The organism is Bradyrhizobium oropedii, assembly GCF_020889685.1.
Lineage (GTDB): Bacteria > Pseudomonadota > Alphaproteobacteria > Rhizobiales > Xanthobacteraceae > Bradyrhizobium > Bradyrhizobium oropedii.
This window is the reverse complement of the sequence record NZ_JACMYO010000036.1, coordinates 1-54368: the sequence shown is the minus strand read 5'-3', so window position 1 is coordinate 54368 and position 54368 is coordinate 1. Positions and strand designations below refer to the sequence as shown.

The window sequence follows — 54368 nt, the reverse complement described above, 5'->3', positions numbered from 1 at the left end:
AGTCTGATCCTGCTCTGCCAGCTCGCAGGCGAGGTCGCGGTGCGTGCGCTCGCCGTGCCGGTGCCGGGCCCGGTGGTTGGGCTGGTGCTCTTGCTGTTGCTGCTATTGGCGCGCGACCGGTTTCCAGCGCTTGCGCGCGGGCCGCTCGGTAATGACGGCGTCGAGAGCGTCAGCCGCGGCATGCTCGCCAATCTCTCGCTGCTGTTCATTCCGGCGGGTGTCGGCGTGGTGCAGAAACTCGATCTGCTCGCCGAGCACGGCACAGCGATCCTGGTGATCCTCGCAGTGTCGGTCATCGTCACGCTGCTGGCGACGGTCGCGACCTTCGTTGCGGCGAGCAGCCTGTTCTCGCGCGAGGACGAAACGCCGTGAGCGACAATCCGTTCTCGCTCTGGGTCTATCTTTCACAGTCGCCGCTGCTCTGGCTGACCGTGACGCTGTTGACCTATGCCGCGACCGATGCGGTATCGCTGAAGACAAGGCGGCACCCGCTCGCCGATCCCGTGCTGCATTCGCTGTGGATCATCGGCGCATTCCTGCTGCTGACCAACACCTCCTACACCACCTATTTCGCCGGTGCGCAGTTCGTGCACTTCCTGCTCGGCCCGGCGACGGTGGCGCTCGCGGTGCCGCTCTACGAGAACCGCAAGCGGGTCGCGGCCGCGGTGCTGCCGATGCTGGTCGCGCTCGCGGTCGGCTCGCTCACGGCGATCGTCTCGGTGGTGCTGCTGGCGCGGGCCTTCGGCCTGCCGCGCGAGATCATCCTGTCGTTGGCGCCGAAATCGGTGACGGCCGGCGTCGCGATGGGGATCAGCGAATCGCTGCATGCCGATCCGTCGCTGACGGCGGTGTCGGTGATCCTGACCGGCATCATGGGGGCGATCATCGTCACGCCGCTGATGAACTTCACCGGCATCACCGATTTTCGCGGCCGCGGCTTTGCCGCCGGGATCGCCGCGCATGGCATCGGCACTGCGCGGGCGTTCCAGGTCGACGAGGTCGCCGGCGTCTTTGCCGGCATCGCGATGAGCCTGAACGCGCTGGTCACCTCGCTGCTGGTGCCGCTGGCCGTGACATATCTGCTGCGTTGAGCGCCATTGCAGGGCAGTTTTGTGCTATTGGTATGGCGCTGGGCAGCAAATCCTTCTAGGGTCGCCCGCAAAACGCGAGTCTGTTCCCCTTGGTCTTCTCCGCAACTCAGAGTGTGCTTGGACTGGCATCGGGCATGCTGGTCGGCTTTTCGCTCGGCCTGGTCGGTGGCGGCGGGTCGATCCTTGCCGTGCCGCTGATGGTCTATGTGGTCGGGGTGCCCCAACCGCATATCGCGATCGGTACCTCGGCGATCGCGGTCGCCGCCAATGCCGCGATCAACCTGTCCAACCACGCCCGCGGCGGCACCGTGATCTGGTCCTGCGCACTGGTGTTCGCGCTGGCAGGCATGTTCGGCGCTTTCGGCGGCTCGATCCTCGGCAAGATGTTGGAAGGGCAGAAGCTGCTTGCGCTGTTCTCGATCGTGATGCTGGTCATCGCAGGCCTGATGCTGAAGACCCGCGCGCGGGTCGGGCTGACCGACGTCAAGATCTCGACGTCCAACATGCCGGCGATCATCGGTCTCGGGCTTGCCACCGGAACCATGTCCGGCTTCTTCGGCATCGGCGGCGGCTTTCTGATCGTGCCGGCCCTGATGCTGGCGACCGGGATGCCGATCATGAACGCGGTCAGTTCCTCGCTGGTGGCCGTCACCGCCTTCGGCATGACCACGGCCTTGAGCTATGCGTGGTCGGGGCTGGTGTCGTGGAGCCTGGCGGGGCTATTCGTCGCCGGCGGCATCGCAGGCGGCCTTTTGGGCACACGCAGCGCCCGGCACCTGTCGGAGCGGCGCGGCGCCCTCAATATCGTGTTTGCGACTGTGATTATCGCCGTGGCGATCTATATGCTGCTGCGTAACATCAACGTGTCCTGAACGTAGAAGGGCGAGGAGCCCTTGCGAAAGCCTGCTATGAACCACCTGATGAAATCGCCCCTGATCAACGCCGGTACCACCCGCCGCACCGCGATCGGCCTTGTCGGTGCCGGCATCGCGCTTCTGGCTACCGGAGCCGCGCGCGCCGAGGACGACAACGTCCTGACCGAGGAGCAGGTGCTGCGCGATCCGGATATTCCGGTGATCGGCAATCCCAAGGGCGATATCACCATCGTCGAATGGTTCGACTACAACTGCCCGTATTGCCGCAAGCTCGCGCCGGAACTCCGTCAGGTGGTGCAGGACGACGGCAAGGTCCGCCTGGTGCTGAAGGATTGGCCGATCCTCGGGCCGGTCTCCAAGGTGGCGGCGCGGATGGCGCTGGCGGCAAAATACCAGGGCAAGTTCGACGCCGCGCATGAGGCGATGATCTCGGTCAATTCGCGCATCACCGAGCCGCGTATCGCCGAGCTGCTCTCGGGCGCCGGCCTCGACATGGACCGGCTGACGAAGGACCTCGATGCCAACGCCAAGGCGATCGACGCGGTTTTGGCGCGCAACAACGAGCAGGCGATGGCGTTCGGGTTCAACGGCACGCCGTCATTCATCGTCGGCAAGTATCGCGTGCCTGGTGTGCTCAGCATCGATCAGTTCGAGCAGGTGATCGCCGACGCCCGCAAGGCCAATATGGGCCGCAAGACCGAGCAGAACTAAGCTCCTTGGCGTTCACTCACGCGGAGCCCTTCCGCTTGGCATAGGCGCGCCGCGCGCGCTCGCGATTGCCGCACACTTCGCCCGAGCACCATCTGCGGGTTCGGTTCGGGCTCTCGTCGACAAAGAACCAGCCGCAGCCGTCAGCCTCGCAGCATCCGATGCGCCTGGCGTCGTCGGACGCCAGCAGGGCCGTCAGCGACCAAAGCACCGGCCATAACGGCTCCGTCACGTCGATCCCCGCCAGCGCATGGCGATAGCCGCGATCCTGCCGCACAAGGTCGGGTTGCCGGGGCGCTGCTGCAAGCAATCGATTGACGAGACCAAGGTTCGCGCCGCGGCCGCCGCGCAGCGCGTCCGAGATGGTCCAGATGTCGCGGCGCAAGTCGTACGCCTTCTGCATCGCGGTGGCGGCCTCGCTGCTTGCCGAGCGCGCTTTCAGCTTCCTGGTCGCGGCAAGCGGCAAGGTCCCGCGGCGCTCGCTCCAGGACAACAACGCAGAATAATCCGGGATCAGCTCCTGCGGATCGTTTGAGGTGCGCCAGTCCAGCGTGTTGGCGAAGTCAAGGCAGACCCGTCCACCGAAAAACTGCGTCGCTGCCCGCGCGGGGTCTCTTGACATCACGGCCTCTCACAAAGTCTAATCTAATGGTCATGACCATTACAAGCGCTCAGTCATCCCGACCCGTCCCAACGATGACAACAGCCGGATTCAGGCGGGGCCTGGTCGCAGCGCTGCCTTTCCTGCTCAGCAACGGCGCGGCCGGCCTCGTGATGGGACTGACCTACAAGGGGCTTGGGCTGGGAGCGGCGCATGCAATCCTGTTCAGCCTGCTGGTCTACTCCGCCACGGCACAAGCGATCACGCTGAGCATGTGGGCCAGTCCGCTGCCGATCGTTGCCATGGTCGTCGCCTGCATCGCCACGAATTCTCGATACTTACTGATGGGTGCCCATCTGCGCCAGCTGTTTGGCGGATTGGCGCCCCGGAAGATGCTGCCCAGCTTGTTTCTGCTCGCGGACGCGTCGTGGCTGATGACGAGCGCGGACGCTGACCGCAACGGACCTGATGCGGGCTATCTGCTCGGATCGAGCATCCCCATGGCGGTCGGCTGGGTTGGCGGCACCGCGCTCGCCTATGCCGCCCCGCTCGCGGCAAACGGACCGCTCAGGCTCGCCGCCGCGTTGCTGCCGACGATGTTCATCGCGACCCTGCTTCCCAGCCAATGGAAGAACGTGCGATCGCCGTGGCCGTGGTTGATCTCCGCCGTCGCTGCGCTGCTCGTTGCGCGGTTCGGGGATCCCAGCTGGTCGATGCTGATCGGAGGTGGATGCGGCACGCTCGTGAGCATGATGGAGCCGAGCGATGCATGACCTGCAAGTGCTCGACCTAGAAGTGTTCGGCGTTATCTGCACCCTCGGCGTCACATGCTATGCCATGCGCGCCGGCGGATACGTTCTCGCCGCATCGATGCGCGACGACGGCATCGCCGCGCGGTTCCTCCGGCTCGCGCCCGGCAATCTGTTCATTGCATTCATTGTCGGCGGTTGCCTCTCGGGCGGGCCGGCAGGCCTTGTCGGGACCGTGGTCGCCCTCGTGACAATGGCAATCACGGCGAGAGAGTGGGCCGCGCTCGGCGCCGGGTTCGGCGCCGCGCTGGCAGCATCCGCGATCGGATGGTGACGTCGGCGATTATTTCGACGCGATCTTGTCCCACTGCTCGCGGGTACGCGTCTTCAACAGATTCCAGTCATGGGCAGCGACGTCCCAATTGACGATGGTGCGCGTGTCCTGCGCCACCTCGCCATTGGCCACGCTCGACGTCCGCATCGAATCATAGACATAAACGCCGCAAACCAGCAGCAGCGCGCCCAAAATCATGCCGAAAAACGTCCGCATCGCTTAATCCCTCCGGTGTCGGCAGGATAACGTCGTGGGGTTCGCTGTGGTTCCGGCGATCGATCAACTGCGCGCGAACACGCGCATGACATAATCGATGAACACGCGCACGCGCGGCGACAGGTGGCGGTTGCGCGGATAGAGCAGGGATACCGGCACCGATGGCGGTGCGCATTGTTGCAGCACCGGGATCAGCATGCCGTTGGCAAGATCGGCCTCGGCATGGAAGCGCGGCACCTGCACGAGACCGAGGCCGAGTTTGGCGCTCGCCAGATAACTCTCGGGACCGGTCACCGACATCGGCGCCGGCAGGGGAAACTGCTTGAGCACGCCGTTGATCGCAGACCTGCTCAAGCCGCGGGTGAACGAGTAATCCGCTGCGCCCTATCCACGGCACGGTGATGGAGAGTGCCGCGCGCACTATCCATCACCGTCATCCTGAGGTGCGAGCGCTTGCGAGCCTCGAAGGATGCACGGCCCTGATGTAGCCGCAGCCGGGCCGTCGACCCTTCGAGACGCGCTTCGCGCTCCTCAGGGTGACGGGGAGAGGGGAGCTCACGCGCTGCCGGCCTGTTCACCATTCAACCACGTCATGATCTCCGCATTGATCTCGCGCGGATAGGTGTGGCTGAGGTCGTCGATCTCGCGATAGGTGACCCTGGCACCGGCGGCCGACAGCAAACCCTGCGTCTGCCGCGCGGTCTGCACCGGGAACATCCAGTCGAGCTTGCCGTGGGTGATGAAGATCGGGAGGCCGCGCAGCCGCTCCGCATCGGTCATCTCGGCCATCAGCGGATGGAAGGTCGCCGCGACCGGCGCAAGATGCGTGAAGCGCGATGCGCCGTCGAGCCCGGTCACATAGCTGAAGGTGCCGCCGTCGCTCATACCGGTCAGCAGCATGCGCGTCTCGTCGATGCGCCAGCGTTCGCGCACCTGGTCGAGGATGCGGTTGAGGTTCGGCGTGTCGCCGTCGTCGCCCATCAACGCCCAGGTCTGGCCGGTTGCGGTCGGCGCCACCAGGATGGCGCCGCGGCTGCGTGCGTCGCGCAGCCAGCTCCACAGGAAGCCGCGGCCGTTGCCACTGCCGCCGTGCAGCGCCATCACCAGCGGCCAGGCGCGATCCGGCGTATAATATTCCGGCACATACATCGAGAAACCGCCGCGGCTGCCCGGCTCGTTGCGCTCATGGAAGATGCCGGTGTCGGCATTGGGCGTCGCCGCGAGCTTGGCCTGCAGTTCGGTATCCTCGCGCAAATCGGGCGCAATGAAGAAGCCGCTGACCGGCGGCAGCTCGGTCAGCGGATAGAGCGCCTCCTGCGCCCGCGGCAGATAGCGCAGCGCGCGGAATACGCTGACCAGGTCGCCTTCACCGTTCTGCACCGCGCGTAGCCCCGCATAGCCGGCCAGGGCCGGTTCGATCGCAGCTACCAGTGCAGTCTTGATATGCGCGAATTTCTCCGGCCAATCGGTCAGCCGCGGCCGCACCGCCTGCAGGGCCTGCTCGGGCTCGCCCGCGATCTGCATCACGCGATCGAAGTCCGGCGGGTTAAGATTGCGCGCGACGAAGGACAGCGATTCCAGCGTCTGCAACAACGGCGGCAGCACGGCCACGATGTCGTCAACCACGGCCTCGCTCATCGCTGCTGCCTCTTCCATTGTGATCAGTGCAGCCGCGGCGCCTTCAACAGCTTCATGCGGTCGATCGAGGTCAGCGTGACGTCGAAGGTGACGCCCTCGTGGTAGACCGTCAGCGGCACGTCGACGCCGGCCGCGCCGAGCGACCAGAGCTTGCGGTAGAAGCCGGTCTGGCTGGTCACGTTGTCGCCGGCGACCGCGATGATCACGTCGCCGGTCTTCAGCTCGGCGCGCGCCGCCGGTCCCTTGCTGGCGACACCGACCACCACGAGGCGGTTGTCGATCTCGGTCGTGTACATGCCGAGCCACGGCCGCGCCGGCCTGTCGACACGGCCGAACTTGCGCAGGTCGCTCAGCACCGGATTGAGCAGATCGATCGGCACGATCATGTTGACATGCTCGGCGCGGCCCGAGCGCTCGCGTTCGAGCTGCAGCGATCCGACGCCGATCAGCTCGCCGGCATTGTTGAGCAGCCCGGTGCCGCCCCAGTTCGGATGCGACGGATAGGTGAAGATCGCCTCGTCGAGCAGATATTCCCAGTAGCCGGCGAACTCCTGCTTGGCCGCGATCTGGCTTGCGACCGAGCGCGTGCGGCCGCCGGCGGCGCCGAGCACCACATTGTCGCCGACCTGCGTCGCCGCCGATGAGCCGATCGGCAGCGGATCGATGTCGAGCCTGCCGAGGGCCTGCACCAGGCCGAAGCCGGATTCGAAATCGAAGCCGAGCGCGTGGCCTTCGACCGCGCGGCCGTCGCCGAGATGCAGCCACACCGTTGCGGCTTCGGTGATCAGATAGCCGATCGTCAGCACCAGCCCGTCGTCGATCAACACGCCGTTGCCGGCGCGCTCGGTGCCGAGCGTCTCGGCGCTGAAAGCGTCAGGCGGAATGATCGAATGCAGCCCGACCACACTCATCAGCGCGCGATCGAGATCGTAGCGGTAATCTTCGGAGCGAGGCTGAAAGGCCGCTGGCACTTTCCATTCGGTCGTGGAGGGCATTTAGAATCTCCTGGCGTGCAGGGCGCTGGAACCTCAAGCTAATCCGAGGTTCTGCCGGCAGGGAAGATGGAATGATATACCTTGCGCGGGCGCCTGCACAGCTCATGTGGCGTGCAGACCTGCCCCTCGCTAGACAAATGAACCTACTCGCTTTTCGCCGCCGCGCGCGCGGGCACGATGCGGAAGCTGCGGTTGTCCTTGATCCACGCAGCGCGCTCGTCGCGCAGCATGGTGCGGCGGACTTTTCCGGAATCATCGCGCGGCGCGGTGCCGACGCGCTCGAAACTTTCCGGATGCTTGTAGCGGCTGAGCCGGTCCTTCAGGAAATCGCCCATGCCGTCGGCGATCTCTTGCGCATCGGCGTTGTCGGCGAGCTCGAGGATCGCATGCACGCGCTGGCCGAATTCCGGATCAGGCAATCCGACCACGACGCAGGAGCGCACCTCGGGATGTTCGCTGACCGCGGCCTCGACCTCGGCCGGATAGATGTTGGCGCCGCCGCGCAGCACCATGTCGGCGAGCCGGTCGCCGAGATAGAGATAGCCTTCTTCGTCGAGCCGTCCGATATCGCCGAGCGATTCCCAGCCGTCCGGCCGCCGCTTCGGTGCCGCGCCGAGATAGTGATAGGTCGAGCCGGCGCCGTCATTGGGCAGGAAATAGATCTCACCGGTTTCGCCGGGCGCAACGTCGTTGCCGTCCTCGCCGATGATGCGGAGCTTTGCGGTCTCGCCGATCTTGCCGACCGAGCCCTTGTGCGCCATCCATTCGACGCCCGAGATCACGCAGGCGCCCTGCCGCTCGGTGCCGCCATAGAGCTCCCAGACCCGTTCCGGCCCGAGCCATTCGATCCACTTCTCCTTCAGCCAGGGCGGCATCGGGGCTGCCATGTGAAACACGATCTGCAGGCTGGAGACGTCGTAGCGGTTGCGCACCTCCTCGGGCAGCGCCCAGATCCGGTGCATCATGGTCGGCACGAAGTTGACCCATTGCACGCGCTCGCGCGCGATCAGCCGAAGCGTCTCCTCGGCGTCGAACTTCACCATGCCGGTCAGTCGCCCGCCGCCGAACAGCGCCGAATGCGACAGGATGAACGGCGCGTTGTGATAGAGCGGGCCCGGGTTGAGCAGCGAGGCCTGATGCGGAATCCCGAGCATCAGCGGCGTCGTGGTCTCGATCACGGCGGGGTTGTGATCGAGGATCACCTTCGGCCGTCCGGTCGAGCCGCCGCTCGTCATCGCCTTCCAGTAGCGCGCGACCGGTGCATCGAGCGGCTCCTCGGAAAATCCCTCCGGCACGAAATTCACCGGCAGCGAATTCGGCGCATTCCAGTCGGCCTCGCCGCCGACCACCAGCGACGGTTTCAGGATCTCGAGCACCGCGGCGGCCTCGCCGCGCGGCAGCCGCCATGACAGTGAGGTCGGCGTTGCGCCGCATTTCCACACCGCGAAAGTCGTCTCGAAGAAGGCGTTGCTGTTGGGCAGCCCGATCGCGACGAAGTCGCCGGGCTTGACGCCCTTGGCGGCAAAGGCGCGCGCCCGCGCATTGGCACGGCGCTCGAGCTCGAGCCAGGTCAGCGCATCCGCGCCGTGGCTGACGGCGATCGCGTCAGCAGGCTTGCGTTCGGCATACCAGCGCGGCACGTCGGCTAGGGGGATCAGCATGGGTCGTTTCCGTCTGAAGGGGGCGGCTTGAGGCGCTCTTGTTGCAGGGATGTGGCCAAAGCCACGGCACCACTTCACCAACAGTGCGGCCGCCATGTCAAGCCGACGGCTGCTCGCGCGGCCGGTATCCCGCTGATGGAATTGTAGAATCCCTGTTTGCTAAAAGCCCGGTCAAGATTCCGGTAAAGTTCAAGCGATCGCGCTAAGCCGGACTTTACGGGGGAACGCCATTGTGGCGCCTGCGGTTGTGTGCCGGGCGCGTCGATCGACGCGCGCGGTCTCGAATCTCTTCAAGGACCAATGTTTTCAAGCACCAATGTCTTCAAGGACGAATGACGATGGCGAGCAACGGAGCACGGATCAAGGTCAGTCGCGAGCCACGGCGCCAGCTCAACAATCGTGCGGCGTGGATCACGGTCGACGATGGCGCGACCGAGAATGCCTGTGCCGTGGTCGACATCTCGCCCGGCGGTGCCAAGATCACGACCGAGGTCGAGTTCGTCGTCAAGGACCGCCTCGCGCTGACGCTGCTCGCCGATCATGCCAAGCGCTACCCGTGTGAGGTGGTCTGGCGTCGCGGCAACACCTACGGGCTCAAATTCGTGACCGCGGACGCTGAGCCGGACGAACCGGCCGTGGAGCCGGTCGGCGCGGTATAGCCGAAACGCGCTGCCGCCGGACGGCCGCTTCGATGCGGCTGGCCGACGGCTGGAGCCAGGCTGCGCGTTGGAAGGCGGCTGCCCACGACAGCATCCATGCATGAAGCTGCTTGGCGATGATCACGCTGACGACCGTGACCACTGCGCCGCCGATCAGGTCCACGAGATAGTGACCGCCGATCAGCGGGGTCGAGACCAGCATGCACAGATTCGCGAGAGCCATCGGAATGCGCAGCCAGCGAACGTTCCAACTCGCCCAGATCAGCAGCAGCGCTGCAACACAATGAAAGCTTGGAAACGCGATCAGTCCCCTGCCGTGAAAATTGTGCAGGCTTCGCAGGCTGCCCTCTCGAATTCTGATCAGCTCGTCGATCCAGCCCTCTGAGGAGCGGGGCAGGGTCCGGAACGAAGCCACCTCGGTGTCGCTGAGGCCCAGATGCGTCCACGCCGTGGTCGCAGGCAGCACTGCAAACACGGCGATCGTGATGATCAGCGAGATGATTGCCGCCAGGATGAACTTCTCGAGGGTCGCAATATCTCCCTTCACTGCCAGGCAGAGGATCACGACGCTCGGCAGATAGAAGACCGACTGGTAGGACTCGGTGACGATGCGAACCATCAGGTCCGAGCTCGCGAAAAATGCCGCGAAGACCATCCAGTCGTACCCCATCAACTGATCCGCGCGCAGCAACTGGTCATCGACGAGCGGACGGCCGACCGTCGCCGCTGCGTAAGTCAGCATCGTTGCAGCGATGGCGACAATCAGGTTCTGCAACCAGCCATTCAGGAACGCCTGAATGAACCGGATGCGAAATCCTCTCGCGACCAGATAGCCGGCGAGAAGCACTGCGCAGATCGTGCCGTATCCGTTCCAGTCGATCGCGACGTGCCGGAATCCCGAAGCGTGAAAGATGGCGAACGCGCCGATCAAGAACAGCGAAATTGGAACCCAGAGCACCGCGCCGAGCACATGCTCACGGTTGTGGTGCTCCGTTACATTACCTGCGGTTGTCACGCGGCCATGTCGCGCGCAGGTTGTTAAAACTCAGTTACACTCGGAAACGTTTGGTAACATACAACCTCTGGATTTGAAAAATGGAACCTTCAAGCCCCGTGGGTTCCGTGATTTGCACGCCGGCGGCTCGCGACCAGGGTCGCGTTCGGTGTGAAGGTTCCATTGTTACGAATTTGAGCTCGCAGGCACTGCGAGACGCCGGCCACCCTGCGGGGGCGCCGACCCGTCGCCGGTCGCAGCGGTGCGGCGTTCAGCTGCTCACGCGGGCGTACCCGACGTCAGCGTCCCGTCGCATTGTTGGCATTGCCGGTCGTGCTCACCGAACCACCGGGAGGGGCCGGCGCCGCACTGAAATTACCGCCGGATGACGGTGCATAGCGCTGGCCGCTCTGGGCCGGCAGCGCAGTCCCGCCGATGCCGTTCGATGAAGCGGCGCGGTCGCCCGGCCTCGGCGGCGGTGGCGAGCCTCCCGTGCTCTGCGCGAGAAGCTGGGCCGGCGCGAGCGTCAGGCCGGCGGCGACGATGATGGCGAATCTGGTCTTGAGCATGTGCTGGTCCAAGATGGCGCGCGGAGGCTGGAGCGGGATGCAAAGCCCCGGCGAAGACGGGACGTCCGCCAAGCTCGCGCGATTATACATCCAATAACGTCGGTCGTGTTGGTCACGTTCCAAGGTGCCGTCGCACAACTGTGAAGCAAATCTCCGTGCGCTGGATCTCGACGCAGCGTCAGGCAGGAGGTTCGGCATCACCCGGCGCGCCGCCGTTCGCGATCAGCCGCGATAGCGCAGCGCATCGACCAGCAGGGCGAACGCCGGCGCGGATTGCCGCCGGCTCGGGTAGTAGAGGTGATAGCCGGGAAACGGTGCGCACCAGTCGTCCAGCACCTGGATCAACTGTCCCTTGGCGAGCTGCGCGCGCACCTGGTCCTCGGCCACGTAGGCGAGCCCCAGGCCGGCCAACGCCGCCTTGATCCGCAATGTGGTGCTGTTGAACACCAATGGTCCGTCGACGCGGACCTTGAGCGGGCGGCCGCGCCGCTCGAATTCCCAGGCATAGATGCCGCCATGGGTCGGCAGGCGGATGTTGATGCAGGCATGTTGCGTCAGGTCCTGCGGCCGTTTCGGGCGCTCCCACCGCTTGAAATAGGTGGGGGCGCCGACCACGACCATGCGGAAATCCGGCCCGATCCGCACCGCGATCATGTCCTTGGCGAGCTGTTCGCCGAGCCGAACGCCGGCGTCAAAGCGTTCCGCGACGATGTTCGCGAGCCCGTTGTCGACGGTCAGGTCCACCTTGATGTCGGGATAGCGCGGCAGGAACTCGGCCAGCGCCGGCCACAGGATCGTCTCGGCGGCGTGCTCGCCGGCGTTGATGCGGATGATGCCGGCGGGTTTCTCGCGCAAGGCGGTCAGCGCCGAGAGCTCGGCCTCGATCTCCTCGAAGCGCGGGCCGATGCCCTGCAGCAGCCGTTCGCCGGCGGCGGTCGGCGCGACGCTGCGCGTGGTGCGGGTCAGAAGCCGCACGCCCAGCCGTTCCTCCAGCGCGCGCATGGTGTGGCTGAGCGCCGATTGCGACACGCCGAGCCGCGCTGCGGCGCGGGTGAAGCTGCGGTCGCGCGCGACGGCGAGGAAGGCGATCAGGTCATTGACGTCATGCCGCGACATTCATGAGTCCTGCTCATAAGTCTATCCCGACTTCTACGTCTAATAGCCTGCCGGTGCACGCCCTAAATCCCGCCGTGACGAATTCCAGTCATCGATGCGGAGAGACATCATGCAGAAACGTAAACTCGGCAGCAGCAACCTCGAAGTCTCGGCGATCGGCCTCGGCTGCATGGGCCTGAGCTTCGCCTACGGCCCGGCGGTCGAGAAGAATGCGGGCATCGCCATGCTCCGTGCCGCCGTCGAGCGCGGCGTCACCTTCTTCGATGCCGCCGAGGTCTATGGCCCTTACGTCAACGAGGAACTGGTCGGCGAGGCGCTGGCGCCGGTCCGCAACCAGGTCGTGATCGCGACCAAGTTCGGCTTCGATATCGGCTCCATGGCCGAGCGGCACCGGTCGCTGAACAGCCGGCCCGAGCACATCAGGGCGGTCGCCGACGCTTCGCTGAAGCGGCTGAAGATCGACGTCATCGATCTGTTCTATCAGCATCGCGTCGATCCCGCGGTGCCGATCGAGGATGTTGCCGGCACCGTGAAAGACCTGATTGCCGCCGGCAAGGTCCGCCATTTCGGCCTGTCGGAGGCCGGTGTGCAGACCATCCGCCGCGCCCACGCGGTGCAGAAGGTCACGGCCCTGCAGAGCGAATATTCGCTGTGGGAACGTGGACCGGAAGCGGAGATCCTGCCGTTGCTGCAAGAGCTCGGCATCGGCTTCGTGCCGTACAGCCCGCTCGGCCGCGGCTTTCTTACCGGCGCGATCAGCGCGTCCACGACATTCGCAAGCGACGATTTCCGCAACCTCGTGCCGCGCTTCACGCCGGAAGCCCGCCGCGCCAACCAGGCGCTGGTCGATCAGCTCGCCAGCATTGCCGCCGGCAAGGGCGCGACGACAGCGCAGATCGCGCTGGCCTGGCTGCTGGCGCAGAAGCCGTGGATCGTGCCGATCCCGGGCACCACAAAGCTCAATCGGCTCGAGGAAAACATCGGCGCCGCCCGCGTCGAACTGACCGCCGCCGATCTGGCTGAGATCGGCAAAGCGGTCGCCGCGGTCGAGGTGCAGGGCGCCCGCTATCCGGAGCAACTGCAACAGATGGTCGGACGTTGAGGAAGTCGAGCCACACACTCGATGTCGTCCCGGGCTTGACCCGGGACCCATAACCACCAGCGGCAATGGTCGTGCGATGCTGGGGCCACAGCGCTCTGCAACAACGCATCCCTGTGGTTATGGGTCCCTGCTTTCGCAGGGACGACGATTGCGGATGCAGGCCGTGCCGCACACTCGGCGTCGTCCTGGCGAAGGCCAGGACCCATTACCCCGAATGCTCACTGTTACACGAGGCTGGGGCATCCGCTTCATCGCCGAATGCGGTGGTTATGGGTCCCTGCTTTCGCAGGGACGACGGATGATTAGGCGTTACCGCCGCCTTCACGGCGATTAGCGTTCCGTCAGCTTCAGCTCGATACGGCGGTTGCGCTTGTAGGCGTCTTCGGTCTGCGCGGTGTCGAGCGGCTGGAATTCGGCAAAGCCGGCGGCGACCAGGCGCTGCGCCGGCACGCCGAGCGAGATCAGATATTGCACCACCGAGATCGCGCGCGCGGAGGACAGTTCCCAGTTCGACTTGAACAGCGGGCTGTTGGTGATCGGCCGCACGTCGGTATGGCCGTCGACGCGGAGTACCCAGGCGATCTCGGCCGGAATCTGCTTGTCCAGATCGATGAGCGCGCTCGCCACCGTATCGAGCTCGGTCTTGCCCTCCGGCAGCAAGGTCGCCTGGCCGGTGTCGAAGAACACTTCCGACTGGAACACGAAGCGATCACCGACGATGCGGATGTCAGGACGGTTGCCGAGGATCGCGCGCAAGCGGCCGAAGAATTCCGAGCGGTATTTCGACAGTTCCTGCACCCGCTGCGCCAGCGCGACGTTGAGGCGCGAGCCGAGATCGGCGATCCGGTTCTGCGATTCCTTGTCGCGCTTCTCGGAGGCGTCGAGCGCCTCCTCGAGCGCGGCGAGCTGGCGGCGCAGCGCGTTGATCTGCTGGTTCAGCACCTCGATCTGCGCCAGCGCGCGCGACGACACGCTCTTCTCGGAGTCCAGAGCCTTGTTGAGTTCGTTGGCTCGGCCCTGCGCGTCGTTGCCGGAATTGGCCAATCCCTCATAGAGCCCCTTCATGCGATCACGCTCGCCCTCGGCGGAGGCGAGGCCGGCGCGGAGCTGCGAGACCTGGTCGTCGAGCGTCAGCTTGGAGAGCTTCTCCAGCGACAGCAGGTCGTTGAGCTGGGCGATCTTGGCGGTGAGCTGCTCCAGCGCCTTGTCCTTGCCGGTGACCTCCTGCGACAGGAAGAACTGCACGACGAGGAACACCGACAGCAGGAACACGATCGACAGCACCAGCGTCGACAGCGCGTCGACAAAGCCGGGCCAGTAGTTGAAGCCGGATTCGCTGCGGCGGGCGAGGGCCATGAATGTCTCCTTGGGCTTGCTTCGCTCGAAGACGCTCTAGTTCTTCTCGGGCTGGCGGGCGAGGCGCTCGAGCAGTCGCTTGATCTCGCGGTTCTGCTCGCCCTGGCCGTCGGCCCATTCACGGATCATCTGCTGCTCGGTGCGCATATGTGCAACCAGCCCCTGGATCGCCTCGGCGAGATTGGCCATCGCGGCCGTGGTGCTGCGGCCGCTCCCGCCGGCGCCGCCTTCCTCGAGCGTGGCACGCAGCCTGTCGATCGCGCCCTGCATGTCGCCGGAGACGCCGGCGTCGTCGCCGGAAATGCCGCGCACGGTGGTGGCGAGCCAGTCCTCAAGGTCGGTGTAGAAGCGGTTCTGGGCCTGGCTCGATTGCAGATCGAGGAAGCCGAGGATCAGCGAGCCGGCGAGGCCGAACAGCGAGGACGAGAACGAGATGCCCATGCCGCCGAGCGGGGCGGCGAGGCCTTCCTTCAGCGTATCGAACAGCGCGCCGGCGTCGCCGCCGACCTTGAGCCCGTCGATCACCTTGCCGACCGAGCCCACCGTCTCGATCAGGCCCCAGAAGGTGCCGAGCAGGCCGAGGAAGACCAGCAGGCCGGTCATGTAGCGCGAGATGTCGCGGGCCTCATCGAGGCGGGTTGCGATTGAATCGAGCAGATGCCGCATGGTCTGCTGCGAGATCGACATCCGCCCGGTGCGTTCGCCGCCGAGGATCGCGGCCATCGGGGCAAGCAGCGTCGGGCGACGCTCGATCGCAAGGCCGGGATCGGCGATGCGGAAATTGTTGACCCAGGCGACCTCGGGGTAGAGCCGGATCACCTGTCGGAACGCCAGGATGACGCCGATCAGCAGCACCGCGCCGATCAGGGCGTTCAGCCCGGGATTGGCGAAGAAGGCGGTGACGATCTGCTTGTACAGCACGACCCCGACCAGGCCGCAGAGCACCAGGAACACCAGCATCCGCACCAGGAAGATCCTGGGCGAGGACAGCTTGCTCAGTTCGATCTCCATCTCGGATCGGGAGGGGGGCATTGCCGGGTCATCCGTTCGCGAAGGCCGCATCTGCCAGCAATATGGCACAGCGGCGGAGTGAGGAAAGCCGAATCAAAAGGCTGTCGGTAGAACCTCGGGTTGATACGGAGTGGAGTGTTGCCGCTTTGCGCAGCTTTCCGGGGCGCCGGCGCGTCTGCGTGTGCAGAAGGTGCCAATCCCACGCGGGGATCGCGAGACGAACGCGGGTTGCACCGCTGGGTGGGGTGCACGGCGGCGATCGGCGATTCGCGCGCCGCGCATGACGAGTTTGCAATCTGCGGCATTCCCGCGCAGGCAACAGGCCGCGTTCCCGCTCACGCAGTCCTTAACGTACTCCCACAGCCTCCGATGGAACCCGCTCACAATGCAGTGACAGGATAAAAGACGCCGCGAAATCAGGGTGATAGCGTTCTGTGACAATGAGCCGCCTGACAAACGCATTGCGTCGCAGCAAGCAGATTTTATTTTCACCGCAGCAACGCGAGCGCTGTCGCCGTGACACCGCCGTTCGTTTGTTCAAACCTTCAGGGGCGATCATCTCAATGTCTGGACTTCGCGCGCAATCGGCATGCATTGCTCTGATGCTGGCCGTGACGGCGCCACTGCTTGCTGGCTGCGACGAACCGAAAACCGCAACCGCCGCCGTACAAGCACCGGAGCCGGACGTCAGTGTCGTCACTGTGAAGCAGCAGGCGCGCGCGATGGTGCGCGAGCTGCCGGGCCGCATCGCGCCGACCCGTGTCTCCGAGGTGCGCCCGCGCGTCTCGGGCATCGTCGTCAACCGCATGTTCCATCAAGGCAGCGAGGTGAAGCTCGGCGATCCCCTGTACCAGATCGATCCGCGCCCGTTCGAGGTCGAATTGCAGTCGACCGAGGCGGCGCTGGCGCGCGCCAAGGCGGTGCTCGAGCAGACCTCGCTGCAGGCCCGCCGCATCGCAACCCTCACCAACCAGCGCGCGACTTCCGAGGCCGAGAACGAGAAGGCGATCGCCAACCTGAAACAGGCCGAAGCCGACGTGCAGGGCCGCGAGGCCGACGTCGCGCGTGCGAAACTCAACCTGGATTATGCGACGATCCGTGCACCGATCGACGGCACCATCGGTGCCGCGCTGGTCAGCGAAGGCGCGCTCGTCGTGCAGAACGACGCCGCGAGCCTTGCGACCATTCAGCAGCTCGATCCGATCTACGCCGACTTCCAGCAGTCGGTGACCGAAATGAACCAGCTCCGCCGCGCCTTCGAGAGCGGCGATCTCGACCGCATCGCGCCCGACGCGATGAAGGTCCATCTCGTGCTCGACGACGGCTCGATCTATCAGGTCGCAGGCAAGCTGCTGTTCTCCGACGCCAAGGTCGATGCCCATACCGGGCAGGTGACCTTGCGCGGTGAGTTCCCGAACCCGCATCGCATCCTGCTGCCGGGCATGTATGTCCGCGTGCTGATCGAGCAGGGCATCGACACCGACGCGATCGCGGTGCCGCAGCAGGCGATCCAGCGCAATGGCGGCGGCGGCAGCGAGGTGTTCGTCGTCAAGGACGACAATCACGTCGCGGTGCAGCCGGTGCGCACCGGCTCGTTGCAGGGCGGCCACTGGTTCGTCACCGAAGGCCTCAAGGCCGGCGACAAGGTCGTCGTCGAGGGCTTCCAGAAATTCGCCGCAGGCGACAAGGTGCGGCCGCTGGCGTGGCGTGAGGTCGACGCTGCTGCAGCGCAGTCGGATTCGCCGCAGACCGCGCACGCGGGGCGCTGATCCGACATGCCCAGCTTCTTCATCGACAGGCCGATCTTCGCCTGGGTCGTCGCCCTGTTCATCTGTCTGGTCGGCGCGATCTCGATTCCGCTGCTCGCTGTCGCGCAATATCCGATCATCGCGCCGCCCTCGATCTCGATCTCGACGAGCTATCCCGGCGCGTCGCCTGAGAACCTCTACAACAGCGTCACGCGGCTGATCGAGGAGGAGCTCAACGGCGCCGCCAACATCCTGAACTTCGAATCGACCTCCGACTCGCTCGGCCAGGTCGAGATCATCGCCAACTTCAAGCCGGGCACCGACACCAGCCAGGCCTCGGTCGAGGTGCAGAACCGCCTCAAGCGCGTCGAGGCGCGGCTGCCGCGCGCCGTGATCCAACAGGGCATCCTGGTCGAGGAAGCCTCCTCGGCGGTGCTGCAGATCATCACGCTGAATTCGAGCGACGGCTCGCTGGATGAAGTCGGCCTCGGCGACTTCATGATCCGCAACGTGTTGGGCGAGGTGCGCCGCATCCCCGGCGTCGGCCGCGCCACGCTGTATTCGACCGAGCGTTCGCTGCGCATCTGGATCGATCCGGCCAAGCTGGTCGGCTACGGCTTGTCCGCCGACGACGTCAACCGGGCGATCACGGCTCAGAACGCCCAGGTCGCCTCCGGCAGCATCGGCGCCGAGCCGAGCACCGATACGCAGAAGATCTCCGCGCAGGTGCTGGTGAAGGGCCAGCTCTCCTCGCCCGACGAGTTCGGCGCGATCATCCTGCGCGCCAACGCCGACGGCTCGACGGTCCGCCTGCGCGACGTCGCGCGGATCGAGATCGGCGGCCTCAGCTACCAGTTCAACACCCGTCTCGACGGCAAGCCAACGGCCGGTCTCTCGGTGCTGCTGTCGCCGAAGGGCAATGCGCTGGCGACCGCGAGCGCCGTCGAAGCCAAGATGAAGGAGCTGTCGCGCTTCTTCCCGGCCAATATCTCCTACGAAATCCCCTACAACATCACGCCCGTCGTGAAGGCCTCGATCGAGAAGGTCTTGATGACGCTGGTCGAGGCTGTCGTGCTGGTGTTCATCGTGATGTTCCTGTTCCTGCAGAACATCCGCTACACCATCATTCCGACCATCGTGGTTCCGGTGGCGTTGCTCGGCACCTGCGCCACGCTGATGGTCGTCGGCTACTCCATCAACATGCTGACCATGTTCGGCATGGTGCTGGCGGTCGGCATCCTCGTGGACGACGCCATCGTCGTGGTCGAGAACGTCGAGCGCATCATGGCAGAGGAAGGCCTGCCGCCGAAGGAAGCCACCAGAAAGGCGATGTCGCAGATATCAGGCGCCATCATCGGCATCACGTTGGTGCTGATGGCGGTGTTCGTGCCGATGGCGTTCTTCCCGGGCTCGGTCGGCATCATCTATCGCCAGTTCTCGGTCACCATGGTGGCGGCGATCGCGTTCTCGGCGCTGCTCGCGCTGTCGCTGACGCCGGCGCTGTGCGCGACCTTGCTCAAGCCGGTCGAGAAGGGCCACGGCCATGCCCGCAAGGGCGTGTTCGGCTGGTTCAACCGCGTGCTCGACAATAGCCGCGCAGGCTATACGCGCACCGTGCAGGGCTCGCTGAAGCGCACCGGCCGCCTGATGCTGATCTATCTCGTGCTGTTCGCAGGCGTTGCCTACGGCTTCGTGCGGCTGCCCGGCGGCTTCCTGCCGGTCGACGACCAGGGCTTCATCACCACCGACGTGCAGACGCCGTCGGAGTCGTCCTATGCGCGCACCGAAGCTGCGGTCGAGCAGGTCGAGAAGTATCTGAAGGATCGCGCCGGCATCGAGAACGTCACGTTCCTCACCGGCTTCAGCTTCCTTGGCCAGGGCATGAACACCGCGCAGGCCTTCATCACGCTGAAGGGCTGGTCGGAGCGCGGCCCGAAGGATTCGGCGGCCGCAATCGTCGCCGACATCAACCGCGACCTGTCGTCGTCGATCCGCGACGCCAGGATCTCCGCATTGCAGCCGCCGCCGATCGACAATCTCGGCAACTCCTCGGGCTTCTCATTCCGCCTGCAGGACCGCGGCCAGAAGGGCTATGCCGCGCTGATCGCAGCGTCCGACCGGCTGATCACGGAGGCCAATGCCAGTCCCGTGCTGCAGAAGGTCTATGTCGAGGGTCTGCCGTCGGCGCCGCAGGTCAATTTGATGATCGACCGTGAGAAGGCGGGCGCGTTCGGCCTCACCTTCGAGGACATCAACAACACGATCTCGACCAATCTCGGCTCGAACTACGTCAACGACTTCCCGAACCGCGGGCGGATGCAACGCGTCATCGTGCAGGCCGACAAGACCAGCCGCATGAACGCGGACGACATTCTCAATTACAATGTCAAAAACAGCCGCGGCCAGCTGGTGCCGTTCTCGGCCTTCGCCACCATCGAATGGTCGAAGGGGCCGACGCAAATCGCGGGCTTCAATTACTATCCGGCCGTGCGCATCTCCGGCGAGGCGAAGCCGGGCTTCACCTCGGGCGATGCGATCGCCGAGATGGAGCGGCTCGCCGACAAGCTGCCGCGCGGCTTCGGCTATGAATGGACCGGCCAGTCGCTGCAGGAGAAGCTGTCGGGCTCGCAGGCGCCGTTCCTGCTCGCGCTCTCGGTGCTGGTGGTGTTCCTGCTGCTCGCCGCGCTCTATGAGAGCTGGACCATTCCGCTCGCGGTGCTGCTCACCATTCCGCTCGGCATTCTCGGCGCCGTGGTGGCGGCGACGCTGCGCGGGCTGTCCAACGACGTCTATTTTACCGTCGGCCTGATCACCATCATCGGCCTCGCTGCCAAGGATGCGATTCTGATCATCGAGTTCGCCAAGGACCTGCGCGCGCAGGGCAAGCCGCTGGTCGAGGCCACCATCGAGGCGTGCAGCCTCAGATTCCGCCCGATCCTGATGACCGGTCTCGCCTTCGTCTGCGGCGTGCTGCCGATGGCGATCGCCACCGGCGCCGGCGGTGCCAGCCAGCAGGCGCTCGGCACCTCGGTGATGGGCGGCATGATCGCCGTGGTGATCCTCGCGCTGCTATTGGTACCGGTGTTCTTCGTCAGCGTGCAGCGCGTGCTGGCCGGTGACCGGGAGAAGGTCGAGAAGCCCGAAATCTACGGCCCGCCTGCGCCGGTAACGGGCGGCCAGTGATGTCCGAGATCGGTGGCCATCAAGTCGGCGGCTTGCTTTCACAACATAGTCAATCCAGATTGCAGCTCTGGATTGAACGGGAAGCGCGCAGGCAACCCGGGGATTGAGAGCATGTGATGCGGCCGAGCGATATTGCGATCTCGAATTATCGCTCGATCCGGCGGCTCTCGATGCCCATTCAACCGCTGTCGGTCTTTGTCGGCGAGAACGGCGTCGGCAAATCCAATCTCTACAAGTCGCTGTCGCTGCTGCGCGACGCGGCCACGGGCCGGATCACGCGCACGATCGCCGACGAGGGTGGATTGAACTCGGTCTGCTGGTCGGGCATGCGCCGGCGGGGCGAGGATGGACGGTTGCGGCTGGCGGTCAGATTCGAGCACGTCAATTACGCGATCGAGCTCGGACATCCCGGCCCGGTCGAGGCGGCGTTTCCCGGCGAGCCGATGATCAAGTCCGAGCGCATCGAGGCGATCCACGGCAAGCGAAAAGTCCTGATGATGGAGCGGACCAATTCGCACGTCAGCGTCCGCGGCGAGAGCGGTGCCTGGAGCGAGCACAAGAATGCGGTGCTGCCGTCGGAAACCGCGCTCGCCGATTTCCTCGACGGCCAGACATGTCCCGAAGTCGGCCTGATCAGGAACGCCTTGCAGAGCTGGCGCTTCTATCACGATTTCCGCACCGATCCGGCGTCGCCGATCCGCAAGCCTTGTCTGGCGATCACGACGCCGTCGCTGAGCGCCGATGGCAGCGATCTGGCAGCCGCTTTGGCAACGCTCAGCACGATCCGGCAGGATGCAGCCGACCTGCAGGATGCGATCGAGGATGCATTCCCGGGCGCCGAGCTCCGGGCGTGGGAAGAGCGTGGGCAGTGCGAATTTGAGCTGCGGCAGGCAGACATGCCGCGTGCGTTCAAGGCGCACGAACTATCCGACGGCACGCTGAAATATATCTGCCTGCTCGCCGTGTTCATGGGCTATCGGCTGCCGCCGTTCATCGCGCTGAACGAACCCGAGACCAGTTTGCATCCGTCGCTGCTGGCGGCGTTGGCCCGGCTGATCGCCAAGGCGTCGCGCCGCGCTGACATCTGGATCGTCACCCATTCGGAGCAGCTGATGGAGGCGTTGCGCAGCGAGAGCTCGGTGCCGCTGCGCCGGGTGATCAAGGCGAAGGGCGCCACGACCATCGAGGGCCTGACCCTCGGCGGTGAATTTCGTGACGGTCGAGACGACGACGAAGATGACGACGACGATTAGATCGCGCCGTCTCGCTATTGCCCGAGCGGCTTGAGGATCTTGATCAGCTCGCCGTGCACGAACTCGTTGCCGCAGACGACATGGCCGGTCTGCAGCGGATCGTCATTGCCCTGGATGCCGGAAACCGTTCCGCCGGCTTCGCGGACCATCAACAGGCCGGCTGCGACGTCCCAGGCCTGCAGATTGCGCTCCCAATAGCCGTCGAGGCGACCCGCCGCGACGAAGGCGAGGTCGAGCGAAGCGGCGCCGAAGCGGCGGAAGCCCGCGACCTTGCTCTGGAGCGCGGCCATCTCCTGCAGCGCGAGCTGATGATTGCCACGGCCGATATGCGGCAGGCCGCAGGCGACCACGCATTCGTTGAGCTGGCGGCGGCCGGCGACGCGCAGCCGCTGGTCGTTGAGGAACGCGCCCTTGCCGCGCTCGGCGATATAGAGCTCGTCATTGGCGGGATTGTAGATCACGCCCGCGATCACGGTGTCTTCGCGAAGCAGCCCGATCGAGATCGCGAATTGCGGGATGCCGTGCAGGAAGTTGGTGGTGCCGTCCAAGGGATCGACGATCCAGGTGTGGCTCTTGTCCGAGCCTTCGCGCTTGCCGCCTTCCTCGCCGAGGAACCCGTAGCCGGGCCGGGCCTTTTCGAGGTCGGTGTAGAGCATCTCCTCGGCGCGCTTGTCGGCCAGCGAGACGAAATTCGCCGGTCCCTTCAGCGACACCTGGAGATGTTCGATCTCGCCGAGGTCGCGCTTGAGGCTGCGGCCGGCGCGGCGCGCGGCCTTGACCATGACATTGATGAGGGCGGAGTAGAGCATGATGAGAACTTGTGACTCGAGAATGTGAAAGTCGATAAGGCGGCGCGCGCAAATCTTAGTCCGTCATCCCCGCGCAAAGGCTACGCCTTTGCCGCTGGAGGTGCGAGCGGAGCGAGCCTCGAAGGGTGCACGGCCCCGGACCGGGCCGTTCATCCTTCGAGACGCGCTTCGCGCTCCTCAGGATGACGGGTCAAGCGGGAACGGCGTGGCCGCACCGGATTTCCGGACTGGGTGCCCTCTGGAAGTGGCGCCGTCAAGGCGTCATTTGACGTTGTTTCCGATCCATTTTCGCGCGGCTGCCTCGCCCTTGGCGCGGTCTTCCGGGCTCATATCGGCGAGGATATCGTCAAGATCGGGGTCGCCCTTGCCGGCGGTCTTGGCGACGGTGTGCCATTTCAGCGCCTCGACCTTGTCCACCGGGGCGCCGGCGCCGGTCGCCAGCACATGGGCGAGGCGGTTTTGCGCGATCGCGCTGTTCTGCCGGGCCGCCTTGCGCAGCAGTGCCACCGCCGCCGGCACGTTCCGCGGCGTGCCGGCGCCGTTGTAGAGCGCGATGGCGTATTCGACCTCGGCATCGACATTGTCGGCCAGCGAGGCGGCCTGCAGCAGCCGCGCCGCCTTTTCGAGGTCCTTCGGCACGCCGGTGCCTTCCTTGTAGAAGGTCGCCAGCGCGTATTGCGCCTCCGGGCTGCCGGCGTCCGCGGCCATGCGCAGCAGCTCGGCGGAGCGGCGGAGGTCCTGCGGCAGGGTCTGGCCGTCGAGATAGAGCAGGGCGAGATTATAGGCCGCCTTGGGCTCGCCGAGCTTGGCCGCCGATGCCAGGAGCTTGACCGCGCCGTCCTTGTCCACCGCGCCGCCGCGGCCGGCGATCTTCATCATGGCGAGCGCGAACATCGCCTCGCGGTCGCCGGCGTCGGAGGCGCGCTTGTACCAGTCGTCGGCCTTGGCGTAATCGCGCTTGACGCCGAGCCCGTTGGCATAGAGCTCGCCCAGCATCGTCATGGCCTTGGGATCATAGTTGTTCTGCGCGCGTGTGGTCGCGAGATCGAACGCGGTCTTGTACATGCCGCGCTGATAGGCGCCGAATACGAGGTCGACATTGGGATCGTCGACTGCCTGGGTCGGCGAGGGCGTCGGGCTGGGCGTTGCGGTCGCGGCAGGCTTCGGCGCGGGTTTCTTTGCGACCGGCGCGTGCACCTTCGGCTTCTCCTTCGGAGCCTCCTTCTTCGCAGGCGGCGGCGTCTGTGCCGGCGGCGTGATCGAGAGCTGCGCCATCGCGCCGCTCGCCAGCATCGTGCAGCCGAGCGCAACACCTATCGGACGCAGGCATTTCATTCCACCGTCATCCCTCGGCCTTGGCCTTGCCGAATGTGCCGGCATGCGCCTGCGCGATCGCCTCGCCGATCTCGACGAGAGCCGTTTTTGCGCCGCGCGGATCGGACCAGATGAAATCTCCGACCAGCACGAAATCCGCGCCGGCGGCCGCGAACGCCGCGGCCTCCTCGCGTGAGGTCGCAAAGCCTATGCAGGGCGGCTCGAACAATTCGTCCCACCATTCCAGCCGCTCGGCGATCGCCTCGGTCGAAGGCCGCTGTCCCTTGGCGTCGGGCTCGCCGAACAGCACATAGTCGGCACCGGCCTCGCCGGCAGCCATGGAATCGTGGCGCGTCGCGAGCCCGCCGACGCCGACGATGCGATCGGGCTTCAGCGCGGGCGCAGCCTCTTCCATCGCGGCGAGGCCGGTCAGATGCGCGCCATCGGCGCCGGCGCGGGCCACGATGTCGGGATGGCCGTCGATCAACAGCGCCGCACCTGCGTTCTGGATCGCCGGCGCCAGCTCCTTGACATGGGAGATCATGCTGCGCGGATCGGTGTCGCGCAGCCGCACCAGAACGGCCGCGACATCGGCCGCAGCCAACAGCTCGGCGAGCTCGGCCGCGAGCTGCGCAGGCTCGTCGACCGGCGGAGTTGCCAGATAGAGGCGCGGCGCCGGCCGCGGCGGAACGGGCTTGGTGGCCAACTATGCCGCCTGTTTTTCGAGGCCGGCTTCCCAATTGCCGGTGCTCGCCAACCCGTTCATCCGGGCGCGATGCGAGAAGGCGCGCTGGCCTGCGGGGACGTTGTCGGGCTTGCCGGACCACGCCTTCTGCGGCGCAGCCTGCAATGCACGGCCGTAGGAGAAGGTCAGCCGCCAGGGCAAATGGCCGATCTTGTTCATGGCGTCGAGATGCGCGGTCGCTTCCTCGTCGCTCTGTCCGCCGGAGAGGAAGGCAATGCCGGGCACCGCGGCCGGGACGCAGCTCTTGAGCAGGCGGATGGTCTTCTCGGCGACTTCCTGGACCGACGCCTGCTTCGGGCACTTCTTGCCCGAGATCGCCATGTTCGGCTTCAGGATCATGCCTTCCAGCGCGACGCGCTGCACCCGCAATTCCTGGAAGGTGCGGTTCAGCACGCGCTGCGTCACCTCATAGCAGCGGTCGATGTCATGATCGCCGTCCATCAGCACTTCCGGCTCGACGATCGGGACGATCTGCGCGGCCTGGCACAGCGCGGCGTAGCGCGCCAGCGCGTGGGCGTTGACGCGGACTGCGGTCTGGGTCGGGATTCGCGGCCCGATATCGATCACCGCGCGCCATTTCGCAAACCGCGCACCGCGCTCGTAATATTTCTTCAGCCGCTCGGCGAGCTTGTCGAGGCCGACGGTGACGAGTTCGCCGGGGCAGTTCGGCAGCGCCTGGGTGCCTTCGTCGACCTTGATGCCGGGGATCGCGCCTGCCTGCTCGATCAGCTTGACCAGCGGCGTGCCGTCCTTGGCATTTTGCCAGATCGTCTCGTCGTACAGGATGACGCCGGAGATGTACTTGCTCATCGCCTCCTGCGAGCGGAACAGCATCTCGCGATAGTCGCGGCGGCTGTCCTCGGTCGAATCGACCTTGATGGCGTCGAAACGCTTCTTGATGGTGCCGGAGGATTCGTCGGCAGCGAGCAGGCCCTTGCCCGGGGTGACCATGGCAAGCGCAATTCTGTTGAGGTCAGCGAGGTTCATCGGAAGCGTCCTCCAGAGCCATTGCCTTTGCAAACCAAAATAGGCGGTTCTCGGGCAAATGCCTAGAAAACGTTGGTCGCGGCTGGTGTTTGTCGCAGCCGGCAATCAAGCCTCGGGACACCGTTTCCAACTGCGTCGGAGCCGGTGTCCCGCCTTAATGATTCAGGCAAGAAGTTGTCAGGCAACCTTGTCAGGCCACCTTGGGGTCGAGCTGGCCCGCGGCGTAGCGCTTGGCCATCTCCGCCGTGGTCAGCACCTTCTTGATCTTGCTGGCCTGGCCCGCGGTGTTGAACTCCTGCAGGCGCTGCTTGCACAGTTTGGTCATCGCCTCCATCGCCGGCTTCAGATACTTGCGCGGATCGAACTCTTCCGGATTGTCCTTCAGCACCTTACGGATCTGGCCGGTCATCGCCATCCGATTGTCGGTGTCGATGTTGATCTTGCGCACGCCGTTCTTGATGCCGCGCTGGATCTCGGCGACCGGCACGCCCCAGGTCGGCTTCATCTTGCCGCCATTGGCGTTGATGATCTCCTGCAATTCCTGCGGCACCGACGAGGAGCCGTGCATCACCAGATGCGTGTTCGGCAGCTTGCGATGGATTTCCTCGATCACGTTCATGGCGAGGATGTCGCCGTCGGGCTTGCGGGTGAACTTGTAGGCGCCGTGCGAGGTGCCCATCGCGATCGCGAGCGCGTCGACCTTGGTTTCCTGGACGAACTTCACGGCTTCGTCCGGATTGGTCAGCAGCTGGTCATGCGACAGCTTGCCCTCGGCGCCATGGCCGTCTTCCTTGTCGCCCATGCCGGTCTCGAGCGAGCCGAGCACGCCGAGCTCGCCTTCCACCGAGATGCCGCCGAGATGGGCCATGCCGGTCACCGTCCTGGTGACGCCGACATTGTAGTCCCAGTCGCCGGGAGTCTTGCCGTCGGCCTTCAGCGAGCCGTCCATCATGACCGAGGTGAAGCCGGCCTGGATCGCGGTCATGCAGGTGGCGGGCTCGTTGCCGTGGTCGAGATGCACGCAGACCGGGATCTGCGGGTAGATCTCGGTGACGGCATCCATCATGTGCTTGAGCATGACGTCGTTGGCATAGGACCGCGCGCCGCGCGAGGCCTGGATGATGACGGGCGCGTCGACCTCGGAGGCCGCGGCCATGATCGCCAGCGCCTGCTCCATGTTGTTGATGTTGAAGGCAGGTACGCCGTAATCATGCTCGGCCGCGTGGTCGAGCAGTTGCCGCAACGTGATGCGAGCCATTCCATTTCTCCCTGTAGTGCGCGTTCGCGGATTTGAAGCGCGATGAGCTTAGATTGAATCGTCATCGCGCTTTAGCTCATTGTTTGAGCATGATCTCCGCGCAAACGCTTCGCGTTTGTCGCGAGGGAAAGCCGCTTCACGCCTTTCCGGATCATGCTCTGGATCAACCCTTTTTCAGAACTTCGACGCCCGGCAGCGGCTTGCCTTCCATCCATTCAAGAAACGCGCCGCCGGCGGTCGAGACGTAGGAAAAATCACCGGCCACGCCCGCCTGGTTCAGCGCCGCGACGGTGTCGCCGCCGCCGGCGACCGAGATCAGCTTTTTGGCCCTGGTGCGCTCGGCGGCATGCTTGGCCGACACCACGGTGCCGCGGTCGAACGGCGTCAATTCGAAGGCGCCGAGCGGCCCGTTCCAGACCAGCGTCGCCGCATCGTCGATCGCGGCATGGATGCGCGCGATCGATTGCGGGCCGACGTCGAGGATCATGCCGTCGGCCGGGATCGCGTCGAGGCCATAGGCGTGCGACGGCGCGTTGGCGGCAAACTGGTTGGCGACAACGGCATCGACGGGGAGGATGATCGCGCAATTCGCCGCGTTGGCCTTCTCCATGATCCGCAGCGCGGTCGCGGCGAGGTCCTTTTCGGCGAGCGACTTGCCGACGGCGATGCCCTGCGCGTGCAGGAAGGTGTTGGCCATGCCGCCGCCGATCACCAGCGCGTCGACCTTGTTCACGAGGTTTTCCAAGAGGTCGATCTTGGTCGAGACCTTGGCGCCGCCGATGATCGCGATCACGGGCTTGGTCGGTGCTTCCAGCGCCTTGCCGAGTGCGTCGAGCTCGGCCTGCATGGTGCGACCGGCATAGGCGGGCAGTTTGTGGCCGAGGCCTTCGGTGGTGGCGTGGGCGCGATGTGCGGCGGAGAAGGCATCGTTGACCCAGATGTCGCCGAGCTTTGCGAGCTCCGCGACGAAGCCGGCGTCGTTCTTCTCCTCTTCCTTGTGGAAGCGGGTGTTCTCGAGGCAGAGGATGTCGCCGTCCTTGAGGGCCGCAACCGCATTGGCCGCAGGCTCGCCGATGCAATCTTCGGCGAAGGCGACCGGGCGCTTGATCACCTTCGACAGTGCTTCAGCGACCGGCTTCAGCGAGTCCTTGGCATCGCGTCCCTTGGGACGGCCGAAATGGGCGAGCAGGATCACCTTGCCGCCCTTGTCGGAGATTTCGGTGATGGTGGGGGCAACGCGCTCGAGCCGGGTGGCGTCGGTGACGCGGCCGCCGTCCATGGGGACGTTGAGGTCGACGCGCAGCAGCACGCGCTTGCCCTTCACGTTGACGTCGTCGAGGGTGCGGAACGATTTTGTCATGAGCGTTTCCTGTGCGGCCGGACACAGCCGTCCGGGGACGGCGTCGCTTTTCGCTTGCCGAGGTCGCGGCCGTCGAGGTCGCGAATGCGGGGGCAAAGACGCAGATGCCCGGCACAGGGCCGGGCATCGCGGGTGGTCTTTCTTTAGAGCAGCTTGCCGATCGCGACGGCGGTGTCCGCCATGCGGTTCGAGAAGCCCCACTCATTGTCGTACCAGGCCATTACACGCACCAGCGTGCCGTTCTGCACCTTGGTCTGGTCCATGTGGAAGGTGGCCGAGTGCGGATCGTGGTTGAAGTCGATCGAGACGTTCGGCGCGGTGGTAAAGCCCAGAATGCCCTTGAGCTGCTGCTCAGAGGCGCGCTTCATCGCCTCGTTGATTTCCTTGGCGTCGGTGGCGCGCTTGGCGACGATCTTCAGGTCGATCACCGAGACGTTCGGGGTCGGCACGCGGATCGAGACGCCGTCGAGCTTGCCCTTCAGCTCCGGCAGCACCAGGCCGATCGCCTTGGCGGCGCCGGTCGAGGTCGGGATCATCGACATGGCAGCGGCACGGCCGCGATAGAGATCCTTGTGCAGGGTGTCGAGCGTCGGCTGGTCGCCGGTATAGGCGTGGATCGTGGTCATGAAGCCGGTCTCGATGCCGACCGTCTCGTTCAACACCTTGGCAACCGGCGCGAGGCAGTTGGTGGTGCAGGAGCCGTTGGAGACGACGAGCTGATCCTTGTTCAGCGTGTCATGGTTGACGCCGTAGACGATGGTGGCGTCGGCGCCATCGGCCGGGGCCGAGACCAGCACGCGCTTGGCGCCGGCGGTCAGATGCGCGGAGGCCTTGTCCTTGGCGGTGAAGATGCCGGTGCATTCCAGCGCGATGTCGACGCCGAGGGCCTTCCACGGCAGCTTGGAGGGATCGCGCTCGGCCGAGACCTTGATCTTGTTGTCGCCGACGCTGATCGAATCGCCGTCGACGGTCACGGTGCCCGGAAAGCGGCCATGCACGGAATCGAAGCGCAGCAGATGCGCGTTGGTCTCGACCGGGCCGAGGTCGTTGATGCCGACCACCTCGATGTCCTTGCGGCCGGACTCGGCGATGGCGCGCAACACATTGCGGCCGATACGCCCAAACCCGTTGATCGCGACGCGGATTGCCATGCTCGTCTCCTCTAATGCTGTTGTCAGCCCCGCGGGAGGGCTCCCACGAGGTTTTTACGGCGGAACGCCCGGTTCAGCCGGGCGCGTACGGAAAAGATGGAGCTTTGGTAATCCTTTTTCGCGTCAAGCTCAACCTTGGCCCGCTTGTGTCAGGCCAGCGTCAGACGCGCTTCGTGGCAACGTTAACGACGGCTTCAGCGGTAATGCCGAAATGCGGGAAAAGGTCCTTCGCCGGGGCGCTGGCGCCGAAACCGTGCATGCCGATGAACTCGCCGTCGCGGCCGATCACGGCATCCCAGCCCCAGCGCACCGCGGCCTCGATCGCGATCTTGACCGGAGCGTTGCCGATAATGGCATTTTGCCGCTCGGCGGGCTGCTGCAGCAGCAATTCCAGCGACGGGACCGAGACCACCCGCGTCGCGATGCCGCGCCCGGCGAGCTGTTTCTGCGCCTCGACCGCGATCTGGACCTCGGAACCGGAGGCGAACAATGACACTTTTGCGTCACCCTGCGCCGCGACCAGCTCGTAGGCGCCGTGGCTGCACGGGTTGTCGTTCGGCGCCGTGGTGCGGAGCTGCGGCAGGTTCTGGCGAGTCAGCGCCAGCACCGTCGGTCCGTCGATGCGGTTGAGCGCCAGTTCCCAGCACTCGGCGGTCTCGACCGCGTCGCAGGGACGGAACACGCGCATGTTGGGCATCGCGCGCAGCGCAGAGAGGTGCTCGACCGGCTGGTGGGTCGGGCCGTCCTCGCCAAGGCCGATCGAGTCGTGGGTCATGACATAGACGACGCCGGTGCCCATCAGCGCCGACAGCCGCATCGCGGGGCGCGCATAGTCGGTGAACACCAGGAAGGTGGCGCCGTTCGGCGCGAAGCCGCCGTGCAGGAAGATACCATTGAGGCACGCCGCCATGCCGTGCTCGCGGATGCCGTAATGGATGAAGCGGCCCTTCGGCGTCTTGGCGGCGAACCCCACTGCCGACTTCGCCTTGTTGTTGTTGGAGCCGGTGAGGTCGGCAGAGCCGGCGACGAATTCCATCGGCATCGCAGCCGCAATCACCTCGATCGCAGCTTCCGACGATTTGCGGGTCGCGACGTTGAGCGGATTTTCCAGGAGGCCCTTCTTGAAGGCGCGCAGTCCCTTGGCCAGCGATTGCGGCCGCTCGTGACGGATCCGGCGCTCGAACTCGGCGCGCTTGCGGTTGCCGAGCTGCGCGAACTGCTCGTCCCAAGCCTTGTGCTCGGCCGCGCCGCGGGCACCCGCCTCACGCCACGCCTTCAGCACGTCGTCGGGCACCGAGAACGGCTCGAGCGAGATGCCGAGCTTTTCCTTGGCGCCCTTGAGCTCAGCGGCGCCGAGCGCTTCGCCATGCGCCTTGGCGGTGCCGGCCCTGGTCGGTGCGCCGAAGCCGATCGTGGTCTTGCAGGCGATCAGCGAAGGCTTGCTGGATTTCTGCGCGCGGGTGATCGCAGCGGCAATCGCCTCCGGATCATGGCCGTCGATGAGCTCCGCGGCCCAGCCGGCGGACTTGAAGCGCTTCACCTGGTCGACGGAATCGGCGATCGAGGTCGGGCCGTCGATCGAGATGCCGTTGTCGTCGTACAGCACGATCATCTTGTTGAGCCGCCAGTGGCCGGCCATCGCGATCGCTTCCTGCGAGATGCCTTCCATCAGGTCGCCGTCGGAGGCGAGCACATAGGTGTGGTGGCTGACGATCTTCTTGCCGAACTCGGCGGCGAGCATCTTCTCGGCGAGCGCCATGCCGACCGCGGTCGCAATGCCCTGGCCGAGCGGACCGGTGGTGGTCTCGATGCCCTTGGTGTGGAAATTCTCCGGATGGCCCGGCGTCAGCGATCCGAGCTGGCGGAAATGCTTGATCTGGTCGAGTGTCATGTCCTTGTTGCTGCCGGTCAGATACAGCAACGCGTAGAGCAGCATCGAGCCGTGGCCGGCCGACAGCACGAAGCGGTCGCGATCGGGCCATGCCGTGTCGGCGGCATCGAATTTCAGGAATTTTGTGAACAGGACGGTCGCGATGTCGGCAGCGCCCATCGGCAGGCCGGGATGGCCGGAATTCGCCTTCTCGACGGCGTCCATGGCAAGGCCACGGATCGCATTGGCCATACGGGTGTGATCGACCTGCGTCATGATGAAAAGTCCGCCTGGAATGAGGAGCTGATTGCTGGACGCATCGGGGCGGGCAGCCGCGATACGCGCGTGGATGGCCTTACGGGTTGGAGGGTGGATTAGCACCTCAATTCCGCAAGTCCAAGGCGATGAAACCACCCAAAACGGGGAAAAGTTGCTCGAAATCGCCCCATTTCATTGAACGGTGCATAGTTCTGGACTGCCGTTGCGCTGGGCTCGCTTGCCACGTAAATTTCGTCCCGTAAACGCTTGCCGAACCGCCAGTTTTGCCGTGCGGCAGCCATCTCTAATGGCCTACCTGAGGGGTCCGCGCCGCGTGTCATGAGTGATCGTCTCGCCAACGGGTCTGGCAATACCGAGGCACCGCTTGCCGATATCGATGCTGCGACCAAGCGGCTGATGTCAGCGCTCGATGCGCTGGAAAGCTCGGTGGAGCGGCGGCGCGAGGCCGACCGCGACGAGAATGAATTGGCGAGCCGGATCCAGGCACTCGGCGCCGATCGCTCCCGCCTTGCCGACGAGCTCGACGGATCGCTGGTGAAGTCGCGCAAGCTCGAGCGCGTCAATCGCGACATCGCGGAAAAGCTCGACGCGGCGATCGGCACGATTCGCGCCGTGCTCGAGGGCGGAGAAGGCAGATGAGCCACATCAACGTCACCATCAACGGCCGGCAATACCGGATGGCCTGCGAGGAGGGCCAGGAGGTGCGGCTGTTGAAGCTCGCGGAAAATCTCCAGCAACGCGTCGAATCCCTGCGCGGCAAGTTCGGCGAGATCGGCGATGCCAGGCTCACGGTGATGGCGGCGCTCACCGCCTGCGACGAGCTGGTCGATGCGAGCGCGCGCATCCGCAGCCTCGAGGAAGAGGTCGAGCAGCTGCGCAATGCCCGTGTCGCCGCCACCGACCGTGCCCGCGCGACCCAGACCGCGGTCTCCAATGCGCTCAACGCCGCCGCCGAGCGGATCGAGCGCACCACGCAGGTGCTCAACCGCACCGTCGGCGGCGGCATCGCGATCGGATGATTTTGCTCCACCCTCCCGTGGAGGGGCAGGCCTATCGCATATGGCGATCAGCTATGGCGACGTGGAAACGTCGGTTACAGAAGCACGCAAATGCCATAAGCCCCCTTGGGGCGAGCGTGCATTTCCTGGATTTCGGAATATTGGAAGAGTATCCGTGAGTTGCCCGACACGTCAAGTCGCCTGGTCGAACGCCGGCCACCGCCGGCTACTTTGCATGGGGTTGTTTTCGATATTTTGGCAACGCTTCTCCCCGCAAGTGGCCTCCAGGGGAGGGTGAAGAGAAAGCATGAGCTCTGCGTCTGCCTTACCGCTGGCGGATTGCGGCAACGATAGCTAGATTAGCCCCCGCGAAGCTGCGTCGTGCGTCAGGAGCCATATATCCCCGGGGCCTTATCGATCCTTTAGGGAACTGTCCCTGGCCGGGTCCGTGGACCCGGACATATGGTGCCCACCTACTTTCGTAGGGAACTCCGGGATCGAGCGCTCCAACGGCCTCTGCGGCTTCGCACTATTTTTGCTGTTGCCTTGTCGTCGCGCGGCGGCGGTTCGATTGTGGTGCAGCGCTGTCCCCTGCGAAGCAGGGCGTCCGGCGCGCCGCGGCTGGTCTTACGAAAGCTAGCGTCTGTGGAATGATGGATCGTCCGTTGTCGCGGACGACGACAGCGGAGATGGATCATGCACGCGTCTCCATCGAAGGCCGAGCTTCGGGCGCTTGCCCTCGCCAAGCGCGACGCGCTGAGCGACGAGCAGCGCGCGACTGCTGCCGAGGCGCTTGCCAAGCGCGGCGCGCCGTTCGAGATCACGCAGGGCATGATCATCTCCGGCTATGCACCGATCCGCAGCGAACTCGATCCGGCGCCGTTGATGAAGAAGCTTGCCGACAAGGGGGCACGGCTCGCACTGCCCTGCATCAATGCGCGCGGCCAGTCGCTGACCTTCCGCAACTGGTCGCCGCAGGACCGCCTGATGCTCGGGCCGCTCGGCATTCCCGAGCCGTCGCCGGCCGCGGCCGAGGTGCATCCCGACGTGATGCTGGTGCCACTGGCCGCATTCGACAAGCTCGGTCACCGCATCGGCTATGGCGCCGGCTATTACGACTATACCTTTGCACATCTGCGCAAGGCCAAGCATGTGATCGGGGTCGGGGTCGCCTTTGCTGCACAGGAAACCAAGGCCATTCCGGCGCTGTCGCACGACGTCCCGCTCGATTATGTGCTAACGGAGCGCAAGACGTTCGATTTCCGGAGTGCCTAGCCTTGCGTATTCTTTTCGTTGGTGACGTCGTCGGCAGGACCGGCCGCACCGCCATCGCCGACCACCTTCCCGGCATGATCAGGGACTGGTCGCTCGACCTCGTCGTCGTCAATGGCGAGAATTCCGCCGGCGGCTTCGGCATCACCGAGGCGATCTATCAGGAGCTGCTCGATGCCGGCGCCGACGCGATCACGCTCGGCAACCATGCCTGGAATCAGAAGGAGGCGCTGGTCTTCATCGAGCGCGCGCCGCGCCTGATCCGCCCCTTGAATTTCCCGCGTCATTCGCCCGGCCGTGGCGCCACGCTGGTCGACACGAAGAGCGGCAAGCGCGCGCTGGTTCTCAACGCGATCGGCCGCGTCTTCATGGAGCCGTCCTCCAACGATCCGTTCAGTGCGATCGATCGCGAGCTCGAGGCCTGCCCGCTGCGCGAAGGCTGTGATGCCATCGTGCTCGATTTCCATGCCGAGGCCACCAGCGAGAAGCAAGGCGTCGGCTTCTTCTGCGACGGCCGCGTCAGCCTCGTGGTCGGGACCCATACCCATGTGCCGACCGCCGACCACCAGGTGCTGCCCGGCGGCACCGCCTATATGAGCGATGCCGGCATGACCGGCGATTATGATTCAGTGATCGGCATGCAGAAGGAGGAGCCGCTGCAGCGCTTCCTCACCGGCATTCCCTCCGGCCGGTTCGAGCCGGCCGGCGGCGTTGCGACGCTGAGCGGCATCGCGGTCGAGACCGACGATACGACCGGGCTTGCGGTCAAGGTCGCGCCGGTGCGCGCCGGCGGGCGGCTCGAGCCCGCGGTGCCGGGGTTTTGGGTGAAGTGAGGATAGAATTGCAGCTCTGCTCGTCATTGCGAGCGGAGCGAAGCAATCCATCTCTCGGCACTCGCGGAGCGATGGATTGCTTCGTCGCTGTCGCTCCTCGCAATGACGGTTGCGGCAACTACCCCTGTCGAAAGCCCATCCGGAACGCGCCCCAGTGGCGGCCGTTGACGACGATCGGCGATGACAGGTCCTTCATCAGCACGAAATTGCCGCCGCCCATGTCGCGGCGGTAGGTCTGCAGCAGGAACGGCTTGGTGTTGGCCGCGACCTTGCTTACCGCGCGGTCGTTGAACAAGCGGCGGTTGCGGCAATTGGCGTTGTTCCACACCGGGTCCGGCCCCTGCGGCAGCCGGTAGTTCGGATTGTGGGTCGGCAGATAGCCGCTGCATGCCCAGGCGACGCAGAACACGATGCGCGGATCGGTCTTCTGGATCGGATCTTGAATCGCGGGGAGCACGCGGTCGGTGAAGCTGACATAGTCGGTCAGATACTGCTTCGGATTGGTCCCCGCGATCTCGCGATACTTCTCGTCCATCAATTGCGCGAGCGTGATCTCGCCGCGTGCGACGGCACCCTCGAACAGCTCGGAGATCCGCTTTGCGGTCTCGATCACGACGCGGATCAGCGGCGCATCCGAGGTCTCCACGCCGCTGTCGGCGATCGTCACGATCAGGCTCTCGGAAAGCTCGAGCAGCTTCGCTACGCGGCCGTCGGCGTGCTTGAGGTCGCGCGAGGAGAGATCGACGCCCTTGGCAAGCTCGTTCAGCTCCGTGATCACCGTGTCGCAATGACCGAGATTGGAGGTCGCGGCGCGCGCAACGCTGCCGATCTCGGCGCCGACGGATGAGAAGCCTTCCTGGACGCGCGTGATGATGCCCGAGATCTGCTGGGCGCCTTCGCCGGCGCTCTTGGCGCGCAGCGAGGCATCGCTGCTCTCGCCGATCAGGCTGCCGATCTGGCCGTCGAGATCGCGGACGGTGTCGGAGATCTGGTGCGTCGCCTGGCGCGTTGCTTCCGCAAGGTTCTTCACCTCGCTTGCGACCACGGCAAAGCCGCGCCCGGCGTTGCCGGCGCGCGCGGCCTCGATGGTGGCGTTGAGCGCCAGCAGATTGGTCTGCTTGGCGATCGCCTCGATCGAACCGGAAACCTTGGCGACCTGGCTCAGCGCGGAGCCGACCGCGGCGAGCCGGGCCTCGATCCGCCCGACGGCGGCGACGAGCTCAGCGATGTGGCTGACCGCCGTCTCGACGGCGTTGCGCGATTCCGCGATCTGGCCGACCGCGGCGGATGCAGTCGTCTGCACCGCCTGCGAGGCATTGGCGATGTCGTGATTGGCCGAGACCATGATCTCGGCGGTCTCCTGCAGATGATGGAACCGCTCCGACTGGCTGCTGACGCGATTCGCGACCTCCTGGATGTTGCCGGCGATGTCGGCAAGCTCGACCCCGAGGCCGCCGATGCGGTCGGCAAGCTGGTCGACCAGCCGTTCGGCCAGCGTCCGGTCCGATGAGATATCCAGCACTGCAAGCTGCGCAGCCGACATGTCAGCACGTCCTCCCGTCACAGCGGCCTGTCGAGCCGCCGCAGCATTCCCATTCCGATCTAAAGCGTGATTCGCGTCGCCGGTCTTGCCTGAGCGTGCACTGCGTGTCCCGGATTACGCTTCGCTCCATCCGGGCTACAAGAATTCCGATCAAAGCTTGTAGGCGGTGCGGAAGGCGCCCCAGTGCCGGCCGCGGACGCGAATCGGCACGTCGATCTCGCGCATCATCACGGTGGTGCCGTTGCCCATGTCGCGCGCATAGCTCTGAACCAGATAGGCGCGCTGGTTTTGCGCGGCGGCAAGGCCAGCGGCATCGTTGAAGATGCGGCGATTGCGGCAATTGGCGGTGTTATATGCCACGTCGCCCGGCCGCTGCGGCTGCGAGTAGATCTTGTTATGGACCGGCAGGTAGCCGTTCCGATCGACCGTCGCGCAGAACGTCAGGCGCTTGTCCTTGGCAAGGAACGCCTCGAGCGAAGCGGGCAGCGAACGATCCGCCCAGTCCAGCATCCTGGTGCGGTACTGCACCGGGTTGGTGCCTGCGATCTCGACATAGTTGGTGTCGAACATGTCGGCGATCGCGATCGCGCCGCTGTCGAGCCCGTTCTCGAAGATCCTGCTCAGCGCGCTGCCTGCTTCCATCGCGCGGGTGACCAGTTCGGCGTTCTCCTCGTGGATCGCCCACATCCGGTCTTCGATCTTCTCGCGCAGCTCTGATGTCGCCGCCTCGAACCGCGCCTGGCTACCTGCCTTGGCGCGGTCGGCGATCCTGATCCGGCACGCGCCGACGTCCTGCAGGGTTGCGCTCAGGGTCTCGTGGGCCGGCAACTTCCCGGCGTCTGGCCCGCCGATCAGGATGCCGTCCATCGCGATCTCGTAGACCGGCGCGGTGACGATGCCCCGCGCAGTCGTGACCTCGATGGTGAGGCTGCAAGGCAGCCGCTCGTTCTTGCGCGGATCGCCGCGCTCGTCCTGGCGCAGCAGCACCGCGCAGCGCGCCTTCAGCTTCTGGGCGAAGGCGGTCACCGCCTTGCCGGCCTTGGCGACATTGTCGCCATGCGCGGCGGCTTCCTGGGTTGCCGAATCGATCTCGCCGGCGCTGGTGCCGACCGAGACGATGAAGTGGGAGGCGGAGGCCGCATTCTGGCCCATCTCGCCGGTGATCTGGTTCTGCTCGGCGACCGCGCCGTTGACGTTGTCGAATACCGGGCGGATTTTTTCGATCGCCTCCGAGATGCGATGCACGGCGTCCGCCGATCCGGTGGCGTCCTTCTGCAACGCCTCGATCTTCCGCGTGATCTCTTCGGTCGCGCTCTGGGTCTGCACCGCGAGCGCCTTGACCTCGGTGGCGACCACCGCAAAGCCCTTGCCGGCGGCGCCGGCGCGCGCGGCCTCGATGGTCGAGTTGAGCGCCAGGAGCGTGGTCTGCCGCGCGATCTGCGCGATCAGATTGACCACATTGCCGATCGCGGCCGAGGATTCGCGCAACCGATCGACGTTGGCGGTGGCCTCGCGCGCCGCGGCGGCGGCATCGTCGGCGAGCTGGCTCGCGCTGCGCACCTGCGCCCCGATGCCTTCGGCGGAATGGGTGAAGCGGTCGGCGGCCTCGGAGAACGTCGTTGCGGTGCTCTGCGCATCGCTGCTGCGGCCGGTGAGGGCGTCGGTGCGGGAGCGGATGGTCGCGAGCTTGGCTGCCGTCGCTTCGGCGCCGTCGGCGACCGAGCCCGCGGCGCGCTCGAGCTGGCGGATCATCGCGCCGAGCTCGAGTTCCAGCAGTTCCAGGATCTCCCTGGACGAATCCCTGGTCGAATCAGTCTCGGTTGCGACTTCAGGCGCAGCCGCGGTCGGAACCTGCGGCGCGACGGCAGGCGCGGCCTGCTCCGGCACTTGCTTTCGAAACAAACCGAACGCCATGGGAGCTCTTTGGGGGTTCTTGGAGAGTTACGGCGGGACCGGGGCGATCCTCGCATCCGGGCATGAAGTCATGGTTAACAAGTGCCTCATATTCCGGCTTGCGGTAGTATTCCTCTGCCGGACGGTCCCTGCCGACCTTTGATTTTGGTCGCCAGGGGCCTATAAGGCCGCGTTTTCCACCCGTGTTCAGACCCTAAGCTCCGAAGAGACGTCGCATGGCCGGCCATTCCCAATTCAAGAACATCATGCACCGCAAGGGCCGGCAGGATGCCCAGAAGTCGAAGCTTTTCGGCAAGCTGGCCCGCGAAATCACCGTGGCGGCCAAGCTCGGCACCCCGGATCCGGCGATGAACGCGCGGCTGCGCGCAGCCGTGGTGGCGGCGCGTGTCGAGAACATGCCCAAGGACAATATCGAGCGCGCCATCAAGAAGGCCTCGGGCAGCGATGGCGAGAACTATGACGAGATCCGCTATGAGGGCTACGGTCCCGGTGGCGTCGCCGTGATCGTCGAAGCGCTGACCGACAATCGCAACCGCGCCGCCTCCGACATCCGTTCCTTCTTCACGAAATCAGGCGGCAATCTCGGCGAAACCGGCTCGGTCGCCTTCATGTTCGACCACACCGGCATCATCGAATACGACGCCAAGGTTGCCTCCGACGACGCGATGCTGGATGCCGCGATCGAGGCCGGCGCCGACGACGTGGTTTCGAGCGAGGGCGGCCATGAGGTCTACGCCTCGCAGGACACCTTCCGCGAAGTTGCCAAGGCGCTGGAAGCGAAGTTCGGCGAGCCGCGCAAGGCGGCACTGACCTGGAAGCCGCAGAACACCGTCTCGGTCGACGACGAGACCGGTGAGAAGCTGTTGAAGCTGATGGACCTGCTCAATGAGCACGACGACGTTCAGAACGTGTTCGCCAATTTCGAGGTCTCCGACGCGCTGATCGCGAAGATGGGCGGCTAGCTGGTTGTCATTGCCAGGCTAAAGCGCGAAGCGCGTCTTCGCGCTAGAGGACCGGCAATCCATCAAGACAAAAGCATTTTGATCGATGGATGCGCGGGTCAAGCCCGCGCATGACGACTGCATGACGACTGTAGGTGTTGCGCTTTCCCGGGTATGAGCATTCCGTTTGTGTTTCGTTCTCCCGGCGCAGGCGGTATCACTACCCCATGACATCCCAGCCGATTCGCTCTCCCGTCCGCATCATCGGTATCGATCCGGGTCTCCGCCGCACCGGCTGGGGCGTGATCGAGACCGAAGGCAACCGTCTGGTCTATATCGGCTGCGGTTCGGTCGAGCCGCCCGACGATCTGCCGCTGGCGAACCGGCTGCTCGCGATCCATGAAGGGCTGGCCGCCGTGCTCGGCGACTTCAGACCGGCGGAGGCGGCGGTCGAGCAGACCTTCGTCAACAAGGACGGCGTCGCTACGCTGAAGCTCGGCCAGGCGCGCGGCGTCGCCATGCTGGCGCCCGCAATGTTCGGTATCTCGGTCGCCGAATACGCACCGAACCAGGTCAAGAAGACCGTGGTCGGCGCCGGTCATGCCGAGAAGAACCAGATCCAGGTGATGCTGAAGATCCTGCTGCCGAAAGCCGAACCGCCGTCCGCCGATGCCGCGGACGCGCTCGCAGTCGCGATCACGCACGCGCATCACCGCCAGAGCGCCGCGCTGCGGCTCAGGGTGGCGAACTTATGATCGGCAAGCTGAAGGGCCTGATCGATTCCTACGGCGAGGACTACGTGATCCTCGACGTCGGCGGCGTCGGCTATCAGGTGCATTGCGCCAGCCGCACGTTGCAGGCGCTGCCCCAGCCGGGCGGTGCCGCGGTGCTCTCGATCGAGACCTATGTCCGCGAGGACGCGATCAAGCTGTTCGGCTTCCGCTCAGATCATGAGCGCGAATGGTTTCGCCTGCTGCAAACCGTGCAGGGCGTCGGTGCCAAGGTCGCGCTCGCGGTGCTCGGCACGCTGCCGCCGACCGACCTCGCAAATGCAATCGCGCTGCGCGACAAGGCGGCGGTGGCACGGACCCCGGGAGTTGGGCCGAAGGTCGCCGAGCGCATCGTCAGCGAATTGAAGGACAAGGCGCCGGGCTTTGCCGATGTCGATCCCGCGGTGGTGCAGCTGTCAGGTGCAATCGACAACAACCGCGCGCCGCGCCCGGTGACGGATGCGATCTCCGCGCTGGTCAATCTCGGCTACGGCCAGCCGCAGGCTGCCGCCGCGATCGCCGCCGCTTCGCGCAGCGCCGGTGAGAGCGCCGAGACCGCGCAGCTGATCCGGCTGGGGCTGAAGGAATTGTCGAAGTGAGCGTGGTACAAAGCCTCCCCAGATCCGGCTTGGCTCGGTTCGGCTACACGACGGTCGTCGTCTCCCTCGGGACTCTGATCACCGGAAGTCTTGTCATGTTGGGTTGGTCGGCTTCGTTGTGCTTCTTGAGCCGTGTCATTCGATGTTTCTCGTTCTCTCGGGACTTTGCTGGATTCTTCCTCAAGATGATCCAAATATGGTCCCTTCCCGCGCTCGTGGTCGGGGTTTTGGTCGCGTTCATCGCCAAAGTTCGTGGCTCAGTCGCTTGGTGGAACGTTCTTGCGGTCGTGGCACTGGTTTGTACTGCTGAGTTTGCGCTGTCGAAGTTCAACGATGCAGCTTCGCTCTTTCTAGCCCAAGGTTTGGTACTGTTTGTCGGAGTTCAGCTCTCTCGTGTGGGCAGCAGGATGGTTGGAAAATATCCTATATGAACACGCCGCCCCGCATGGTGACGCCCGAACGCCGCTCCGACGATGTCGGTGATACCGCGCTGCGTCCGCAGTCGCTGACCGAGTTCGTCGGCCAGGCGCAGGCGCGCAAGAATCTTTCGATCTTCATCGAGGCCGCCAAGAAGCGCGGCGAGGCGCTCGATCACGTGCTGTTCGTCGGTCCGCCGGGTCTCGGCAAGACCACGCTGGCGCAGATCGTCGCGCGCGAACTCGGCGTCGGCTTTCGTGCCACCTCGGGCCCCGTGATTGCGAAGGCCGGCGACCTCGCGGCACTGCTCACCAATCTCGAAGAGCGGGACGTGCTGTTCATCGACGAGATCCATCGCCTCAGCCCGGCGGTGGAAGAAGTGCTCTATCCCGCGATGGAGGATTTCCAGCTCGATTTGATCATCGGCGAAGGCCCCGCGGCGCGTTCGGTGAAGATCGAGCTGTCGAAATTCACGCTGGTCGGCGCGACGACGCGTGCCGGCCTGCTCACCAATCCGCTGCGCGATCGCTTCGGCATTCCGGTGCGGCTCAACTTCTACACCGTGGAAGAGCTGGAGAAGATCGTCACCCGCGGCGCGCGCGTGCTCAACATTGGCATGAGCCCCGACGGCGCCAACGAGATCGCGCGCCGCGCCCGCGGCACACCGCGCATTGCCGGCCGCCTGCTGCGCCGCGTGCGTGACTTTGCCTCCGCTGCGGACGCCGATTCCGTCGATCGCGGCATCGCCGACCGTGCGCTGAGCGCGCTCGAGGTCGACAGCGCCGGGCTCGATGCGATGGACCGGCGCTACCTCACCACCATCGCCTTGAACTATGGCGGTGGGCCGGTCGGCGTCGAGACGATGGCGGCGGCGCTGTCGGAGCCGCGCGATGCGATCGAGGACATCATCGAGCCCTATCTGATCCAGTGCGGCTATTTGCAGCGCACCCCGCGCGGCCGGCTGCTGACCTCGCACGCCTTCCGCCATCTCGACCTCGCCGAGCCGAACCGCGATCCCTCGCAGTTCGGCCTGTTCGGCGGCAACGGCGACGAGGACTGAGCCTCGCTCTCGAAGACGTGAACAGACGTGTTGGTGCAGCGCATTCCGCTGCCGGTAACCGTGCGCGCTAACCATTGCGAAGCGTCTGCTGGCCGCCTGCACAAACACGGCCCAATTTCGCTCCAATCAAAAGGCCTATGGTCGTTCACGGCGCTTTAGGAAGCGCCAGGCATCACCGATCAAACGTCCATGATTTCACGCCGAAATTTTCTACGCACCGCCGGCGGATTGACCGCCGCCACGGCTTCGACTGCGGCCTATGGCCTGAGCGAGCCGGTCGTCCGCCTCACGCTGACGCGCTACGATCTGTCGCCGCGGCAATGGCCGTCGGATTTTCCGCTCAAGATCGCCGCGCTCGCCGACATTCACGCCTGCGATCCCTGGATGTCGCTCGATCGCATCGCAGAGATCGTGAAGCGGACCAATGCGCTCAATCCCGATATCATCGTGCTGCTCGGTGATTATGTCGCCGGGCTGCGCCACGTCACCCGCTTCATTCCGGCATCAGAATGGGCTGCGGTGCTGAGGGGCCTGAAGGCGCCGCTCGGCGTGCATGCGGTGCTCGGCAATCACGATTATTGGGACGACAAGACGGTGCAACGTCAGGGCCAGGGCACGCCGGTTGCGCGCCGCGCGCTGGAGCGGGCCGGCATCCCGGTCTACGAGAACGACGCGGTGCGGCTCGTCAAGGACGGCCGTCCGTTCTGGCTCGCCGGCCTCGGCGACCAGCTCGCCTTCATGGCGGCGCGACGCTATCGCGAGATCAGGCGCATCGGCGTCGACGATCTCAACGGGACACTCGCAAAGGTCACCGACGATGCGCCGGTGATCCTGCTCGCGCATGAGCCTGATGTTGCGCTTCGCGTGCCCTCGCGCGTTGCGCTGCAACTCTCCGGCCACACCCATGGCGGCCAGATCCGGCTGCTCGGCTGGTCGCCGGCGGTGCCGGTCAAGCACGGCATGCGGCTCGCCTATGGCCATATCAAGCTGAAATGCGACGTCGTCGTCTCCGGCGGCCTTGGCTGCAGCATCATGCCGTTCCGCCTCGGCGTACCGCCCGAGATCGTGCAGGTCACGCTCGGCGCAAAAGGGTCGGTGGTGTCCTGACCGCGCTTGCGTGATCGAGCAATTTGCGCAACACGATTGTCGTTCCCGTTCCGAAGGCAATCGAGGGGCCGCAATTGACCTTACCCCATATCGACGGCGCGATCCGCGATGGCCGACACCATATGCAGGTCCGCGTCTATTACGAGGACACCGACTTTTCCGGCATCGTCTACCACGCCAACTACCTGCGGTTCATGGAGCGTGGGCGCACCAATCATCTCCGTCTGATGGGCGCCGAACAGAACGCGCTGTTCGAGGAGGCGCAGGAGGAGACCGGCGGCTTCGCCTTTGTCGTGCGCTCGATGACGCTCGACTTCCTCAAGCCCGCGCGGATGGACGACATGCTCGACGTCGTGACCTGGCCGATCGCGGTGAAGGGGGCTTCCATCATGCTCGCGCAGGAGGTCAGGCGCGGCGATGATGTGCTTGTGAAGGCGCAGGTGCGTGTTGCCTTCGTCAGCCAGGGCAGGGCACAGCCGATTCCGAAGTCCATCCGCGCGTTGATGAAGGCCGATCTGGCCTAGCTATCGGGTGATAGGGAATGCCCCATCGACTCTGCGTGGCGCGGCGATAGATTTGCGTGCGACCAACCAACCGCGAGGGATCGCCGATGTCACGTCCGCCGCTGCCGCCCTTCACCCGCGAGACCGCCGCGCAGAAGGCGCGCATGGCGGAGGATGCCTGGAATTCGCGCGACCCGGTTCGGGTTGCCGGCGCCTATACCGAGGACAGCCGCTGGCGCAACCGCTCCGAGGTGTTCGAGGGCCGCGAGGCGATCGTGGCCTTCCTGACCCGCAAATGGGAAAAGGAGCGGGAGTATCGCCTGATCAAGGATCTCTGGGCGTTCGACGGCAACCGCATCGCGGTGCGCTTCCAGTACGAATGGCACGACGCCGGCGGCAACTGGTTTCGCTCCTACGGCAACGAGCAGTGGGAGTTCGACGAGCACGGCCTGATGCGCCGGCGCGAGGCCTCGATCAACGACATCGCGATCGCAGAGAAGGACCGCCGCTTCCATTGGCCCGCGCCGGGCCCGCGTCCAGCCGATGTGCCGGGGTTGGGGCAGGAGCCGTTCTAGCGACGCGTAGCCCGGATGCAGCGAAGCGAAATCCGGGGCGGCCTTTCCGCGGATACATTATTCCCGGATTGCGCTGCGTCCATCCGGGCTACGGGACATCTTGGTGAAAGTCGGGCCGTCGCGCTTCGAGACGCCGCTTCGCGGCTCCTCAGCATGACGGGCATAAGGCTGAGTGCGTTGCCAGTCTTGCAACGCGCGAGTCCTCGCTCCGTCATCCTGAGGTGCGAGCGGAGCGAGCCTCGAAGGATGGACGGCCCCCGCTCGGAGGCCGTCACCTTCGAAACGAGAATGTGCTTTACGCCGCAGCCTTGTGCCGTGCGATCTCGGCCTTGTAGAGATCGAACTCCTCGGCGACCGCCTTCGCAACTGATGGCCGGGTGCGCAGGCGTTCGTAATAGGCCTTCAGCGCCGGCCATTTCGCGAGCTCGATCGGCGGCGTTGCCATGGTCCAGTTGATGACGGTGACGAGATAGGCGTCGGCGACGCTGAAATGATCGAGCAGATAGTCGCGGCCCTTCAGATGGTCCTCGACATAATCGAGCCGCGAGGCGTATTTTTCCAGCGCATAGACCTTGGCCTCCGGCGGCGCCTTCTTGTCGAGCAGCGGCAGGAACAGGCCCTTGTGCAGCTCGGTGCCGATGAAGCACAGCCATTGATGCAGCTTTGAACGCTCGGCATTCGACGCCGTGCCGATGCCGGCCCGCGGGAACTGGTCGGCGACATATTGCAGGATCGCGGCGTTCTCGGTCAGCACCACGCCGTCGTCGGTGCGCAGCGTCGGCACCAGGCCGAGTGGGTTGACCTTGTTGAAGTCGGAGCCGTCGTTGCGCACCTGCTTGGTCTTCGGATCGACCTCGAGATAATTGGCCGGCTGGCCCGCTTCATAGAGCGCGACGCGGGTCGCCATCGAGCAGGCGAGGGGCGAGAAATAAAGGTCCATGGGGTGCCTCCTTGGCGGTGTCTGGCGCGGCGTGCCGGCCGTTATTGATTTTTGTACTGTCCTGGATAATATTTGTCCGGTCAAGGAATTTAATGCGAAATGGTACAAAAAAATAAGAAGCCGCCATCTGCTGCCAAAATCGAGGCGCCGGTCGCACCGAAGCGCCGCGGGCGGCCGCGCGCCTACGAGCCGGATGTCGCGCTCGGCAAGGCTCTCGATCTATTCCGGCGCGACGGCTTTGCCGCGACTTCGCTCGATGATCTCAGTGCCGCGACCGGCATGAATCGGCCGAGCCTCTATGGTGCGTTCGGCGACAAGCGCGAGCTCTACATCAAGAGCTACCAGCGCTATCGCGACGACGCGCGCGCCGCGATGGTCGACATCTTCCGCGCCGATGCGCCGCTGCGCGAGCGGCTGGAGCGCATCTATCGGATCGCGCTCGACATCTATCTGTCCGGCGAGTCCGGCCCGCGCGGCTGCTTCACCGTGATGACCGCGGCGTCGGAAGCGGTGTCGGATCCGGATATCCGCGCCATGGTGCTGGAGGGCCTGACCGAGCTCGACAAGGCGTTCGGCATCTGCTTCCGCCATGCCAAGGAGCGCGGCGAGTTGCCTGACGGCGCCGATCCGGCGTCGCTGGCGCATCTTGCGTCGGCCACCATCCACACCATCGCCATCCGCGCCCGAGCACGTGTGCCGCGCGGGGAACTCGAGGCGATCGTGAAGGGCGCCGTCGACGTGATGTGCCGGGCCAAATAGAAGCGGCAAATTTTCTTACCGATCAAATGTCGGGTGCTGGTTTTCCCACCCGTCTTCCGTAAGGTCTCCCCCCTCACGGAAGCGAAATCTCATGGGAAAAGTCAGGACTTCAGCATTCTCGGTCTCGATCGACGGGTTTGGCGCGGCGCCGCGTCAGAGCCTCGAAAATCCATTCGGCGAAGGCGGCATGGTGCTGCCCGGCTGGTTCCTCCAGACGCGGACGTTCCGCCAGACCTTCGGCCAGGATGGCGGCAGCACCGGGCTCGACGACGAGATCGCGCGCAAATCGATGGAAAATATCGGCGCCTGGATCCTCGGGCGCAACATGTTCGGCCCGATCCGCGGGCCGTGGCCCGATGATGCCTGGAAAGGCTGGTGGGGCCCCAATCCGCCCTATCACACGCCGACCTATGTGCTGACCCATCACGCACGGCCCGACCTAGTGATGGAAGGCGGCACCACGTTTCATTTCGTGACCGATGGCATTCACGCCGCGCTCGAGCGGGCGCGCGCGGTTGCCGGAGACAAGGACATCCGGGTCGGCGGCGGCGTGTCGCTGGTGCGGCAATTTCTTGAGGCGCGGCTGCTCGACGAGGTGCAACTGGCGCTGTCGCCGGTGCTGCTCGGCGCCGGCGAGAATTTGTTCGCCGGCATCGATCTGCCCGCTCTCGGCTATGCCGTCGTTTCACAGGTCGCGAGCCCGAACGCCACGCACGTCACCTTCGCGCGCAAATCGTAAGATCGAGATCGGACTTCGCTTCATCTCGCCCCGCGTGCGGGGAGAGGCCGGAATGCATCGTGAGATGCATTCCGGGTGAGGGGGGACAGGTCCAACCTCGTTCGCAACTCGCGGAGGCAGCCCCTCACCCCAACCCTCTCCCCGTAAGAACGGGGAGAGGGAGGGTACTGCCGTCGTCTGCGTCAGTTGCCAAAATCGGCCGTTGACGCGCGCGTCGTTCGGGCGTACTTAACCCAAAGGTTATTTAACCGATGAGCTAAGTACATGCCGCTGGACCCCCTCAGTTCGACCTTCGCGGCGCTGGCCGATCCGACCCGGCGCGCGATCCTGGCGCGGCTTGCGCTCGGCGAGACCTCAGTGATGGAGCTGGCAAAACCGTTCGACATGAGCCTGCCGGCGATCTCCAAGCACCTGAAGGTGCTGGAGCATGCCGGCTTGATCTCGCGTGGGCGTGAGGCGCAGTGGCGGCCGTGCCGCATCGCGCCGGCCTCGTTCAAGCAGGTCGACGGCTGGCTCGGGAATTTCCGCCGCTTCTGGGACGAGAGCTTCAACCGCCTCGACGGCTTGCTCGAGGAGATGAAGGCGGATGAGGCCGTGAAGGCCCCGCCGCGTAGCAACCGCAAAGTCAGAGTAACCAAGGAGAAGCAACGTGGACGCACGCGTGAATAAGACGCTGAGGATCACGACCCCGTCGGATTTCGAGTTCGCCATGACACGCCAGTTCGACGCGCCGCGGCGCTTCGTGTTCGACGCGATGACCAAGCCGGAATATCTGGTTCGCTGGCTTGGCTGCGACGCGATGGCGATGCCGGTGTGCGAGGTAGACCTGCGCGTCGGCGGCCGCTATCGCTTCGTGTTCCGTTCGTCCGAGGGCATCGAGCATGAACTCACCGGCACCTATCGCGAGGTGGTGCGCCCGGAGCGGCTTGCATTCGGCGAAACCTTCTCGATGCCCGGCTTCACCAGCGACGAGTATCTGGTGACGTCGACGTTCGTCGAGGCCGGCGGCACCACCACGCTGACGACCACGATCCGCCACCCGACCAAGGAGGCGCGCGACGGTCATCTCAATTCCGGCATCGAGAAGGGCGTCGAGCCGGCTTACGACCGGCTCGCGGAGATCGTTGCGGGGATGGGCTGAGGCGCGGCCGAGGACAGCGCTTCGTCGGTGAAGCGCTGCCCCATCAACCTCGTCGTCCCTGCGAAAGCAGGGACCCATACCCTGCGGCCGGCGTAGTGAACTGCACTCGCCGTTCCAGCATCGCTCATCAATTAGCATCGGTGGTTATGGGTCCCGGGTCGCGCTTCGCTTGCCCGGGACGACACTGCCTTAATATCTCCCGCCGGCCTCAATATCCCCGCTTGCGATCGACCATGTTTTCCAGCGCGCCGCCCGCCTCGAAGCGTGCGATCTGCTGCGCGACGTATTTCGAGATCTCGTCGGCGTCGGTGTCGGCGGCGTTGTGCGGGGTCAGCACCACTTTCGGGTGGCTCCAGAACGGGCTCGCCTCGGGCAGCGGCTCGGTCTCGAAGACGTCGAGCGAGGCGGCGCCCAGCGTGCCGTCGTCGAGCGCGCGCAGGATGTCCGCTTCGTTCTGCAAGCCGCCGCGGCCGGCATTGATGATGACGGGCGCGCCGAGCGGGCTGTTGCGGTTCAGCTTGGCGAACGCATCGCGGTTGAGCACATGCCGCGTATCCGGCGTCAGCGGCAGCAGGCAGACCAGGATGTTGGTTGCGCGCAGGAATGCATCGAGCTCTTCAGTGCCGTGATAGCATGTGATGCCGTCGATCCGCTTCTCGCTGCGGCTCCAGCCGACGACCCGGAAGCCGAGCGCGCGGAGCGCATGCGCCGAGGCCGCGCCGAGGGTGCCGAGCCCCATCACGCCGACGGTGATCGCGCTTGCCGCCCATTGGTAGTCCGGCGCCCAGCGCTTTGCCCGCTGCGACTCCCGCAGATAAAGCTCCTGGCGGTGATGCATCAGCACATGCAGCACGACATATTCGGTCATGCGGTCGGTGAGGTCGCCGACCGAAACCCGCACCAGCGGCACGTCGGGCAGCGAGCGGTCGGCCATCAGCGCATCGACTCCGGCACCGAGGTTGAAAACGACGCGCAGGTTCTTGAACGCCGCGAGCTCGCCCGGCTTCGGCTTCCACACCGCGGCATAGTGCACCTCGGCGGGGTCGAGCGCGCCATCCGGAAGCAGCACCACAGAGCGGTCGGGGCAGACCGCGTCGAACCGCGCCTTCCAGCGCGTCGACGACCAGTTTTCCGAGCCGCCGTTGATCAGCAGCGCGAGTGCGCCCTTACCCATCCAGATACCTCCAAAGTCAATGTGATGCACGTCACATAACGGGTCATGCCCGTCTCGGGTCTCCTGCCATCAACAGGGGATAACTTCCATGCACAAACTGATCCGGGCCTCAGCTTTGATCGTCGGTCGTCGCCGTCACATCTTGCGCAGGCGATCGCCGCAGCCTCGTGCTCGCAAATGCCGACGCGTCCGCGCAGGCACAACCGGCCGTTGCTCTCGCTCGGCCTGCGGCTTCCGGAGCCATGAAGGCAGCACGCATCTCGCCTGGTGACGAAGAGCCACATTCGTCAGCGGAAGAGCGATGCGACCAAAGGCGCGCCGGATCGCCACACGAGGACCGTCGCGGTGCTGGACATGCGCCAGCGCCGCGGTCCAGCGTCCGGTCTGCCGAGGCTCGCCACGAGGCTTCGATCGAAATCCATCGCCGCCATCAGGAACCTAAATTTCTTTCGCTCGGCCTGTCGGCAGCGGGCATAATCGTTCGTTCTTGCAATGAACGGAGATGCCTTTTCGATGCTGTACGCCATCCTCTGCTATCATGACGAAGACATGGTCGGTTCCTGGAGCAAGGAGCACGACGCCTCGGTCATGCAGAAACTGTCCGTCGTGCAGGACAAGCTCGCAAAGCAAGGCAAGCTCGGCCCGGTGGCCCGGCTGCTGCCGACCACGGCCGCGACCACGCTGCGCAAGGAAAACCCGCCGCTGGTGCTGGACGGCCCGTTCGCCGAGACCAAGGAGCAGCTGCTCGGTTTCTATCTGGTCGAGGGCAAGAACCTCGACGAGGTGCTCGACATCGCGCGCGACCTCGGCGAGGCCAATCCCGGCGGCACCTATGAGATTCGCCCGGTCGGCCACTTCACTCCGGGGAGCGCAAAGACGTGAGCGTGACCGACACCGCCTGGATCGATGCCACGCTGACATCGGCGCGTCCCCAGGCGGTTGGCGCGTTGCTGCGCTACTTCCGCAATCTCGACACCGCCGAGGAAGCCTTCCAGAACGCCTGCCTGCGGGCGCTCAAGAGCTGGCCGCAGAACGGCCCGCCGCGCGATCCCGCGGCGTGGCTGATCATGGTCGGCCGCAACGTCGCGATCGATGAGGTTCGCCGCAACAAGAAGCAGCAACCGCTGCCCGACGACGACCAGGCGATCTCCGACCTCGACGACGCCGAGGACGAGCTTGCCGAGCGGCTCGACGGCTCGCATTACCGCGACGATATCCTGCGGCTGCTGTTCATCTGCTGTCACAAGGATCTGCCGGCGACCCAGCAGATCGCGCTCGCGCTGCGTATCGTCTCCGGCCTGACGGTGAAGCAGATCGCGCGCGCCTTCCTGGTCTCGGAAGCCGCGATGGAGCAGCGCATCACGCGGGCCAAGGCGCGCGTCGCCGACGCCAACGTGCCGTTCGAGACGCCGGGCGCGGTCGAGCGCAGCGAGCGGCTCGTCTCGGTCGCGGCGATGATCTACCTGATCTTCAACGAGGGCTATTCGGCGAGCGGCGACACCGCTCAAATCCGCTCGCCGCTGTGCGAGGAGGCGATTCGCCTTGCCCGCCTGCTGCTGCGGCTGTTCCAGAGCGAGCCGGAGATCATGGGGCTGACGGCGCTGCTGCTGTTGCAGCATGCCCGCGCCGCCGCGCGCTTCGACGCCGATGGCCAGGTGATCCTGCTCGACGACCAGGACCGCAGCCTGTGGAATCAGAAGCTGATCGCCGAGGGCGCAGCGCTGATCGACAAGGCGATGCGCCATCGCCGCAGCGGCCCCTATCAGGTGCAGGCCGCGATCGCCGCACTCCACGCCCGCGCGGAAAAGCCCGAGGATACCGACTGGACCCAGATCGACCTGCTCTATGGTGCGCTCGAGATCATGCAGCCGTCGCCAGTGATCACGCTCAACCGCGCGGTTGCGGTCTCCAAGGTGAAGGGGCCGGAAGCCGCGCTCGAGATGATCGAGCCGCTGGCGCCGCGGCTTTCCAATTACTTCCATTACTTCGGCGTGCGCGGCGCCTTCCTGATGCAACTCGGCCGCAACGAGGAGGCCCGCGTCACCTTCGACCGCGCCATCGCGCTCGCCAACACCACCGCGGAAGCCGCCCACATCCGCATGCATATCGACCGCCTGATGCGCGACAGCCAGCCGCGCAACGTGAAGGCGAAGTAGCTCCCAACATTGCTGCACGTCATGCCCGGCCTTGTGCCGGGGATCCGCGTCTTTGGATGCCGCGAAGAAGGAAGACGTGGATGGCCGGGACGAGCCCGGCCATGACGAATCTCAAAAAATCTTCACCGTCCTTGTCGGCCCGTCGTCCTGTCGTTCGTCATGGAGGCAGAGCATCACCAAGCGTTACGGAGCCCGCCATGCCGACGATCATCGACACCGAAGTCTCAAAGCCCGCCCGCATCACCGGCCGCGTCATGAGCGGCGTGGTTATCCTTTTCCTGCTGTTCGATGGCGCGATCAAGCTGTTGCCATTGCCTGTCGTCACCGAGACCATGGACAAGATGGGCTTTGGTGCGAGCGACACGCTGGCGCGCAGCCTCGGCATCATCACCATCGTCTGCACGCTGTTGTACTCGGTGCCGCCGACCTCGATCCTCGGCGCCATCCTGCTCACCGGCTATCTCGGCGGTGCGATCGCGTCCCATGTGCGGATCGGCAGCCCGCTGTTCAGCCACACGCTGTTCGGGGTCTATCTCGGCCTGATGGTGTGGGGCGGGCTCTATCTGCGGGACGGCAATCTGCGTGCGCTGCTGCCGTTCCGTCGTTAAGCTATTCCTCAATTCACCCTGTGGAGACAGTTATGTTCGAGACCATTGCCATCATCGCGATTGTCCTCGCCGTCGCGATCGCCGTCATCCTCGTCATCGCGGCGACCAAGCCGGGCACGCTTCGGGTCACGCGTGCGGTCAGCATCAATGCGCCGGCCGATCGGGTCTTTCCGCTGATCAACGATTTCCGTCAGTGGACGGTCTGGTCGCCTTATGAAAACCGGGATGCCGCCATGAAGCGCGTCTATAGCGGCGCCGAGCGCGGGCAGGGCGCGGCCTATGCCTGGGACGGCAACAAGAATGTCGGTTCCGGCCGCATGGAGATCCTGCAGTCCGCCGCGCCGTCGAAGATCGTCATCAAGCTCGACTTCTTCAAGCCGTTCGAAGGCCACAACACCGCCGAGTTCACAATGCTGCCGCAGGGGGATGCGACCAGCGTCACATGGACCATGTATGGTCCGGCCGTCTTCATGTCGAAGGTGATGCAGGTGTTCATCAACCTGGATCACATGATCGGCAAGGATTTCGAGGCCGGTCTCGCCAATCTGAAGAAGCTGACTGAAAAATAGCGAGCGTTTTCGAGCGAAGTGGTTTCCGGTTCGCGTGAAGAAAACGCGTCAAAACGAGAATCTACCCAGGGAGCATGCGATGCAGGTCAACCCCTATCTCTCCTACGACGGCAATTGCGGCGCCGCGCTGAACTTCTACCAGAAGGTTCTCGGTGCGCGGATCGAGGAAACCTATCCCTACGGCGAGGGCAATCCGGAGATGCAGACGCCGCCCGGCTGGAAGGACAAGATCATGCACGCCAGGGTCTCGATCGACGGCGAGATCATCATGGCCTCCGACGCCCCGCCCGGCCACTTCCAGAAGCCGCAGGGCTTTCATGTGTCGTTGCAGGTCGAGGATCCCGCAGAGGCCGAACGCCGCTTCAAGGCGCTGTCCGAAGGCGGCACGGTCACCATGCCGTTCGGCAAGACCTTCTTCTCCAACGGCTTCGGCATGTGCGTCGATCAGTTCGGCATCCCCTGGATGGTGAACTGCCCGCAGGGGATGTAGGCGGTTGCTCGGCCCGGTAATCGGACCGTCACCCTGAGGAGCGCGCACTCGCGTGCGTCTCGAAGGGTCGACGGCCACCAGCCGGGGCCGTGCATCCTTCGAGACGCCGCTGCGCGGCTCCTCAGGATGACGGGACAAAGAATCGTAGGGCGGGTTAGGCGAAGCCGTAACCCGCTGCCCGTCACGCAGACCAAAGACGGTGGGTTATGCTTCGCTAACCCACCCTAGGAGACGCACGTAGCCTACCTGCACCGCGGATAGATCGCGGCGAGTTCGCGGCCGCGCAGCAGCAGCAGGCGCGAGGTCAGGCCGCCGCGGCGCACGATCCAGCCGCGCACCGGCGCCGGGTAGGCTTCCAGCACCGCCTCGGAGGCTTCCGGCTCCGCATAGGTTCGGCCGCGCCGGTCGATCGAGCGCGCGGCATGGAAGCCGAGCACGGCGCGCCGCGTCACGCAGATGCGGTCGCCCGGCACCATCGAGAGCACGAGCGTGCAGGCCGACAGGCACGGCCCGTCGATCACCACGCGCTCACCGGACTCGCGCACCTTGTCGAACAGATCGATGAACGGGCCGACCTGGCCACCGGGGCTGGCGAGGATCCGAACGTCGGCTTGCGCGCAGCCAACCGTTGCGCAGAGGGCTGCCGCCGCGACAAATATTTTCATCAGCGCAATCCCTGCCGACGATGCGGTCGAGGTCGCACCGCATCCGAAGCCGCAAGGCTCGCGCCGGAATGGGGCATCGTCAAGACCGATGCCCTATCCGCCATGATCGGCGGGCTCAGGCTGCCCGGTTCTTGAGCGCGCCCACGATCGCCGTCAGCACTGCGCCGGCAACGCCGCCGCCGGCGACCTGTCCGATGATGCTGCCGATGTCAGGCGTCGCGCCGGAATTGGCGAGCAGCGGAATCAGCATGCCCAGAAGCTGTCCGCCCGCGCCGCCGCCGATGGCGCCTGCGATGGTGTTTCCGAGCGTGCCGAGATCGATGTTCTTGGCCGCTCCGGCAGCGACATTGCCGCCGACGGCTCCGCTGATGACTTGAATGATCAGATTGATGAGGACTCCCGACATGACGCGATTTCTCCCCGGTATCTGGTTCAGCATGGCTGAGGCGCCGAATGGCGTCCCACCGGCGCAGACGTTAGGCCTCTGGCGCGCAGAGGTCATGCTGCGCACGCGAAGATTCGGCCCTTGCGGGCGGTATGCACCGGCTTTTTGGGGAGTTGTTCGGCTAACCTGCAGCTTTAGCCCGCGCCGGAGACGCCGGCCTCGGCAAAGGTCGCCATGCCGCCATGACAGGCGAGCGCCGCGCGCAGCAGCAGGATCGCAACCCCTGCGCCGGAGGCTTCGCCGAGCCGCATCTCGAGATCGAGCAGGGGCGCGAGCCCGAGTTCGCGCAGCATCTGGCGATGGCCGAGCTCGGCCGAGACATGCCCGGCGCGGCAATGTGCGAGACCGTTGGGCGCAAGCCGCGCCAGCGGCAGCACCGCCGATGTCGCGACGAAGCCGTCGAGCAGCACCGGGATCGATCTTGCCCGCGCTGCCAGCACGGCGCCCGCGATGGCCGCGAGCTCGCGGCCGCCGAGCGCGACGGCGACTGCGAGCGGATCGTCGAGCAGGCTGCGATG

The 54368-nt window shown here is 65.3% G+C and carries 59 protein-coding genes and 1 other RNA gene; 33 read left to right on the top strand and 27 right to left on the bottom strand.

The window, feature by feature from the left end:
- Positions 1–3 precede the first annotated feature (3 nt).
- The 4 genes from H8A95_RS12960 to H8A95_RS12945 all read left to right on the top strand — a co-directional run bounded on the left by H8A95_RS12960 (position 4) and on the right by H8A95_RS12945 (position 2677).
- Positions 4–372 (top strand): CidA/LrgA family protein, encoded by a 369-nt coding sequence (locus H8A95_RS12960; RefSeq protein ID WP_229183528.1) that lies wholly within the window; start codon positions 4–6, stop codon positions 370–372.
- The gene (locus tag H8A95_RS12955) at positions 369–1091 is read left to right on the top strand and encodes an LrgB family protein (protein ID WP_229183525.1); all 723 of its coding nucleotides are present in this window, start codon (positions 369–371) and stop codon (positions 1089–1091) included. Before H8A95_RS12960 ends, H8A95_RS12955 begins: the two co-directional genes overlap by 4 nt.
- Before the next feature lie 134 nt (positions 1092–1225).
- Positions 1226–1963, top strand: a complete 738-nt coding sequence (locus H8A95_RS12950) for a sulfite exporter TauE/SafE family protein (protein WP_229183524.1) — start codon at positions 1226–1228, stop codon at positions 1961–1963.
- Positions 1964–2011: 48 nt separating this feature from the next.
- The gene (locus H8A95_RS12945; RefSeq protein WP_229183523.1) at positions 2012–2677 is read left to right on the top strand and encodes a DsbA family protein; all 666 of its coding nucleotides are present in this window, start codon (positions 2012–2014) and stop codon (positions 2675–2677) included.
- A 16-nt stretch (positions 2678–2693) separates the two neighbouring features.
- Here the strand turns inward: H8A95_RS12945 and H8A95_RS12940 are convergent, their stop codons facing one another.
- Positions 2694–3296: a CGNR zinc finger domain-containing protein gene (locus H8A95_RS12940; protein WP_229183522.1), complete on the bottom strand. Its 603-nt coding sequence runs from the start codon at positions 3294–3296 to the stop codon at positions 2694–2696.
- Positions 3297–3322: 26 nt separating this feature from the next.
- Between H8A95_RS12940 and H8A95_RS12935 the strand changes: the two genes are divergently transcribed.
- Both H8A95_RS12935 and H8A95_RS12930 read left to right on the top strand, forming a co-directional pair.
- A complete protein-coding gene (locus tag H8A95_RS12935; RefSeq protein WP_338027837.1) occupies positions 3323–4048 on the top strand; it encodes an AzlC family ABC transporter permease in 726 nt (241 codons plus the stop codon).
- Positions 4041–4358, top strand: a complete 318-nt coding sequence (locus tag H8A95_RS12930) for an AzlD domain-containing protein (protein WP_229183520.1) — start codon at positions 4041–4043, stop codon at positions 4356–4358. The genes H8A95_RS12935 and H8A95_RS12930 overlap by 8 nt, the downstream gene beginning before the upstream one ends.
- Positions 4359–4367: 9 nt before the next feature.
- Here the strand turns inward: H8A95_RS12930 and H8A95_RS12925 are convergent, their stop codons facing one another.
- From H8A95_RS12925 to H8A95_RS12905, 5 genes are all read right to left on the bottom strand, one after another.
- Positions 4368–4574 carry a hypothetical protein gene (locus H8A95_RS12925; protein WP_176533628.1) on the bottom strand — a complete coding sequence of 69 codons (207 nt, stop codon included), beginning with the start codon at positions 4572–4574 and terminating at the stop codon, positions 4368–4370.
- A gap of 63 nt (positions 4575–4637) precedes the next feature.
- Complete coding sequence (locus tag H8A95_RS12920) at positions 4638–4928, bottom strand: LysR substrate-binding domain-containing protein (RefSeq protein ID WP_229183519.1); 291 nt, start codon at positions 4926–4928, stop codon at positions 4638–4640.
- 201 nt (positions 4929–5129) lie between these two features.
- The gene (locus tag H8A95_RS12915; RefSeq protein ID WP_229183518.1) at positions 5130–6212 is read right to left on the bottom strand and encodes a carboxylesterase family protein; all 1083 of its coding nucleotides are present in this window, start codon (positions 6210–6212) and stop codon (positions 5130–5132) included.
- A 23-nt stretch (positions 6213–6235) separates the two neighbouring features.
- Positions 6236–7207 carry a S1C family serine protease gene (locus tag H8A95_RS12910; RefSeq protein WP_229183517.1) on the bottom strand — a complete coding sequence of 324 codons (972 nt, stop codon included), beginning with the start codon at positions 7205–7207 and terminating at the stop codon, positions 6236–6238.
- 143 nt (positions 7208–7350) lie between these two features.
- Positions 7351–8868, bottom strand: a complete 1518-nt coding sequence (locus H8A95_RS12905) for an AMP-binding protein (RefSeq protein WP_229183515.1) — start codon at positions 8866–8868, stop codon at positions 7351–7353.
- Between the two features lie 338 nt (positions 8869–9206).
- Here H8A95_RS12905 and H8A95_RS12900 point away from each other — a divergent pair, with 338 nt between their 5' ends.
- On the top strand, positions 9207–9527 hold the full coding sequence (locus tag H8A95_RS12900; protein ID WP_229183513.1) for a PilZ domain-containing protein: 321 nt from the start codon (positions 9207–9209) through the stop codon (positions 9525–9527).
- Here H8A95_RS12900 and H8A95_RS12895 read toward each other — a convergent pair.
- From H8A95_RS12895 to H8A95_RS12885, 3 genes are all read right to left on the bottom strand, one after another.
- Positions 9463–10542 (bottom strand): phosphatase PAP2 family protein, encoded by a 1080-nt coding sequence (locus H8A95_RS12895; protein ID WP_229183511.1) that lies wholly within the window; start codon positions 10540–10542, stop codon positions 9463–9465. The genes H8A95_RS12900 and H8A95_RS12895 overlap by 65 nt on opposite strands.
- Before the next feature lie 278 nt (positions 10543–10820).
- Positions 10821–11090, bottom strand: coding sequence for a hypothetical protein (locus tag H8A95_RS12890; RefSeq protein WP_229183509.1), 270 nt, complete (start codon positions 11088–11090; stop codon positions 10821–10823).
- A gap of 222 nt (positions 11091–11312) precedes the next feature.
- Positions 11313–12206, bottom strand: a complete 894-nt coding sequence (locus tag H8A95_RS12885) for a LysR family transcriptional regulator (RefSeq protein WP_229183508.1) — start codon at positions 12204–12206, stop codon at positions 11313–11315.
- A 109-nt stretch (positions 12207–12315) separates the two neighbouring features.
- Here H8A95_RS12885 and H8A95_RS12880 point away from each other — a divergent pair, with 109 nt between their 5' ends.
- Entirely contained in the window at positions 12316–13308 is a 993-nt protein-coding gene (locus tag H8A95_RS12880) for an aldo/keto reductase (RefSeq protein ID WP_229183506.1), read from the top strand.
- A gap of 330 nt (positions 13309–13638) precedes the next feature.
- Here H8A95_RS12880 and H8A95_RS12875 read toward each other — a convergent pair whose 3' ends face one another.
- Both H8A95_RS12875 and H8A95_RS12870 read right to left on the bottom strand, forming a co-directional pair.
- A complete protein-coding gene (locus tag H8A95_RS12875; RefSeq protein ID WP_229183504.1) occupies positions 13639–14664 on the bottom strand; it encodes a peptidoglycan -binding protein in 1026 nt (341 codons plus the stop codon).
- A 36-nt stretch (positions 14665–14700) separates the two neighbouring features.
- Entirely contained in the window at positions 14701–15696 is a 996-nt protein-coding gene (locus H8A95_RS12870; RefSeq protein WP_229183503.1) for a flagellar motor protein MotA, read from the bottom strand.
- 542 nt (positions 15697–16238) lie between these two features.
- Here H8A95_RS12870 and H8A95_RS12865 point away from each other — a divergent pair.
- The 3 genes from H8A95_RS12865 to H8A95_RS12855 all read left to right on the top strand — a co-directional run bounded on the left by H8A95_RS12865 (position 16239) and on the right by H8A95_RS12855 (position 21859).
- The gene (locus H8A95_RS12865) at positions 16239–17444 is read left to right on the top strand and encodes an efflux RND transporter periplasmic adaptor subunit (RefSeq protein ID WP_229183501.1); all 1206 of its coding nucleotides are present in this window, start codon (positions 16239–16241) and stop codon (positions 17442–17444) included.
- Between the two features lie 6 nt (positions 17445–17450).
- Positions 17451–20606 (top strand): multidrug efflux RND transporter permease subunit, encoded by a 3156-nt coding sequence (locus tag H8A95_RS12860; RefSeq protein WP_229183499.1) that lies wholly within the window; start codon positions 17451–17453, stop codon positions 20604–20606.
- Positions 20607–20722: 116 nt separating this feature from the next.
- Complete coding sequence (locus H8A95_RS12855) at positions 20723–21859, top strand: AAA family ATPase (RefSeq protein WP_229183497.1); 1137 nt, start codon at positions 20723–20725, stop codon at positions 21857–21859.
- 14 nt (positions 21860–21873) lie between these two features.
- Here the strand turns inward: H8A95_RS12855 and H8A95_RS12850 are convergent, their stop codons facing one another.
- The 8 genes from H8A95_RS12850 to tkt form a co-directional block, all read right to left on the bottom strand.
- On the bottom strand, positions 21874–22668 hold the full coding sequence (locus tag H8A95_RS12850) for an inositol monophosphatase family protein (RefSeq protein ID WP_229183496.1): 795 nt from the start codon (positions 22666–22668) through the stop codon (positions 21874–21876).
- 261 nt (positions 22669–22929) lie between these two features.
- The gene (locus tag H8A95_RS12845) at positions 22930–24003 is read right to left on the bottom strand and encodes a tetratricopeptide repeat protein (protein WP_229183494.1); all 1074 of its coding nucleotides are present in this window, start codon (positions 24001–24003) and stop codon (positions 22930–22932) included.
- A 7-nt stretch (positions 24004–24010) separates the two neighbouring features.
- Positions 24011–24688, bottom strand: a complete 678-nt coding sequence (locus H8A95_RS12840) for a thiamine phosphate synthase (RefSeq protein ID WP_229183493.1) — start codon at positions 24686–24688, stop codon at positions 24011–24013.
- The gene (locus H8A95_RS12835) at positions 24689–25714 is read right to left on the bottom strand and encodes a class I fructose-bisphosphate aldolase (RefSeq protein ID WP_229183492.1); all 1026 of its coding nucleotides are present in this window, start codon (positions 25712–25714) and stop codon (positions 24689–24691) included.
- Between the two features lie 190 nt (positions 25715–25904).
- Positions 25905–26972, bottom strand: coding sequence for a class II fructose-bisphosphate aldolase (gene fba, locus H8A95_RS12830; RefSeq protein ID WP_229183491.1), 1068 nt, complete (start codon positions 26970–26972; stop codon positions 25905–25907).
- Between the two features lie 163 nt (positions 26973–27135).
- The gene (locus tag H8A95_RS12825) at positions 27136–28332 is read right to left on the bottom strand and encodes a phosphoglycerate kinase (protein WP_229183490.1); all 1197 of its coding nucleotides are present in this window, start codon (positions 28330–28332) and stop codon (positions 27136–27138) included.
- Between the two features lie 143 nt (positions 28333–28475).
- Complete coding sequence (gap, locus tag H8A95_RS12820) at positions 28476–29483, bottom strand: type I glyceraldehyde-3-phosphate dehydrogenase (RefSeq protein ID WP_163160670.1); 1008 nt, start codon at positions 29481–29483, stop codon at positions 28476–28478.
- A 160-nt stretch (positions 29484–29643) separates the two neighbouring features.
- Positions 29644–31629 carry a transketolase gene (gene tkt / locus H8A95_RS12815; RefSeq protein ID WP_229183488.1) on the bottom strand — a complete coding sequence of 662 codons (1986 nt, stop codon included), beginning with the start codon at positions 31627–31629 and terminating at the stop codon, positions 29644–29646.
- A 321-nt stretch (positions 31630–31950) separates the two neighbouring features.
- On the opposite strand from tkt, the gene H8A95_RS12810 reads away from it, so the two are divergent.
- The 5 genes from H8A95_RS12810 (at position 31951) to H8A95_RS12790 (ending at position 34735) form a co-directional block, all read left to right on the top strand.
- Positions 31951–32271 carry a DUF4164 domain-containing protein gene (locus H8A95_RS12810; RefSeq protein ID WP_163160672.1) on the top strand — a complete coding sequence of 107 codons (321 nt, stop codon included), beginning with the start codon at positions 31951–31953 and terminating at the stop codon, positions 32269–32271.
- Positions 32268–32651, top strand: coding sequence for a cell division protein ZapA (locus tag H8A95_RS12805; protein ID WP_229183486.1), 384 nt, complete (start codon positions 32268–32270; stop codon positions 32649–32651). Before H8A95_RS12810 ends, H8A95_RS12805 begins: the two co-directional genes overlap by 4 nt.
- 347 nt (positions 32652–32998) lie before the next feature.
- A non-coding RNA gene (gene ssrS, locus H8A95_RS12800) (6S RNA) lies at positions 32999–33159 on the top strand.
- 167 nt (positions 33160–33326) lie between these two features.
- Positions 33327–33905 carry a 5-formyltetrahydrofolate cyclo-ligase gene (locus tag H8A95_RS12795; protein WP_163160673.1) on the top strand — a complete coding sequence of 193 codons (579 nt, stop codon included), beginning with the start codon at positions 33327–33329 and terminating at the stop codon, positions 33903–33905.
- 2 nt (positions 33906–33907) lie between these two features.
- On the top strand, positions 33908–34735 hold the full coding sequence (locus H8A95_RS12790; protein WP_229183485.1) for a TIGR00282 family metallophosphoesterase: 828 nt from the start codon (positions 33908–33910) through the stop codon (positions 34733–34735).
- A 118-nt stretch (positions 34736–34853) separates the two neighbouring features.
- On the opposite strand, the gene H8A95_RS12785 is transcribed toward H8A95_RS12790, so the two are convergent.
- Positions 34854–36278, bottom strand: a complete 1425-nt coding sequence (locus H8A95_RS12785) for a methyl-accepting chemotaxis protein (protein WP_229183484.1) — start codon at positions 36276–36278, stop codon at positions 34854–34856.
- Positions 36279–36428: 150 nt separating this feature from the next.
- Positions 36429–38192, bottom strand: a complete 1764-nt coding sequence (locus tag H8A95_RS12780) for a methyl-accepting chemotaxis protein (RefSeq protein WP_229183483.1) — start codon at positions 38190–38192, stop codon at positions 36429–36431.
- 215 nt (positions 38193–38407) lie between these two features.
- On the opposite strand from H8A95_RS12780, the gene H8A95_RS12775 reads away from it, so the two are divergent.
- The 8 genes from H8A95_RS12775 (at position 38408) to H8A95_RS12740 (ending at position 44164) form a co-directional block, all read left to right on the top strand.
- On the top strand, positions 38408–39154 hold the full coding sequence (locus tag H8A95_RS12775; protein WP_229183482.1) for a YebC/PmpR family DNA-binding transcriptional regulator: 747 nt from the start codon (positions 38408–38410) through the stop codon (positions 39152–39154).
- A gap of 206 nt (positions 39155–39360) precedes the next feature.
- Complete coding sequence (gene ruvC, locus H8A95_RS12770; protein ID WP_229183481.1) at positions 39361–39888, top strand: crossover junction endodeoxyribonuclease RuvC; 528 nt, start codon at positions 39361–39363, stop codon at positions 39886–39888.
- Complete coding sequence (ruvA, locus tag H8A95_RS12765; RefSeq protein WP_163161482.1) at positions 39885–40502, top strand: Holliday junction branch migration protein RuvA; 618 nt, start codon at positions 39885–39887, stop codon at positions 40500–40502. The genes ruvC and ruvA overlap by 4 nt, the downstream gene beginning before the upstream one ends.
- A complete protein-coding gene (locus H8A95_RS12760; RefSeq protein ID WP_229183479.1) occupies positions 40499–40933 on the top strand; it encodes a hypothetical protein in 435 nt (144 codons plus the stop codon). Before ruvA ends, H8A95_RS12760 begins: the two co-directional genes overlap by 4 nt.
- Entirely contained in the window at positions 40930–41979 is a 1050-nt protein-coding gene (ruvB, locus tag H8A95_RS12755) for a Holliday junction branch migration DNA helicase RuvB (RefSeq protein ID WP_274617405.1), read from the top strand. Before H8A95_RS12760 ends, ruvB begins: the two co-directional genes overlap by 4 nt.
- A gap of 189 nt (positions 41980–42168) precedes the next feature.
- On the top strand, positions 42169–43086 hold the full coding sequence (locus tag H8A95_RS12750) for a metallophosphoesterase (RefSeq protein WP_229183478.1): 918 nt from the start codon (positions 42169–42171) through the stop codon (positions 43084–43086).
- Positions 43087–43160: 74 nt separating this feature from the next.
- Positions 43161–43610, top strand: coding sequence for a tol-pal system-associated acyl-CoA thioesterase (gene ybgC, locus H8A95_RS12745; protein ID WP_021076499.1), 450 nt, complete (start codon positions 43161–43163; stop codon positions 43608–43610).
- Between the two features lie 86 nt (positions 43611–43696).
- A complete protein-coding gene (locus H8A95_RS12740; protein ID WP_223966795.1) occupies positions 43697–44164 on the top strand; it encodes a nuclear transport factor 2 family protein in 468 nt (155 codons plus the stop codon).
- A 295-nt stretch (positions 44165–44459) separates the two neighbouring features.
- Here the strand turns inward: H8A95_RS12740 and H8A95_RS12735 are convergent, their stop codons facing one another.
- Positions 44460–45104 (bottom strand): glutathione binding-like protein, encoded by a 645-nt coding sequence (locus H8A95_RS12735; RefSeq protein ID WP_229183477.1) that lies wholly within the window; start codon positions 45102–45104, stop codon positions 44460–44462.
- Between the two features lie 99 nt (positions 45105–45203).
- Here H8A95_RS12735 and H8A95_RS12730 point away from each other — a divergent pair, with 99 nt between their 5' ends.
- From H8A95_RS12730 to H8A95_RS12715, 4 genes are all read left to right on the top strand, one after another.
- Positions 45204–45863 carry a TetR/AcrR family transcriptional regulator gene (locus H8A95_RS12730; RefSeq protein WP_229183476.1) on the top strand — a complete coding sequence of 220 codons (660 nt, stop codon included), beginning with the start codon at positions 45204–45206 and terminating at the stop codon, positions 45861–45863.
- A gap of 91 nt (positions 45864–45954) precedes the next feature.
- On the top strand, positions 45955–46602 hold the full coding sequence (locus H8A95_RS12725; RefSeq protein WP_229183475.1) for a dihydrofolate reductase family protein: 648 nt from the start codon (positions 45955–45957) through the stop codon (positions 46600–46602).
- Between the two features lie 270 nt (positions 46603–46872).
- Positions 46873–47271 (top strand): ArsR/SmtB family transcription factor, encoded by a 399-nt coding sequence (locus H8A95_RS12720; RefSeq protein WP_229183526.1) that lies wholly within the window; start codon positions 46873–46875, stop codon positions 47269–47271.
- Positions 47264–47743, top strand: coding sequence for an SRPBCC domain-containing protein (locus tag H8A95_RS12715; protein WP_229183473.1), 480 nt, complete (start codon positions 47264–47266; stop codon positions 47741–47743). Before H8A95_RS12720 ends, H8A95_RS12715 begins: the two co-directional genes overlap by 8 nt.
- 208 nt (positions 47744–47951) lie before the next feature.
- On the opposite strand, the gene H8A95_RS12710 is transcribed toward H8A95_RS12715, so the two are convergent.
- Both H8A95_RS12710 and H8A95_RS12705 read right to left on the bottom strand, forming a co-directional pair.
- Positions 47952–48917, bottom strand: coding sequence for a 2-hydroxyacid dehydrogenase (locus tag H8A95_RS12710; protein ID WP_229183471.1), 966 nt, complete (start codon positions 48915–48917; stop codon positions 47952–47954).
- A 287-nt stretch (positions 48918–49204) separates the two neighbouring features.
- Entirely contained in the window at positions 49205–49444 is a 240-nt protein-coding gene (locus tag H8A95_RS12705; protein ID WP_229183469.1) for a hypothetical protein, read from the bottom strand.
- Between H8A95_RS12705 and H8A95_RS12700 the strand changes: the two genes are divergently transcribed.
- The 5 genes from H8A95_RS12700 (at position 49431) to H8A95_RS12680 (ending at position 52740) form a co-directional block, all read left to right on the top strand.
- Positions 49431–49799, top strand: coding sequence for a YciI family protein (locus tag H8A95_RS12700; protein ID WP_229183467.1), 369 nt, complete (start codon positions 49431–49433; stop codon positions 49797–49799). The genes H8A95_RS12705 and H8A95_RS12700 overlap by 14 nt on opposite strands.
- Entirely contained in the window at positions 49796–51073 is a 1278-nt protein-coding gene (locus tag H8A95_RS12695; protein WP_229183466.1) for an RNA polymerase sigma factor, read from the top strand. The genes H8A95_RS12700 and H8A95_RS12695 overlap by 4 nt, the downstream gene beginning before the upstream one ends.
- A gap of 197 nt (positions 51074–51270) precedes the next feature.
- A complete protein-coding gene (locus H8A95_RS12690) occupies positions 51271–51681 on the top strand; it encodes a DoxX family protein (RefSeq protein WP_229183464.1) in 411 nt (136 codons plus the stop codon).
- Positions 51682–51713: 32 nt separating this feature from the next.
- The gene (locus H8A95_RS12685; RefSeq protein ID WP_229183462.1) at positions 51714–52250 is read left to right on the top strand and encodes an SRPBCC family protein; all 537 of its coding nucleotides are present in this window, start codon (positions 51714–51716) and stop codon (positions 52248–52250) included.
- Between the two features lie 79 nt (positions 52251–52329).
- Positions 52330–52740 (top strand): VOC family protein, encoded by a 411-nt coding sequence (locus H8A95_RS12680; RefSeq protein WP_229183460.1) that lies wholly within the window; start codon positions 52330–52332, stop codon positions 52738–52740.
- Positions 52741–52982: 242 nt separating this feature from the next.
- Here H8A95_RS12680 and H8A95_RS12675 read toward each other — a convergent pair whose 3' ends face one another.
- The 3 genes from H8A95_RS12675 to H8A95_RS12665 form a co-directional block, all read right to left on the bottom strand.
- Entirely contained in the window at positions 52983–53405 is a 423-nt protein-coding gene (locus H8A95_RS12675) for a hypothetical protein (protein ID WP_229183458.1), read from the bottom strand.
- A gap of 115 nt (positions 53406–53520) precedes the next feature.
- Positions 53521–53811, bottom strand: a complete 291-nt coding sequence (locus H8A95_RS12670) for a hypothetical protein (RefSeq protein WP_016842535.1) — start codon at positions 53809–53811, stop codon at positions 53521–53523.
- A gap of 173 nt (positions 53812–53984) precedes the next feature.
- A partial coding sequence (locus H8A95_RS12665; protein ID WP_229183456.1) for a nicotinate-nucleotide--dimethylbenzimidazole phosphoribosyltransferase occupies positions 53985–54368 on the bottom strand: 384 nt, incomplete at its 5' end.

Bases quoted from the DNA above. Each gene is read 5' to 3' on its own strand.
- H8A95_RS12950 (WP_229183524.1), top strand. From the start codon at position 1,226: ATGCTGGTCGGCTTTTCGCTCGGCCTGGTCGGTGGCGGCGGGTCGATC.
- H8A95_RS12945 (WP_229183523.1), top strand. From the start codon at position 2,012: ATGAAATCGCCCCTGATCAACGCCGGTACCACCCGCCGCACCGCGATC.
- H8A95_RS12940 (WP_229183522.1), bottom strand. From the start codon at position 3,296: ATGTCAAGAGACCCCGCGCGGGCAGCGACGCAGTTTTTCGGTGGACGG.
- H8A95_RS12935 (WP_338027837.1), top strand. From the start codon at position 3,323: ATGGTCATGACCATTACAAGCGCTCAGTCATCCCGACCCGTCCCAACG.
- H8A95_RS12930 (WP_229183520.1), top strand. From the start codon at position 4,041: ATGCATGACCTGCAAGTGCTCGACCTAGAAGTGTTCGGCGTTATCTGC.
- H8A95_RS12925 (WP_176533628.1), bottom strand. From the start codon at position 4,574: ATGCGGACGTTTTTCGGCATGATTTTGGGCGCGCTGCTGCTGGTTTGC.
- H8A95_RS12915 (WP_229183518.1), bottom strand. From the start codon at position 6,212: ATGAGCGAGGCCGTGGTTGACGACATCGTGGCCGTGCTGCCGCCGTTG.
- H8A95_RS12910 (WP_229183517.1), bottom strand. From the start codon at position 7,207: ATGCCCTCCACGACCGAATGGAAAGTGCCAGCGGCCTTTCAGCCTCGC.
- H8A95_RS12905 (WP_229183515.1), bottom strand. From the start codon at position 8,868: ATGCTGATCCCCCTAGCCGACGTGCCGCGCTGGTATGCCGAACGCAAG.
- H8A95_RS12900 (WP_229183513.1), top strand. From the start codon at position 9,207: ATGGCGAGCAACGGAGCACGGATCAAGGTCAGTCGCGAGCCACGGCGC.
- H8A95_RS12890 (WP_229183509.1), bottom strand. From the start codon at position 11,090: ATGCTCAAGACCAGATTCGCCATCATCGTCGCCGCCGGCCTGACGCTC.
- H8A95_RS12885 (WP_229183508.1), bottom strand. From the start codon at position 12,206: ATGTCGCGGCATGACGTCAATGACCTGATCGCCTTCCTCGCCGTCGCG.
- H8A95_RS12880 (WP_229183506.1), top strand. From the start codon at position 12,316: ATGCAGAAACGTAAACTCGGCAGCAGCAACCTCGAAGTCTCGGCGATC.
- H8A95_RS12875 (WP_229183504.1), bottom strand. From the start codon at position 14,664: ATGGCCCTCGCCCGCCGCAGCGAATCCGGCTTCAACTACTGGCCCGGC.
- H8A95_RS12870 (WP_229183503.1), bottom strand. From the start codon at position 15,696: ATGCCCCCCTCCCGATCCGAGATGGAGATCGAACTGAGCAAGCTGTCC.
- H8A95_RS12865 (WP_229183501.1), top strand. From the start codon at position 16,239: ATGTCTGGACTTCGCGCGCAATCGGCATGCATTGCTCTGATGCTGGCC.
- H8A95_RS12860 (WP_229183499.1), top strand. From the start codon at position 17,451: ATGCCCAGCTTCTTCATCGACAGGCCGATCTTCGCCTGGGTCGTCGCC.
- H8A95_RS12855 (WP_229183497.1), top strand. From the start codon at position 20,723: ATGCGGCCGAGCGATATTGCGATCTCGAATTATCGCTCGATCCGGCGG.
- H8A95_RS12850 (WP_229183496.1), bottom strand. From the start codon at position 22,668: ATGCTCTACTCCGCCCTCATCAATGTCATGGTCAAGGCCGCGCGCCGC.
- H8A95_RS12845 (WP_229183494.1), bottom strand. From the start codon at position 24,003: ATGAAATGCCTGCGTCCGATAGGTGTTGCGCTCGGCTGCACGATGCTG.
- H8A95_RS12835 (WP_229183492.1), bottom strand. From the start codon at position 25,714: ATGAACCTCGCTGACCTCAACAGAATTGCGCTTGCCATGGTCACCCCG.
- fba (WP_229183491.1), bottom strand. From the start codon at position 26,972: ATGGCTCGCATCACGTTGCGGCAACTGCTCGACCACGCGGCCGAGCAT.
- H8A95_RS12825 (WP_229183490.1), bottom strand. From the start codon at position 28,332: ATGACAAAATCGTTCCGCACCCTCGACGACGTCAACGTGAAGGGCAAG.
- gap (WP_163160670.1), bottom strand. From the start codon at position 29,483: ATGGCAATCCGCGTCGCGATCAACGGGTTTGGGCGTATCGGCCGCAAT.
- tkt (WP_229183488.1), bottom strand. From the start codon at position 31,629: ATGACGCAGGTCGATCACACCCGTATGGCCAATGCGATCCGTGGCCTT.
- H8A95_RS12810 (WP_163160672.1), top strand. From the start codon at position 31,951: ATGAGTGATCGTCTCGCCAACGGGTCTGGCAATACCGAGGCACCGCTT.
- H8A95_RS12805 (WP_229183486.1), top strand. From the start codon at position 32,268: ATGAGCCACATCAACGTCACCATCAACGGCCGGCAATACCGGATGGCC.
- H8A95_RS12795 (WP_163160673.1), top strand. From the start codon at position 33,327: ATGCACGCGTCTCCATCGAAGGCCGAGCTTCGGGCGCTTGCCCTCGCC.
- H8A95_RS12785 (WP_229183484.1), bottom strand. From the start codon at position 36,278: ATGTCGGCTGCGCAGCTTGCAGTGCTGGATATCTCATCGGACCGGACG.
- H8A95_RS12780 (WP_229183483.1), bottom strand. From the start codon at position 38,192: ATGGCGTTCGGTTTGTTTCGAAAGCAAGTGCCGGAGCAGGCCGCGCCT.
- H8A95_RS12775 (WP_229183482.1), top strand. From the start codon at position 38,408: ATGGCCGGCCATTCCCAATTCAAGAACATCATGCACCGCAAGGGCCGG.
- ruvC (WP_229183481.1), top strand. From the start codon at position 39,361: ATGACATCCCAGCCGATTCGCTCTCCCGTCCGCATCATCGGTATCGAT.
- ruvA (WP_163161482.1), top strand. From the start codon at position 39,885: ATGATCGGCAAGCTGAAGGGCCTGATCGATTCCTACGGCGAGGACTAC.
- ruvB (WP_274617405.1), top strand. From the start codon at position 40,930: ATGAACACGCCGCCCCGCATGGTGACGCCCGAACGCCGCTCCGACGAT.
- H8A95_RS12750 (WP_229183478.1), top strand. From the start codon at position 42,169: ATGATTTCACGCCGAAATTTTCTACGCACCGCCGGCGGATTGACCGCC.
- H8A95_RS12740 (WP_223966795.1), top strand. From the start codon at position 43,697: ATGTCACGTCCGCCGCTGCCGCCCTTCACCCGCGAGACCGCCGCGCAG.
- H8A95_RS12735 (WP_229183477.1), bottom strand. From the start codon at position 45,104: ATGGACCTTTATTTCTCGCCCCTCGCCTGCTCGATGGCGACCCGCGTC.
- H8A95_RS12730 (WP_229183476.1), top strand. From the start codon at position 45,204: ATGGTACAAAAAAATAAGAAGCCGCCATCTGCTGCCAAAATCGAGGCG.
- H8A95_RS12725 (WP_229183475.1), top strand. From the start codon at position 45,955: ATGGGAAAAGTCAGGACTTCAGCATTCTCGGTCTCGATCGACGGGTTT.
- H8A95_RS12710 (WP_229183471.1), bottom strand. From the start codon at position 48,917: ATGGGTAAGGGCGCACTCGCGCTGCTGATCAACGGCGGCTCGGAAAAC.
- H8A95_RS12700 (WP_229183467.1), top strand. From the start codon at position 49,431: ATGCTGTACGCCATCCTCTGCTATCATGACGAAGACATGGTCGGTTCC.
- H8A95_RS12705 (WP_229183469.1), bottom strand. From the start codon at position 49,444: ATGGCGTACAGCATCGAAAAGGCATCTCCGTTCATTGCAAGAACGAAC.
- H8A95_RS12690 (WP_229183464.1), top strand. From the start codon at position 51,271: ATGCCGACGATCATCGACACCGAAGTCTCAAAGCCCGCCCGCATCACC.
- H8A95_RS12685 (WP_229183462.1), top strand. From the start codon at position 51,714: ATGTTCGAGACCATTGCCATCATCGCGATTGTCCTCGCCGTCGCGATC.
- H8A95_RS12680 (WP_229183460.1), top strand. From the start codon at position 52,330: ATGCAGGTCAACCCCTATCTCTCCTACGACGGCAATTGCGGCGCCGCG.
- H8A95_RS12675 (WP_229183458.1), bottom strand. From the start codon at position 53,405: ATGAAAATATTTGTCGCGGCGGCAGCCCTCTGCGCAACGGTTGGCTGC.
- H8A95_RS12670 (WP_016842535.1), bottom strand. From the start codon at position 53,811: ATGTCGGGAGTCCTCATCAATCTGATCATTCAAGTCATCAGCGGAGCC.